Genomic DNA, 56483 nt, shown 5'->3' with positions numbered 1-56483 from the left:
GCCGCACCTATCTGGCGGCCGGGCTGGTGGAGCAGGCGCGGGAGGAGGCGCGCCGCACCTTGCAGGCGCTGTCGGCCTGGAATGCGCCGGTAGTCGGCATCGAGCCCTCCTGCCTGCTGACGCTCCGCGACGAATTCCTCTCCCTGCTGCCGGGCGAGGCGGCGGAGGGCCTTGCGGCGCGCGCCCTGCTCCTCTCGGAATTCCTGGTCCGCGAGAAGCCGGCCCTGGCGCTGCACCCGGTGGCGCCGGCCGCGCATGTGCATGGGCATTGCCACCAGAAGAGTTTCGGCGCCTTCCCCGCGGCGGTGGCGACCCTCACTTTGGTGCCCGGGCTGAAGGTGCTGCCGATCGTCTCCTCCTGCTGCGGCATGGCCGGCAGTTTCGGCTATGAGGCGGAAAACCTGGCGGTCTCCAAATCCATGGCGGAGCTTTCGCTGCTGCCCGCCGTACGGGCCGCGCCGGCGGAGCACCTGATCGTCGCCGACGGCACCTCCTGCCGCCACCAGATCCGCGACCTCTCGGGGCGGGAGGCGCTGCACAGCGTCCGCGTGCTGGAGATGGCGCTGGATGCTCCCAGGGAAGGAGTTCGGGCATGACCGCCGCCTGGCAGGACATCCTCGATTTCTGGTTCGCCGGCGACCGGAACAGCTTCCGGGAGCGCTGGTTCAAGCCCGACGCGGCCTTCGATGCCGAAATCGCCGCCCGCTTCGGCACCGCCCTCGGCCCCGCCATGGCGGGCGCTCTGGATGGCTGGACCGCCTCGCCCGCCGGCGCCCTCGCCCTGTGCCTGGTGCTCGACCAATTCCCGCGCAACCTGCATCGCGGCACGGCGGCCGCCTTCGCCTGCGATGCCCGGGCGCGGGAGGTGGCCCGCGCCGCCGTGCTGCGGGACCAGCACGACCTGGCGCTGACGCCGACCGAACGGATGTTCCTCTACCTTCCCTTCGAGCATTCGGAGGCGATGGCCGACCAGAACCTCTCGGTCGCGCTCTTCGAAGGGCTGCGCGACCACCCCACCCATCGTGCGCCCGGCGGCAGCATCGACTATGCCTGGAGGCACTGGCGGGTGATCCGCGAATTCGGCCGCTTCCCGCACCGCAATGCCGCCCTGGGCCGGGCCGGGACGCCGGCCGAAGCGGCCTATCTCGCCCGGCCCGGCGCCGGATTCTGATCCACAAAGCGCCGCCTGGGGCGACCCCGCGGTCAGTGCCCTCGCGGAATTGTTATGCTGCGCTGCAACATTGCCTTGCAGCGCCACACCGCCTGCCGCAGACTTCAGCAAACAACGGGAGCGACGGCGGCCACGGCCCTGACGGCATGTCTGCCAAACGATGCGGCTCCTCGCGCCCTCCAGGCGCGCCGGGTGGTCGGGCGGCAAAGGGGGTCGTATGCGACGACGCAATCTTTTGGGCGCCGCCCTGGCCGCGCCCGCCCTGCTCCGCTCCGGCCTCGCCCGCGCCAATGAGCCGGTGGATGTGGAACTCGTCCTGGCGGTGGATGTCAGCCGCTCGGTCGATCCGCAGGAGCAGGAGATGCAATTCAGCGGCTACGAGGCCGCCTTCCGCGACCGCCGCCTGATCGAGGGCATCATGGGTGGCCCGGTCGGCGCCATCGCCTGCCAGATGTTCACCTGGTCCAACTGGAACATCCAGAACATCGTGGTGCCCTGGACCCGGCTGGACAGCCCCGCCACCGCCCAGGGCTTCGCCGATGCCATCGCCGCCGCGCCGCGCCGGACTTGGCTCTATACCTCAATCTCCGGCGCCATCGACTTCGCCGTCGGGCAATTCGGCCGGGGCTTCGAGGGCACCCGCAAGGTCGTCGACATCTCCGGCGACGGGGTGAGCAATTCCGGCCGCCCGGTGGAGGATGCACGCGAGGAGGCCCTGGCCCAGGGCATCGTGCTGAACGGGCTGGCGGTGCTGGACCTGACGCCGCTACCCCCCTTGCTCGGCAGCACCCAGTCGCCGCTCGACACCTACTACCTGGAGGAGGTGATCGGCGGCCCCGGCGCCTTCCTGGTGGTGGCCGAGGGTTTCAGCGCCTTCGAGGCCGCGGTCCGCCGCAAGATCATCCGCGAGATCGCCGCCGCATCGCCCCCCGGCCCGATCATCGAGCGCGTGGCCTGAAGGGCGGATCACGCCTTCCGATGCCGCGACCTTAGCACTCCGTTCATCCCACCCATGCCCTGTTGCGTCTCCGGCCGCCCGGGCCGCGCAGCAGGACAGGCAATATGCCGCCTTCGACCATGCACAGCACACTCGATGCAGCCAATGCCCGGCTCGACCGCGCGCTGCGCCGCCGCCTGACCGGGGATCTCCGCCAGGCGCTCGGCCGCGGCGACCTCGCGGTGCACTACCAGCCGCGCGTCACCCTGCCGGATGGCTGCCGGTCCGGGGCGGAGGCCCTGTTGCGCTGGCAGCATCCGCGGCTCGGCAATATCCCGCCCAGCACCTTCATTCCGCTGGCCGAAAGCTCGGAACTGATCGTGGAGCTCGGCGCCTGGGTCCTGGCGAAGGCGACACGGCAGGCGGCTTCCTGGCAAGGGCCCAGGCCCGGCACGATCTCGGTGAATGTCTCGGCCAGGCAATTGCGCGGCGGCGCGCTGCTCGGCCAAGTGACGGCGGCGCTGGAGGAATCCGGCCTGCCGCCGGAACGGCTGGAGCTGGAGCTGACGGAATCCATGCTGGTGGACGGTTCCGCCGATACCCTTCTCACCCTGGCCGCCATCCGCGACCTCGGGGTTGGCTTGGCGCTGGATGATTTCGGCACCGGCTATGCCTCGCTTTCGGTGCTGAAACGCCTGCCGCTCACCACCCTGAAGCTCGACCGCGCCTTCATCCGCGACCTGCCCGGGGATGCCGAGGATGCCGCCATCGTCCGGGGCGTGCGCGGCATCGCCGGCGCGCTCGGGCTGGATGTGGTGGCCGAGGGGGTCGAGACCGAGGACCAGCGCGCCTTCCTCTCCGGCATCGGCTGCGAGGAGGCGCAGGGCTATCTGTTCGGCCGGCCCGTAGCGCCGGAGGCGCTCCTGGGACATTCTGGACTGCCGGAGGCGCTCCTCCTGCAAACCGCGCCGCCGGAGGCGCCCCTGGCACATTCGGGAACGCTGGAGGGCCTGGCGGCGCCCGCCCGCTTGCGGATTGGTTCGGGGCGCGGCCACGGGTAGTCTCGCCGCCATGCCCAGACCGCCCCAGCCTGCTGCCGATGCCATCGCTGCGGAAATCCTGCGCCGGACCGCCGCATGCGGCGCCGGCCGATCCATCTGTCCGAGCGAGGTGGCGCGCGCCCTCTCCCCGGACGATGCCGCACCCTGGCAGCCGCTGCTGGGCCCGGTGCGCCAGGCCGCGGTGGCGCTGGCGCGGGCCGGCCGGATCGAGATCCTGCGCAAGGGCAAGCCCGTGCCGCCCGAGGAGGTGCGCGGCGTGATCCGCCTGCGCGCCGCCCCCCGTGGCATGAGGGCGCCTTTTGCCGCGCTGTTCGGGCGCGGCGCCGAGGGGCTCGGGCCGGCCGAACCGGTGGAATTCGTGAGCCTCGTGCTGCCGCGCTCCCCCAATGCCTGCCTCGCCGCCCCGCCCGGCGCACATCCGGGCGCGCAGATCATCGTGCCGCCCCTGCCGGTGGATGCCGCCACGGCCTGGCCGCTGCTGCGCCGCCTCGGCGAGCGGATGCCGCGCACCACCCGGCTGGCGGATTGGCCGGAACGGCGGCAGGCGCAATGGGTGGAACGCTCGGCGCTGGCGAATTTCCCCCGATATCATCGCCGCCGAACTGGTCCCGGGGCCGGAGGGTGCCGGCCTGTTCCTCTATTCCCGCAGCCTCTTCGGCTGGTCCGATTTCGGCGTGAACCGCCGCCGGGTGGCGGCCTGGATCGCTGCCCTGGACACCGCGCTGCGCCGGCCCTGACCGCCCCTTTCCCCGGAGACCCCCATGCGCCGCCTCGGCCACTTCCTGCACGATGCCTGGCGCTTGGCCGCCCCCTATTGGCGGAGCGAGGAGCGGGGCCGCGCCCTGCTGCTGCTCGGCGTGGTGGTGGGGCTGAACCTCGCGCTGGTCGGCATGAGCGTGCTGCTCAGCTACTGGAACCGCGAGTTCTTCAACAGCCTCCAGGAAAAGGACGCGGAGGCCTTCTGGAACCTGCTCTTCTGGTGGCGCCAGACCGATAGCGGGCCGATGCCCGGCTTCGTCTTCGTCGCCGCGCTCTATATCCTGATCGCGGTCTATGCCCTGTATCTCCGGCAGGCGCTGCAGATCCGCTGGCGGCGCTGGCTGACGCGGGAATACCTCGACCGCTGGCTCGCCGACCGCGCCTATTACCGCGTGGCCCTCACCGATCCCGGCACCGACAACCCGGACCAGCGCATTGCCGAGGATCTGCGCATGTTCGTGGACGACACGCTGACGCTCGGCCTCGGCCTGATGCGCTCGACCGTCACGCTGTTCAGCTTCATCCTGGTGCTCTGGGGCCTGTCCGGGCCGCTGACGGTGCTGGGCATCGAGATTCCGGGCTACATGGTCTGGGTGGCGCTGCTCTATGCGCTGCTCGGCACCCTCTTCGCGCATCTGATCGGCCGGCGGCTGATCGCCCTGAATTTCAACCAGCAAAGGGTGGAGGCGGATTTCCGCTACGCCCTGGTGCGGCTGCGGGACAATGCCGAGGGCATCGCGCTGCATGCCGGCGAGGCGGATGAGAAACGCGGGCTGTTCAGGCGCTTCCATGCCCTGGTCGAGAATTGGTGGGCGATCATGATCGCCACCAAGCGGCTCACCTTCTTCACCGCCGGCTATGCCCAGGTGGCGGTGGTGTTTCCCTTCGTCGTCGCCGCCCCCGCCTTCTTCGCCGGCCGCATCCCGCTCGGCGGCCTGACGCAGACCGCGAATGCCTTCGCCGAGGTGCAGGGCGCGCTCTCCTGGATCGTGGACAACTATGCCGGGCTGACGGAATGGCGGGCGACCGTGGAGCGCGTCACCGGCTTCGAGGCCGCGATCCTCGCCGCCCGCGCCGCGGCGGCGGAGGGCACCGGGGTGCGGGCGGAAGCCGAGGCGGGCCGGCCGGACCTCGCGCTTGAGGACGTGACCCTGGCCCTGCCTGATGGCCGCGTGCTGATCGAGGGCGCCGAGGCTGAGATTGCGCCCGGCGAGGCGGTGCTGATCGCCGGCCCCTCGGGCAGCGGCAAATCCACCCTGTTCCGCGCTATTGCCGGCATCTGGCCCTTCGGCGGCGGCCGGGTCGCGCTGCCGGCAGGGGCGCGGGCGCTGTTCCTGCCGCAGCGGCCCTATCTGCCGCTGGGCACGCTCCGCCGGGCGCTCTGCTACCCGCGGGACGCGTCGGAGGTGCCGGATGCGGAGGTGCGCGCCGCCCTGGCCGATGCCGGCCTCGCGCATCTGGAGCCACGGCTGGATGTGGAGGATGCCTGGGACCGCCGCCTCTCCGGCGGCGAGCAGCAGCGGGTGGCGCTGGCCCGCGCCCTGCTGCTCAAGCCCGACTGGCTGTTCCTGGACGAGGCCACCGCCAGCCTCGACCCCGAGGCGGAGGCGCGGTTCTATGCGCTGCTGCGGGAGCGGCTGCCGCGCGCCACGCTGGTCTCCATCGCCCATCGGCCGGCGGTGGCGCAGTTCCATGACCGGGCGCTGCGCGTGCAGGCCGGCCGGCTGGTGCCTGGCGCCATCTGAACTGCCTCCCCCGCAACCGGGCGGTCCCGCTGCCGTTCTGGCAGCGGGCCGGGCAGCGTCGCCCGGTGGCGCCAGGGGCGGATGCGATGCTGGAGCGGAGCTGGACGCTGCTGAAGGACACCGTCCTCGGCTATATCGAGGATGGCGCGATGAGCCGGGGCGCGGCCATAGCCTATTACACCGTCTTCTCCATCGCGCCGCTGCTGGTCATCGCCACCGCCATCGCCGGCCTGGTCTTCGAGCAGGCGGCGGTGGAGGGCGTGGTCGCCGACCAGTTGCGCGGCCTGCTGGGTGACCGTGGCGCCGAGGCGGTGCAGGCCATGATCCGCGGCGCCGCCAACCCGACTTCCGGCACCATCGCCACCCTCATCGGCGTGGTCACCCTGCTGCTGACCGCGAGCGGCGTCTTCGGCGAATTGCAGTCCGCGCTGAACGAGATCTGGAAGGCGCCGCCACCCCGGGAAACCGGCGCCCGCGGCGTCGTCGCGCGGCTGCTCTGGGCCAGGGCGACGAGCCTTGGCCTGGTCGCGGCCACGGGGTTCCTGCTGCTGGTCTCGCTGCTGGTCAGCGCGGCGCTTTCGGCGGTGGCCACCTGGGTCGGCGGCAAGGTATCGGGCATCGCGACGCTGCTCGGCTTCGCGAATTTCCTGGTGTCCTTCCTCATGGTCACGGCGCTGTTCGGTGCGATCTACAAGATCCTGCCGGACCGCGACGTGCATTGGGGCGATGTGACGGTGGGCGCGATGGTGACCGCCCTACTCTTCACCATCGGGAAGTCGCTGATCGGCTGGTATATCGGCGGCAGCGGCATCGCCACCACCTATGGCGCGGCGGGTGCGCTGATGGTGGTGCTGCTCTGGGTCTACTATTCCGCCCAGGTCTTCCTGCTGGGCGCCGAGTTCACCAAGGCTTGGGCGGGGTTCAAGGGCAGCCCGGAGGCGCTGGCTGCCGGGGCGCGGCCGCCGGAGGCGATGCCCAGGCCACGGCGCCGGCGGCGGGAGAAGGCGGAAGCGGCACCGGCAGGGGCGGCAGCGCCGGCGCAGTCGGCCCTGCTCAGGATGGCGGCGCTGGGGACGGTCCTGGTGACGGCGATCCGCGGGCGGCGCTGAGCCATCCACTGGCCTGGAGGCCTTCGCTCAGCCCGCCTCCCTGACCACCCGCAGCACCGCATCCCCATAGCGCTCCAGCTTGCTGCGGCCGACGCCGGCGATCATGGCCAGGTCGTCCTCGTCCTGCGGCCGGCGCTCGGCGATGGCGGCCAGGGTGTCGTTCTGGAAGATGACATAGGCGGGCACGCCCTGTTCCGCCGCCTCGCGCTTGCGCCAGGCGCGGAGCGCGTCAAACAGCGGCTCGCCGGCCATGGCGGGCTCGGCGCCGCGGCCGCCGCGCTCGCGGGGCGCGGGGCGGGTCAGCGCATCCTCGCGCAGCATGACCTTGGTCTCGCCCTTCAGGATCGGCCGGGCGGCCTCGGTCGGCACCAACTCGCCATGGTTCTCGATGGCGACATCGAGCGCGCCCATGGCCACCAATTGTCGGGCGACCCCGCGCCAGGACTGCTCGGACACATCGCGGCCGATGCCGAAGGTCGGCAGCCTGTCATGCTCGAATTGCGCCACCTTCTCGGTCATCCGCCCGCGCAGCACATCCACCACATGCCCGACCCCGAAGCGCCGCCCGGTGCGCAGCACGGCCGAGAGCAGCTTCTGCGCCGGGATGGTGCCGTCGAAAAGCCGCGGCGGCGTCAGGCAGACATCGCAGGCGCCGCAGGTCTCCAGCCCGTCCTCGCCGAAGCAGCGCAGCAGGATGCGGCGCCGGCAGGTGGCGGCCTCGGCGATCGAGACCATGGCCTCCAGCCGCGCCCGTTCGATCCGCTTCTGCTCCTCCGTTGCCGGGCTTTCGGCGATGCGGTGGCGGGCCAGCGAGATGTCGCCGGCGCCATAAAGCAGCAGCGCCCGGGCCGGGGCGCCATCGCGGCCGGCGCGGCCGATCTCCTGGTACCAGCTCTCCGGGCTGCGCGGCAGGTCGAGATGCGCCACCCAGCGCACATCCGGCCGGTCGATGCCCATGCCGAAGGCGATGGTGGCCGCCATGATGACGGCATCGCCGCGGGCAAAGCGCCGATGCGCCTCGCGCTTCGCCGTGGCCTCCATGCCGGCATGGAAGGAGAGCGCGTCATGCCCGTCGGCGCGGAGCCATTCGGCGGTCTGGTCGGTCTTGGCGCGGGTGCCGCAATAGACGATGCCGGCCCCGGTGCCGTCGCCCGCCGCCTTGATGAAGGCGCGGAGCTGGGCCCGCTCCTGCTCGCGCGGCGCGGCGGTGATGCGGATGTTCGGCCGGTCGAAGCCGCCGCGGAAGACCGGGCTCTCGGCCAGGCCGAGCTGGGCGCGGATATCCTCCACCGTGCGCGGATCGGCGGTGGCGGTCAGCGCCAGGCGCGGCACGCCGGGGAAACGTTCCGCAAGCACCGCGAGGCCGCGGTATTCCGGTCGGAAATGGTGCCCCCACTGGCTGACGCAATGCGCCTCATCCACCGCGAAAAGGGCGATCCGCCGTTCCGCGAGGCGGGAGAGCGTGCCCTCCAGCACCAGCCGTTCCGGCGAGACATAGAGCAGCTTGACCGCGCCCCGCGCCAGGTCCCGCCGCACTTCCCGCGCTGCCTCCTCCGGCAGGTCGGAATGCAGCGCGGCGGCGGCAATGCCCTGCTGGCGCAGCGCCGCCACCTGGTCCTCCATGAGGGCGATCAGCGGCGAGACGACGATGCCGAGCCCCTCCCGGCACAGCGCCGGCACCTGGAAGCACAGCGACTTGCCACCGCCGGTCGGCATCAGCACCAGGCCGGAGCCACCAGCCATGACGTGGCGGACGATCTCCTCCTGCCGGCCGCGGAAGCCGGGATGACCGAAGACCCGGTGCAGGACCTCCTGCGGATCGGCACCGGCGGTCTCGAGCGGCGCCAGGGATTCGGGCATGTCGGGCATGGGCTGGTCATGCCACGCCCGGCCGCCGCCGTCAGCCGCCAGCTTGGACCGCAACGGCCCGGCGGCCGAGAGGCGGTTCAGCCGCCGACGCGGATCTCCACCCGGCGGGACTCGGTCGGCATCATCTCGAAGGGCACCGGGCCGCGCGGCCGGATCTGGATGCGGCCCGGGGCGACGCCGCCGGCCACCAGCGCATCGGCCACGTTGCGGGCGCGGGCATCGGAGAGCGCCTGGTTGAAGCTCTGGCTGCCACTTGGTCCGGCGAAACCGAGGACCGCGACCGGAGCATTGGGATTCGCCTTGGCGAGTTGCGCGGCATCGGCCACCACGGTGCGGGCATCGGCGCCAAGTGCCGCGCTGTCCTCGGTGAAGAACACCACCTGCACCGGTTGCCGCGCTAGGTCGGTCCGGGCGGCGGGAGCCTGGCAGGCGGCGAGGCCGAGCAGCAGCGGGGCGGCGAGCGCGAGGCGACGATGCATGGGCGACTCCGATTCTTCGCAGTTCAACGGATTGGTCCGGGAAACCCCGCCGCCGTCAACCGCGCTGCTGCACGTGTCCCTCCTACCGCGAGCAGGCCGCCCCGCCGAGCACGCAGAATTTGGCGCAATGCGGATGGTTCAGCGCCACCGGCCTGGCGGCCTCGGCCAAGCTGCCGCCGAGTTCGAATTGCGGGTCATAGGGCAGCAAGGTGCAGGCCAGCACCGCCGGCCGCGCCGCGCCGCGCCGCTTCACCACCATCCGGGCAGAGGCGCACATCAGGGAATCCGGGCTCTTTCCCAGGATGCCCCAGCAGGCTTCGGTGATCTCCGGCACATCGGCGGTGGCGTCCATTTCCGGGAAGAGCATCAGCGCCACCGGGTCCATGGCATCGACCGGGATGCCGCGTGCCGCAAAGAGCCGGGCGAAGCCCGCCCGCATCGCCGCCTCGTCCTCATCACCGAAACCCGCGCGGCCGGCGACATGCACCCGGAAGCCGTGTTCCGCGAGCCAGGCGAGGCCGCGCAGCGCCGCCTCGAAACTGCCCTCCTGCCGCTCCAGGTCGTGCAGTTCGGCGCCGTAATGGTCGAGGCTGACGCGGAGGGTCAGCCTCTCCCCGAATTCGGCCCCGAGCGCCAGCAGCGCCGGGGCCTGGTTCAGCATGGGCTTCATGGCATTGGTCAGCACCAGCGCCCGGTGCCCGCGCCGCAGGACGTCCCGCAGCATGGCGGGCAGTTCGCGGTTCAGGAAGGGCTCGCCACCGGTGAAGCCCACCTCCTCCACCGGCAGGGCATCCCGGGCGATCTCGTCCAGGAAGACCGCCAATTCGGCCGCCGTGAAATAGGCCAGGGCATCGTTCCGCGGGCTGCTCTCGATGTAGCAGTTGCGGCAGGCGATGTTGCAGAGCGTGCCGGTATTCACCCAGAGCGTCCGCAACGCGCCGAGCCCCACGCTGGCCCGCCGCTCCCCCTTGGCGGTGACCTGCGGGTCCCGGGATTTGGCGGGGTCGAGGGCGGGGCGGATGGGGCGGGGCACGGACAAGAGGTGCAGGCTCCTGCAGTATGATCGGGATACTTCGCCTCAGCTTGGTGCCCGGGCGACGGGCGCAAGCCATCACGAATCCGTTTTCGTTCGCGGGTGCAGCGCCGGCGGCCGCCCGGCGATTGGAGGAATGCCCGCCACGGCCCCCGATGCCGCGCGCCCGACCATGAAAACCGGAAGGAGACCCTGCCATGCTCAACCGCTTCCTCACCCCCCGCCAGGATCTCACGCGGAGCGACGACCCCTTCACCCATCTGCAGCGCGAGATCGGCCGGGTGGTGGAGGATGTGTTCCGCGGCGCCCCCGGCCTGCGCACCGCCTTCGGCACCGGCTTCGCCCCGAGCCTCGATGTGCGGGAGACCCAGCAGGGGCTGGAACTCACCGCCGAACTGCCCGGCATGGCCGAGGAGGACATCGAGTTGTCGCTCGATGGCGAGGTCCTGACCATCCGCGGCGAGAAGAAGGAGGAGCGCAAGTCGGAGGAACGCGGCATCCACATGCAGGAGCGCAGCTTCGGCAGCTTCCAGCGCAGCCTGCGCCTGCCCTGGATTCCCGATCCCGGCAGCGTCAGCGCCAATTTCGACAAGGGCGTGCTGCACGTCACCCTGCCGAAGCCGCAGCAGCAGGCGAAGGACAACCGTATCCCGATCCGCGGCGGCGCCCAGGCCGGCAGCCAGGCCGCCGGGCAGCAGCCGGCCCCGCCGGCGGGCGCCGCGACCTCGCCGGAGAAGGGGACCCCTTAGCCCAGCGGCTGGGCAGCCGGCGCGCACCTGTCAGCCCGTGGCCGGGATTGCCAGGCCGCCGGCCAGCCGCAGGATGCGCGTCGGCCGCTCCACCCCGGTCAGCCGGTGGGTGATGAGGATGACGGTGCGGCCCGCCGTCACCTCCTCCAGCGTCTCCAGGAAGGCGCGTTCGGTGGCCGCGTCCAGCCCGGCAGTGGGCTCGTCCAGGATCAGCACCGGCGCGGCCGAGAGCAGCACCCGCGCCAGCGCCAGCCGCCGCGCCTGCCCGCCGGAGAACCGCGCGCCGCCCTCGCCGCATTGGGTCGCCAGCCCTTCCGGCAGGGCCCGCGCCAATCCGCCGATGCCGGCACGGTCGAGCGCCCGCCACAGCGCCGCATCCGGCGCCAGCGGCGCGGCAATGCGGAGATTGGCGGCGATGCTGTCGTCGAAGAGCCGCGCATCCTGGGTGAGGCAGGCGATGCGGCGGCGGAGAAATTCCGCCGGCAGGGTTGCGATGTCCACGCCGCCCAAGGTGATGCGCCCGGCCTGCGGCGCCGCCAGTTTCAGCAGCAGCGCGGCGAGGCTGGACTTGCCCGCCCCGGAGGGCCCGAGCAGGGCAAGCCGCGCCCCTTCCGGCACCTCCAAGTCCAGCGCCTCGAAGACCGGTGGGCGGTCCGGCGCCCAGGCGAAGCGCACCCCTTCCAGCCGGATGGCATGGCCCTCCGGCTCGGCGGCCGGCTTGGCGGGTTCGCGCACCGGGGGTGGCGCATCGGCGGCCTCGAAAAGCCGGCGGGCGCTGGCGGCGGCGGCGGCCAGGGCGGTGCCGGCACGCGGCAGGGCACCAAGCGGCTCCGCCGCCGCCGCCGCCAGGAACAGCGCCAAAACCGCAAGGGCCGCGCCCGAGGCACCGGACGCCAACCCCCAGCCCAGCGCCCCCAGCAGCGCCGCCTGCACCAGGACCGACCCGCCGGCGCCGGCCAGGGCACCACGCCAGGCCAGGTGCCGCTGCGCCAGGGCGAGCGCCGCGCCCTCCCGCGCCAGGACGGCGTTGGCCCGCGCCTCGGCATTGGCGGCAAGGGTATCCTCCAACCCGATCAGCGGATCGACCGCGGCGGCACGCAATTGCCCCTGGGCCGTCGCCGCCTCCCCTGCCGCCCGCGAGGCGCCGGGTGTCAGCAGCAGCGGCAGGGCCAAGGCGAGAGCCATGGGCAGCGCCACCAGCGCTGCCAGCAGCGGCGCCCCGCCGAGCAGCAGCGCCACCGCCAGCACCACGGCCAGCGCCGCCACCCCAGGCATGATGGCGCGGAGATAGAGCCCGTCCAGCGCCTCAACATCCGCCACCAGCCGGCCGAGCAGGTCGCCCGAGCGCCGCAGCCCGATCCCCCCCGGCAGCCGCTCCGCCAGACGGCGGAAGAACCAGACGCGGGTATCGGCCAGCGCCCGGAAGGTGGCGGCATGGCTTGCCATGCGCTCCACCCAGCGGGCCGCCGGGCGGATGAGCACGAGGGGCCGCAGCAGCAGCAGCGCGGCGCCGCCCAAGGCCGCCCCGCCCAAGGCTGCCCCGCTCATCGCCGCCGCCATCCCCTTCCCGGCCAGTGCCAGCAGGGACAGGCCGAGCAGGGTGGATGCCACCGTGGCCAAGCCGCCCAGCACCAGCCATGTACTGCGCGCCCGCCACAGCCACAGCACCCGGATCAGGTCGCGCAGCATCGGCCCTAGACCCTTGCCGCCCGGGGGGCGCCCAGGGCGCGGCCGGCCTCGATCTCCAGCACCCTGCCGAGCCGCGCCCGCGCCAGGCCGGAATGACTGGCGATGATGGCGGTGCGGCCAAGGCAGAGCCGGTGCAGGCTCTCCAGCACCTCGGCCTCGGTGCCGGGGTCGAGATGCGCGGTAGGCTCGTCCAGCAGCACCAGCGGCGCGTCGCGGAGGAAGGCGCGGGCCAGCGCCACCCGCTGCGCCTGGCCGCCGGAGAGGCCGAAGCCGCCCTCCCCCACCAGCGTATCCAGCCCCTGCGGCAGGCCGGCGGCGAAATCCAGGACGCGCGCCGCGCGGGCCGCCGCCTCCACCGCCGTGTCATCGGCCCCGGGGCGGGCGAAGCGGATATTCTCGCGGAGCGTGGCGCGGAACAGATGCGGCTTCTGCCCGACATAGGCCGAAAGCCGGCGCAATTCCCGCCGGGCGCAGCGCCGTCGCATCCTGGCCATTGATGGCGATGCGGCCGGAATCCGGCCCGGCGAAGCCCATCAGCAACCGCAGCACCGAGCTTTTCCCGGCACCGGAGGGCCCTGCCAGCACCAGCGTCTCCCCGGCGCTGACCCGGAAGGAGAGCCCGTCCAGCGCCGGTAGCCGGGCCGGGTCGTAGCTGAGCCGCACATCGGTGAAGGTCACCACCACGCGCGGCGGCATCTCCTGCAGCAGCAGGCCCGGCGCGGCCTCCTCCAGCAGCAGCGGCGCCAGGGCGGCGGCGGCGCCCCGGGCCGAGATGCGGTCGTGATAGGCGGCGGAGAAGGCCCGCAGCGGCGCGAAGAAGGCCGGCACCAGCAGCAGGCAGAACAGCGCCGCCCGCGGATCCCCGCCGCCGAGCAGCGCCCCGTGCCGCCAGGCCAGCAGGGCGATGCTGCCGGCGGCCAGCAATTCCAGCGCCGTGCTGGAGAGAAAGGCCACCCGCAGCACCCGCATCGTGCGGGTGCGAAGTTCGGTGGCGGCGGCGCCCAGCGCCTCGGCCTCCGCCTCCTGCCGGTTGAACAGCACCAGGGTCGGCAAGCCGCGCATGCGGTCCAGGAACCGGCCGGAGAGGTGCTGCAACGCGTCGAATTGCCGGCGGCTGGCCTGGGCGGCGCCGATGCCGGTGAGCGCCATGGCCACCGGGAAAAGCAGCCCGGCGGCGGCCAGCACCAGCCCGCTCCGCATGTCGGCCCAGAGCACGGCCGCGGCGACCATGGCCGGGCCGATCAGGGCCAGCGCCGCCGCAGGTAGCCAGCGGCCGAAATACCCGTCCAGCGCCTCCACCCGGTCCACCACCAGCGAGGCACCTTCCCCCACGCTGGCGGAGGCCACCGGGCCGAGTTCAAGCAGCCGGGCGAAACCGGCAGCGCGCAGCCGTGCCCGCGCAGCCTCCCCGGCGGCAAGCTGGGCGCGTTCCTGCGCCAGGCCGAGCGCCGCCCCGAGCAGCGCCAGCGCCGCCGCCGCCGCCAATTCAGGCCAGGAGGCGCCACCATGGCCGAGCAGCGCGGCCAGCAGGCCGGCCACCAGCCAGGCACCGGCCAGGCCGCAACCCAGCGCGGCGATGCCGAGCAGGACCGGCCGCAGGACATGGCCACGCAGCATCCGGGATTCGCGCCGCAGCAGGGCACGGGCACCCTCCGCGGCGGCGGCAGGAGAATTCATGGATGCTTTCTAGCCATCCCTCGGCCGCGCGTCACGGGCCGGGCTTGCGCCGGCTCCGTCCATCCACACATCCGTAGGGTCGTTCCGAGGGCGCCGCTGCCCTCCCCCGCCGGACCTGCGGAACCGTCGCTGACGGCTGGCGCTTCTGCCGCTGCATCGCCGGAGACCAGCCTCATGTGCCGCCTTCCCCGCTTAGCCCTGCTGCTGCTCGGCATCCTGCCGGGCCTCGGCGGCTGCGCCGGCATGCCGGAGAACCCGCCCGCCACCGTCGCCTCGGTGGATCTCAACCGCTATGCCGGCACCTGGTACGAGATTGCCCGTTTCCCCAACAGCTTCGAGGATGGGCAGGGGATCGAATGCACCGAGGTGACGGCGACCTATGCGCCGCGCCCGGATGGCCGGCTCGGCGTGCTCAACCGCTGCCGCAATGCCGCCGCCGGCGGCGCGCCGCGCGATGCCGAGGGCAGCGCCTATGTGATGGAGGGCAGCCACGGGGCGAAGCTGCGGGTCAGCTTCTTCTGGCCCTTCTACGGGGATTACTGGGTGCTCGGCCTCGACCCCGATTACCGCTGGGCGGTGGTGGGGGATCGGAACCGGGAGTATCTCTGGGTGCTGTCGCGCCGCCCCGTCCTGGCGGCGGGCGATTATGCGGAGGCGGTGGGCATCGCCCGCGCCGAGGGTTTCGAAATCGGCAGGCTGCAGATCACGCCGCAGCGTGGAGGCTGACACGGAATGGGCTGGTCCATCCCCATCGGCCGGATCCTCGGCACCGAGATCCGGCTGCACCTGACTTTCGTATTGTTCCTGCTCTGGATCGGCGCGGCGTATTACGCGCAGGGTGGCTGGGATGCGGCGGTTGAAGGCGTGGCCTTCATGGGGCTGCTCTTCGCCTGCGTGGTGCTGCATGAATTCGGCCATGTGCTGGCGGCGCGCCGCTACGGCGTGCAGACTCCCGATATCACCCTGCTGCCGATCGGCGGCGTGGCGCGGCTGGAACGCATCCCGGAGGAGCCGGCGCAGGAGCTGGTGGTGGCGCTGGCCGGGCCAGCCGTGAACCTGGTGATCGCGGTCCTGCTCGTGCTGGCGCTCGGCGGCGTGCCGCCAATGGAGGCCGCGGCGCCGCAGGATGCCGGCGCCGGGCTGGCCGGGCGGCTGTTCTGGGTGAACCTGTTCCTGGTGGGCTTCAACCTGATCCCCGCCTTCCCGATGGATGGCGGGCGGGTGCTGCGCGCCCTGCTGGCCTGGCGGATGGGCTTCGCGCGGGCGACGCAGGTGGCGGCCTCGGTCGGGCAGATGCTGGCGATCGGGCTTGGCCTGCTCGGACTCTTCGGCAACCCGCTGCTGCTCTTCATCGCGCTGTTTGTCTGGATGGGCGCGGCGGGCGAGGCGCATGCGGCGCAGTTGCGGGAGGTCTCGCGCGGCTTGCGGGTCGCCGATGCCATGGTGACGCGCTTCGAGAGCCTCTCGCCCGCCAGCACCGTGGACAATGCCGTGCAGTGCCTGATCCGCACCACCCAGCATGATTTCCCCGTGGTGGATGGCGGGGGGCGGCTGCGCGGCGTGGTGACCCAGGACGCCATCATCCGGGCGCTGCGCGAACGCGGGCCGGAGACCCCGGTGCTGGAGGTGATGCGCCCCGACATCCCCGTGGTGCATCACCGGGGAAGCCTGGAGGAGGCGCTGCGGCTGCTGCAGGACAAGGCGGTGCCGGCGGTGGGCGCGGTGGATCAGGATGGCAGGCTGGTTGGGCTGGTCACGCCGGAGAATCTCGGCGAGATGATGCTGCTGCACGCCGCCCGGCCGGCGCGTGCCAATCCCTGGCAACGCCCGGCCTGAACCTCGGCGGCAACCGGCCGGCCCTTCAGCGCAGCAGGGCGCGGTAGCGTTCCAGCGCCGCCTGGCCCTCGGGGCCGGCCTTCTGCGCCCATTCCTGCGCCATCCGCTCGCCGAGCCCGCGCATGGCGGTGACGAATTGCGGGTTGACGGCAGGTGTCAGCATGCCCTGGCTGCGCAGCCGCTCCGTCATCGCCCTTTCGGACTCCTGGGCGAGGCCGGGGCCGCGTGCCGCCGCCCGCGCCGCCGCCTCGCGCATGGCATTGCGCGTCGGCTCGTCGAGCGCGGCGAAGGCGCGGGTATTCACCAGCACGGCATTGCGGACATACATCATGCCGACATCGTAGAAGTAGCGGGTGAAGTCCCAGGCGCTGGTGTCGACGCTGGTCTGCGCCGAGGTGATCATCACGTTGACGATGCCGGCGCTGAAAGCCTGCGCCACCTCCGCCTGCTGCACCGTGACGGGCGAGGCGCCGACCAGTTCCGCCAGCCGCGCCAGGGTGGTGGACTGGGCGCGGAAGCGGGTGCCACGCAGGTCCTCCACGCGGTTGATCTCGTTGCGCGTCACGAAGGCCTGGCTCGGCCAATTCGCCAGATAGAGCAAGGTCATGCCCTGGCGCTCGAAGCGGGCGCGCAGCAGCGGCTCCGTCACCTGCATCAGCGCCGCCGCCTTGTCCCAGGTATCGGCGAGGAAGGGGATGAAATCGACCTCGAAGAGCGGGTCCTCATTGCCATAGGCGGCGAGCAGCATCTCCCCGAGCTGGATCTGGCCGGTCTGCACGGCGCGCTTGATCTGCGGCATCGGCAGCAGCGAGGCGTTGGTGTGCAGTTGCACGGTGAGGCGCCCGCCGGTCGCCTTCTCCACATCGGCGAGGAACTGGCGCAGGTTCTGCGTGTGGTAGTTGCTCTCGGGATAGGCGGTGGCACCGACCCAGCGCGTCTGCGCCAGCGCCGGCATTGCCAGGCAGAGCGCGGCCAGGACCGCGACGAGCATCCGCTGCATCATCTCCCCTCCAGCAGGCAGGCGGGGAGTATGGCAGGCGGAGCTGGCCCGGTGCCTAGCCCAATTCGAAGCTGGTGATGCCGAAGATGCGCCCCGCCTGCACCGGCGGCGGCGGGCGGGTGTGCATCCGTGCCGTCTCGAAGACCGGCGCCATGCCGGCGGCGCGGGCGAGCGCCATGGCCGGTGCATTCGGCTCCGGCACATCGAGGAAGAGCGGCCCCGCGGGCGCGGCGGCGGCCAGGGCGCCGAAAAGGGCTTCGGCCTCCGCCGGACCGTTCGCGAAAAGTGGGCCGATCTTGGCACCCTCGCGGCAGGGACGCAGCACGGCATAGCCGGCCAGCGCGCCATCGCGCAGCGCCGCCAGTGCGACATGCCCGGGCAGGCTGAGCCAGGCGCGCAGGAAAGCCTCGCGCGGCGCCTCGAAACAGGTGGCGTCATAGGCGGCGATGGCGGTGAAGGGCAGGCTGGCCGCGGGCACCACCGTGATGCCGGGCGCGGCAGCCAGGGCCGCGACCTGCCCGGCGCCGAAGCGGATGTTGCGATGCGCCAGGGTGAAGCCGGATTTCCGGTAGCTGTCCTGCTGCGCCACCACCCCGTCCAGCCCGATGCAGCGCTCCCCGAGCTGCGCCATGCCCGCCCGCCACAGCGCCAGCCCATACCCCTGCCCGCGCCATTCCGGCCGCGCGATGTAGAAGCCGAGGAAGCCGTAGCCCGGCCCGTAGCGCACCACCGAGATCGAGGCGATGGGCTCGCCGCCCAGCTCCGCCAGCCAGAAGCCGCCGGGATCGGCCGTCCAGAAGGCATCGGCATCGCGGAGCCCCGGATTCCAGCCCTCCGCCGCCGCCCAGTCCAGGGCGAGGCCCAGTTCGGCCCGGCGCATCGGGCGGCAGGTGGGTGCGGGGCCGGTCAATGCATCACATCCCCACCATTCGGCGAGAGGCAGGCGCCGACATAGAAGCTGCCGCCGGGCCCGGCCAGCAGCAGGGCGGTGGCAGCGATCTCCTCCGGCTGCCCCAGGCGGCCGGCGGGGATCGAGTCCTCGATCATCCGCCGCCATTCCGGACCGCGGGCGCGGGTGAGATCGGTTTCCACCGGGCCGGGCGCGATGGCGTTCACCAGCACGCCCTGCGGCGCCGCCTCCCAGGCGAGCGCCCGGGTGAAGCCGATGATGCCGGCCTTGGCGGCGCAATAGGGCGTGGCGAGCGGCCCGCCCTTGAAGGCCAGTTGGGAGGCAATGCTGATGATCCGGCCCCGGCCGCGCCCCACCATGCCGGGATAGACGACCTGGGCCATGAAGAACATGCCCTTCACATGCACATCCATCACCCGGTCGAAATCGGCCTCGGTGATCTCCTCGAAGGGGCCGCGGATATTGATGCCGGCATTGTTCACCAGGATGTCGCAGGAGCCGAGCGCGGCTTCCGCCGCCGTCGCGAAGGCGCGGATAGCAGCGGGGCTGGCGACGTCACATTCCATCTGGAAGCCGCGCCGGCCCTGCGCCACCACCGCCTGCACCAGCGACTCCGCCATGGCCGGGTCGCCGAGATGGCAGATCGCGATATCCGCCCCCGCCCCCGCCAGGGCCAGCGCGATGGCCCGGCCGATGCCGCGGCTGCCGCCCGTCACATAGGCCACTTGGCCCCGCAGAACCCCTTCCGTCATGCCAGCAGCCTCCGCATGGTCTGCGCGAAGGCCGCGGCGATCTCCGGCCCGGCGATGTGCCGCCCGGCCTCCACCACCCGCCTGCCACCGCAGATCACGGTATGGACCGGATTGGCCTGGCCGGAGAAGACCCAGGCATCCAGCAGCCCGTCGCCGGCATGGCCGACCAGCGTGGGGTGCTCGGCGTCCAGCACCACCAGGTCGCAGCGCCGCCCCGGCGCGATGGCGCCGAGCGCCCGCCCGCTGGCCTGGGCGCCGCCGGCCAGCACCGCCTCCAGCAGCAGCCGCCCGGGATGCGGCTGCGCGGCATCGCTCGCCACCGCGCGTTCGCCGAGGCTGAGGCGCTGGCTGGTTTCCAATTGCCGCAACTCGTCGCGCGGCGAGACGCCGACATGGCTGTCGGTGCCGATGCCGAGCCGGCCGCCCGCCGCCAGCCAGGGCCGCAGCGCGAAGATGCCGTCGCCGAGCGAGGCTTCGGTGCTCGGGCAGAGGCCGGCCACCGCGCCGGTCGCGGCGAGAGCCGTGATCTCGCCTGGCTCCATATGGGTGGCGTGGATCAGGCACCAGCGGGCATCGAGCGGCGCGTTGTCGAGCAGCCATTGCACCGGCCGGGCGCCGGTGGCGGCGAGGCATTCCGCCACCTCCCGCTCTTGCTCCGCGGCGTGGATATGGATGGGGCCGTCATCATCGGCGAGCGCCGCCAGCATGACCGGCGTCACCGCCCGCAGGCTATGCGGCGCCAACCCCACCGCCGCCTGCTGATCGCCGGCGGTGGCGGCGCGGCAGTGCTCCACGATCCGCATGAATCCATCCAGATCGTTCAGGAAGCGGCGCTGTCCCGGCGCCGGGTCGCGCCCGAAGATGCCGCCATGCCGATAGAGGCTGGGCAGCAGGGTGATGCCGATCCCCGCCCGCCGCGCCGCTGCCAAGTGCCGCAGCGCCATCTCCGCCGGCTCGGCATAGGGAGTGCCGTCCGGCTGGTGGTGCAGGTAGTGGAATTCGCAGACGCCGGTGAAACCCCATTGCAGCAGCTCGGCATAGAGCTGCGCCGCCACCGCCTCGGCATCCGCGGGCGAGAGCAGGCCGACGAAGCGGTACATGGTCTCCCGCCAGGTCCAGAAACTGTCCTGGCCAGCGGGGCCGCGCTGTTCTGCCGCCCCGGCCATGGCGCGCTGGAAGGCGTGGGAATGCAGGTTCGGGATGCCAGGGATGACAACGCCTGGCAGGAGTTCGGCGCCGGCGGGCGTGGCACCGGGTTCGACCGAAAGGATACCGCCCCCGGCATCGGTGGTGATGCGGACGTCGCGCGCCCAGCCTTCCGGCAGCAGCGCCTCGCGGGCGAAGAAGGCTTTCATGGCGGGGAGGATTCGCCATTCGGCCGGGAAGCGCAACGCTGGCCGGAAGACCAGGCGCCGCTTGTTGATCGCCCGGCCGCGGCAGGGCGTGGGCAGCCCCCCGGAGACTGGGCTAGCCTCCGCCCATGACCGATGCCCTCCGCTTCCGCAACGCCCCCGCGATCCGCGCGCCCCGTGGCCCCGTGCTCAGCGCCCGGCACTGGACCACCGAGGCGCCGCTCAGGATGCTGATGAACAACCTCGATGACGAAGTGGCGGAACGCCCCGGCGAGCTGGTGGTCTATGGCGGCATCGGCCGCGCCGCCCGCGACTGGCAAAGCTATGAGACGATCGTCGCCACGCTCCGCCGGCTGGAGGAGAACCAGACCCTGCTGGTGCAATCCGGCAAGCCGGTCGGTGTCTTCGAGACGCATGCGGATGCGCCGCGCGTGCTGATCGCCAATTCCAACCTGGTGCCGGCCTGGGCGAATTGGGAGCATTTCACCGAGTTAGATCGGCGCGGGCTGATGATGTACGGCCAGATGACCGCCGGCAGTTGGATCTATATCGGCAGCCAGGGGATCGTGCAGGGCACCTTCGAGACCTTCGCCGAGGCCGGCCGCCAGCATTTCGGCGGCGACCTCACCGGCCGCTGGATCCTGACCGGGGGGGCTCGGCGGCATGGGCGGGGCGCAGCCGCTGGCCGGGGTCTTCGCCGGTGCCTGCGTGCTGGCGGTGGAATGCCAACCCTCTCGCGTCGAAAAGCGGCTGGAGACGCGCTACCTCGACCACCGCGCCGATGACCTCAACACCGCCCTGGCGATGATCCGCGCCGCCTGCGCGGAGCGGCGCGCCATCAGCGTCGGCCTGCTCGGCAATGCGGCGGATGTCTTCCCCGGATTGGTGCGGCGCGGCGTGGTGCCGGATATCGTCACCGACCAGACCAGCGCGCATGATCCGGCGAATGGCTACCTGCCTGCCGGCTGGACGCTCGCGGAATGGGAAGCCAAACGCGAGAGCAACCCTGCCGCCGTCGCCGCCGCGGCGAAGCGCAGCATGGTCCAGCATGTGCAGGCCATGCTGGATTTCCAGCACATGGGCGCCAAGGTACTCGATTACGGCAACAACATCCGGCAGATGGCCAAGGATGAGGGGCTGGCCGATGCCTTCGGCTTCCCGGGCTTCGTGCCGGCCTATATCCGGCCGCTGTTCTGCCGCGGCATCGGTCCCTTCCGCTGGGCGGCGCTCTCCGGCGACCCGGAGGACATCTACCGCACAGATGCCAAGGTGCGGGAGTTGATCCCGGATGACCCGCATCTGCATCGCTGGCTCGACATGGCCCGCGCCCGGATCAGCTTCCAGGGCCTGCCGGCGCGGATCTGCTGGGTCGGGCTTGGGCAGCGGCACCGCCTGGGCCTCGCCTTCAACGAGATGGTGGCCTCGGGGGAGCTCTCGGCGCCCGTCGTCATCGGCCGCGACCATCTGGACAGCGGCAGCGTCGCCAGCCCCAACCGGGAGACGGAGGCGATGCGCGATGGCTCGGACGCGGTTTCCGACTGGCCGCTGCTGAACGCGCTGCTGAACACCGCCTCCGGCGCCACCTGGGTGAGCCTGCACCATGGTGGCGGCGTTGGCATGGGCTATTCGCAGCATGCCGGCATGGTCATCGTCTGCGACGGCACGCCGGAGGCGGCGCGGCGGCTGCGCCGGGTGCTGTGGAACGACCCCGCCACGGGCGTGATGCGGCACGCCGATGCGGGCTATGACATCGCGCTCGATTGCGCGCGGGAGCATGGGCTGGACCTGCCCATGCTGCACCCATGATCGTGCCGGGCGAGGCCGGGCTGCTGGCGCTCCGCGCGGTGATGGAAGGCGCGCCGCTACGCCTGGCCGAGGGCTGGCGCGAGCCGGTGGAAGCTTCCGTCGCGGCGCTCACGGCGCGGATGGCGGGGGGCGAGGCGCTCTACGGCGTGAATACCGGCTTCGGCAAGCTGGCCGGCACCCGCATCGCGCCGGAGCGGCTGGCGCAATTGCAGCTCAACCTGGTGCGCAGCCATGCCGCCGGCACCGGCCCGCTGCTGCCGGCGCCCGTGGTGCGGCTGACCCTGGCATTGAAGGCGCTGTCCCTGGCGCGCGGCGCCTCCGCAGTGCAGCCCAGGGTGATCGAGGCGCTGCTGGCGCTGCTGGAGGCCGATATCCTGCCGGCCATCCCGGCGCGCGGCTCGGTCGGCGCCTCGGGCGACCTGGCGCCGCTGGCGCATCTGGCGCTGGTGCTGATCGGCGAGGGCGAGGCTTTCACCGAGGGCGCCGTGCTGCCGGGCGCGGCGGCGCTGGCGCGGGCCGGCATCGCCCCCCTCACCCTCGGCGCCAAGGAGGGGCTGGCGCTGCTGAACGGCACGCAGGTCTCCACCGCCCTGGCGCTGGCGGCGCTCTTCGCCGGGGAAGACCTGCTCCGCACCGCGCTCGTCGCTGGGGCGATGAGCCTGGACGCGGCACGCGGCAGCGACACGCCCTTCGACCCGCGCATCCATGCGCTGCGTGGCCAGCCCGGCCAGATCCGCGCCGCCGCCGCGCTGCGCCGCCTGCTGGAGGGCAGCGCCATCCGCGACAGTCACCGCTTCGGCGACCCGCGCGTGCAGGACCCCTATTCGCTGCGCTGCCAGCCGCAGGTGGCCGGTGCCTGCCTCGACCTGCTGGTGCATGCGGCCGGGGTGCTGGAGCGGGAGGCCAATGCCGTCACCGACAACCCGCTGGTGGTGGAAGGCGGCGACATCCTCTCGGGTGGCAATTTCCACGCCGAGCCGGTGGCTTTCGCCGCCGATGCCATGGCGCTTGCTTTGGCCGAACTCGGCGCCATCGCCGAGCGCCGCATCGCCCTGCTGACCGACTCCGGACTCTCCGGCCTGCCGGCCTTCCTGGTGCGCGAGGGCGGGATCAATTCCGGCTTCATGCTGGCGCAGGTCACGGCGGCGGCGCTGACCGCCGAGAACCGGGCCCTTGCCACGCCACGCAGCACCGATAGCCTGCCCACCAGCGCCAACCAGGAGGACCATGTGAGCATGGCGACCGGCGCCGCGCTGCGCCTCCACGCCATGGCCGACAACCTGGCGGGCATCCTGGCCATCGAATTATTGGCCGCTGCCCAGGGCCTGGAATTCCACCGCCCCCTGCAAAGCTCCGCGCCGATCGAGCAGGCGCATGGGCTAGTGCGGGAGGTGGCCGGGGCCTGGGACCAGGACCGCGTCATGGCGCCCGATATCGCCGCGGTGAAGGCGCTGGTGGAACGCGGGCGCTTTGCCGCGCTGGTGGAATGGGGCTGATGTTCGACCGCATCTGGCTGGATGCCAATTTCGCCACCATGGAAGGCGGTGCCGAGGATCCGCTTGGCCGCATCGAGGACGGTGCCCTGGCCATGAAGGATGGGCGCATCGCCTGGGTCGGGCGGCGGCAGGACCTGCCCGGAAGCGCGGCGCAGGTCACGGAGTGCCATGGCGCCTGGATCCTGCCCGGGCTGATCGACTGCCATACGCATCTGGTCTTCGGCGGCGACCGCGCCGGGGAATTCGAGCTTCGGCTGCAGGGTGCCAGCTATGAGGAGATCGCCCGCGCCGGCGGCGGCATCCTTTCCACCGTCCGCGCCACCCGCGCCGCCGGGGAGGAAGCGCTGCTGCGCCAGGCCGAGCCGCGCCTGGCCGGGCTGATGGCCGAGGGCGTCACCACCATCGAGATCAAGTCCGGCTATGGGCTGGAGGAGGCGACGGAACTGGCGCAATTGCGCGTTGCCCGCCGCCTCGGCGCGCTGCATCAGGTTGCGGTGCGGACCAGCCTGCTCGCCGCCCATGCGGTGCCGCCGGAATTCGCCGGGCGCCAGGCGGAGTATGCGCGGCATGTTGCGGCGGTGATCCTGCCTGCGGCGGCGCGGCAGGGGCTGGCCGATGCGGTGGATGTCTTCTCGGACCGCATCGCCTTCACGCCGGAGGAGACCGAATGGGTCTTCGCCGCGGCGCGCGAGGCCGGCCTGCCGGTGAAGCTGCACGCCGACCAGTTATGCGACTATGGCGGCGCCGCGCTGGCGGCGCGCTGGGGGGGCGCTTTCCGCCGATCACCTGGAACATGCCAATGCCGAGGGCATTGCCGCCCTGGCCCGCGCCGGCACCGTCGCCGTGCTGCTCCCCGGCGCCTTCTACTTCATCCGCGAGGAAAGGCGGCCCGACATCGCCGCCATGCGCGCGGCAGAGGTGCGGATGGCGCTGGCGACGGATATGAATCCCGGCTCCTCCCCCCGCAAGGTCGCTGATCCTGATGCTGAACCTCGCCTGCACCCTGTTCCGCATGACCGTGGCAGAGGCGCTGCTCGGCGTCACCCGCCATGCCGCGGCCGCGCTCGGCCTCGATGATCGGGGCCGGCTGGCGCCCGGGCTGCGCTGCGACCTGGCGCTGTTCGGCATCTCCCGCCCTGCCGAGCTTTGCTACTGGATCGGCGGCAATCCCTGCCTGGCCCGTGTGGTGGAGGGCCGCTGATGCAGCCGCCCCCGACCGCCGAGATCCAGGCGATCATCCATGCCGGCGTGCCGCTGGCCGCGGCCTGGAACATCGAGGTTCTGGCCGCTGCCGAGGGCAGCGCCCTGGTCCGCCTGCCCTTCCGCGCCGATCTGCTGCGGCCGGGCAATACCGTCTCCGGCCCGGCGCTGATGGGGCTGGCGGACGTGGCGATGTGGGCGGCCCTGCTTGGCGTGACGGGCGGCAAGGATGAGAGCGTCACCTCGACCATGACGGTGAATTTCCTCCGCCCGCTCGGCGCCTGCGCGGTGCTGGCGGAGGCGCGCATCGTCAAGCGCGGCCGGCGCATGGTCTTCGGCGAGATCCTGATCCGGCCGGAAGGCAGCGACGACACCGCGGTGCATGTCACCACGAGCTGGGTCGTCATCGCCCCGGCCGAGCGATAGGGAGCGGGGCAGATGGCGGGCCGGACCTATGTATTGCTGCATGGCGCCTGGCACGGCGCCTGGTGCTGGCGTGATGTGGCGGCGCGGCTTCGCGCGGCGGGACATGCGGTCTTCACCCCGACCCAGACGGGGCTTGGGGAGCGCAGCCACCTGCTCTCCCGTGGCATCACCCTCGATACCTTCGTCACCGACCTGGTGCAGGTGCTGGAGGCGGAGGAGCTTGAGGATGTGGTCCTGGTCGGCCACAGCTTCGGCGGGCTGGCCATCAGCGGCGCGGCGGACCGGGTGCCCGGGCGCATCCGCCACCTGGTCTATCTCGACAGCATGGTGCTGGAGGGCGGGCAGAGCCCCTTCGCCCGGTTGCCCGAGGATGTGGTGGCGGCGCGGCGCCGGCTGATCGCCGAACAGGGTGGCGGCATCGCCATCCCGCCACCGCCGGTCAGCGGCTTCGGCATCCCGGAGGACCATCCCCTTGCCCCCCTGGGTGCGGCGGCGCCTGACGCCGCATCCGGCCGGCACCTATGACAGCCCGCTGGTGCTGCGCCATCCGGTCGGCAATGGGCTGCCGCGGACCTATATCGCCTGCACCGATCCCTGGTACGGCCCGCTGGAATGGGCGCGGGACTGGGTGCGCGCCCAGCCGGGCTGGAACTGGCAGGAGATTGCCACCGGCCATGATGCCATGGTGACGGCGCCCGGGGAACTCGCGCGGATGCTGGCGGCGATCGGCTGAGGCTCAGTCCCGCCGGTCGTTCAGCCGGTTCTTCGCCACCTGCCAGGCGATGCCGAGCGCCCGGAACTCATGCCCGGCGATCCCCTGCATCCGGGTCTCCACCGGCGCCGCGATCTCCCGCACCGGGATGCCGGCGCTGGCCTTGGCCAATCCCTGGCCGAGCGCCGTCGCCAGCGCCACGCCGCGACCATTGCAGCCGGTCCAGGCCAGCACGCCGGGCGCCAGTTCATAGACATGCGGCATCCTGTCCTGGGTGCCGCCGACATAGCCCCACCAGACATAGTCGAAGCTGAACTCGCCCACCTGAGGAAAGACCCGCGCCACCCTTGCGCGGATGCGCTCCCGGATGCGCCCCTCCCAGCCGAAGGGCAGGATCAGCCCGCCGCCCGTCACCAGCCGGCCATTCGCGTCGAAGCGGTAGAAATAGAGGTCGCCGCGCGTATCCGACAGCGCATGGCCCTCAGGCAGGATGGTCTTGCGGATATTGTCGGAGAGCACGCTGGTCGCCATCTGATAGCTGCGCACCGGCACCACCGTACGGCGCAGCCCGGGCCAGATCCCGGCATCGGTATAGGCATTGGTGGCGATGATGACACGCTGCGCCAGCAGCCGCCCGCGCGGCGTCTCCAGCCGCCAGCCCCCGGCCTCGCGGGTGATGCGCGTCACCGGGCTCCGCGTGCGGATCTCGGCGCCGGCCGCCAGCGCCGCCGCGGCCAAGCCGCGCGCATAGCCGAGCGGGTTGATGCGCCCGCCGGTCCGGTTCTCCCAGCCGCCATGCCAATGCCCGGTGCCGGAAAGCCGCGCCATCTCCTCGCGCGGGACCATCCGCACTGGCGCGCCGCGGCTGCCCCATTGCCGCACCCGGCTTTCCGCCAGCTTCATGCGGGAGGCGCGGTGCGCCGGCTGGATCCAGCCATTCTGCACCGCCTCCGCCTGCATCCCGTGCTTGCGGATGAGGTCGAAGACCAGGCTGGCGCTGTCGCGGATCAGCGCCACCAGCGCCTCCCCCTTCTCCGCCCCGCCGAGTTCGCGCGGCACCGCCTTGACGATGGCATCGGGGTCTATGCGCGAGAGGTTCGGGATCACCTGGCCGTTGTTGCGGCCCGAGGCGCCCCAGCCGATCTCGGCCGCCTCCAGCACGGTGCAGGCGATGCCGGCCTCGGCCAGATGCAGCGCCGCCGCGAGCCCGGTATAGCCGGCGCCGACCACCGCCACATCCGCCCGTGCATCACCCTCCAGCGGCGTCGTCGGCGGCGGTGGCGGGGCGGTCGCGGCCCATAGGCTGTTCGGCATGGCAGGCGCGCTGGCATTCATCCGCTGGGGTCCCTGGGGAATCGGCGCGGATGGTGGACGCCGGCCGCTGCCACGGCAACCCGCGGGATCAGTCGCCCAGGATCAGGTTCAGGTCGGTGCAGAACCGCGCATAGGGCAGGCCATAGGCATGGATGGAGATGGCGGTCTCGCAGCCCAGATTGGCCAGGCGGTGGATCAGGTTCGGGTCGGCGCCGCCATGGGTGGTGTCGCCGGGATGGCGGAGCTGCAGGCCGGTCGGCACGGGGATGGCCGCCGGCCGGTACTGGCTCTCGGCCAGCACGCCGCGATGCACGCCGACGGCGCACCAGCTTCGATGCGCATGCACCGGCGACATCTGCCCGGGCCGCCAGACCAGCGCCGCCACCGCCCAGCCGCCCGCCGCATCCTCATGCAGCAGGTGGCGGATGTAGCGCTCGGCGCAGCAGGGGGTGGGGATGCCGGCGAGCAGGGCCGGGCTGGCGACATGCGCGCCGATGGCCCGCGCCACCGCCTGGGGGCGCCCCTCCAACGGCACGCGGGCAGCCTCGGTGATATCGGCCAGCATGGCATCCAGCGCGGCACGGGCGGGCATGTAGTTCATCCGGCGAACCCCTTATCCTGTCGGCCGATTCAGACCGCCGGGCCCTCCGGCCCTTTGGTCATCGGCGGCCTTGCGCCGGCCGATTCAGACCGCCTGGCCCTTCGGCCCTTTGGTCATCGGCCTCAGACGGCGATGGCGGCATCGGGCGCGGTCAGGGCGGCCAGCACCATCTCGCGGCTGGCCGTGACCTGCTCATGCATGATGCCGGCGGCTTCGGCGGCGCGGCCGAGCGCCAGTGCCTCGATCAGCGCGTGGTGCTCATGCGCCATCTCGCCGCTGCGGTCGCGGCGGCGCAGGCCCAGCACCAGCATGCGGGTGCTCTCATCCAGCAGGCGGTCCACCTGGCGGGCCAGCCGGGTATTGCCGGAAAGCTCCGCCACCGCGACATGGAAGCCCTTGTTGGCATCCAGGAAGGCCAGGGCGCTTTCCTCATCCTCAGGGCGGTAGCCGGCGGCGCAGACCGCATCCAGCCGGCGCAGCGCCTCGGCGCAGACCCGGCCGGCGGCGCGGCGGGCGGCCTCGGGCTCCAGCAGCAGGCGAAGGTCGAAGACCTCATGGATGTCGCGGATGGTGACGAGCGAGACCACCCAGCCCCGCCGCGGCACCGCCTGCACCAACCCCTCCTCCGCCAGCCGAGCCAGGGCGGCACGGATCGGCGCCTTGCCGAGATTGAGGCGCTGCGCCGCCGCCGCCTCCGACAGGGTCTCCCCGGGCGCCAGGCGCGTGGTGAGGATGTCGCGCCTGAGCGCCGCCACCGCCTGGTCGGTCAGGGAGGGCGGCGCTTCAACCGGGGTCAGAAGAGACATGGGCCTGGGTGGATGCCTGACATGTCAGAAGCCTAACCCGAGATGCCGCGGCTTCGCAAGCATTGCCGGCATCAATCCACACTGGCCCCGGAGCGGCGGATGATCTCGCCCCATCGGGCGATGTCCTGCTCATGGACCCGTTGGAAGCCCTCCGGCGTCGTGTCCGTCGGCGGGGTGATGCCCTGGTTGTCGATCAGCCATTGCCGGGATTCCGGGGTTTCCAGGATATGGATGACTTCCCGGTTCATCCGCGCCTGGATCGCCGGCGGCAGGTTGGGCGGGCCGAACAACCCGTACCAGGTGCTGCTCTCGAAGCCCGGCAGCCCGCAGGCCGTCTCCACCGTGGGCACGCCGGGCAGCGCCGCGACCGGCTGCCGCAGGGTGACGGCCAGCGCCCGCAATTGCCCCTGCTGCACGGGGCCAATCGAGGGGCCGCTCTGGTTGAAGAACAGGTCCACATCCCCGGCGAGCAGGGCGCCCATTGCCCCCGGCTGGCCGCGATAGGGCACATGCACGATGTTGATGCCGGTGGCATTGGCGAATTGCGCCCCCGCCAGATGCGTCGAGGCGCCATTGCCGGTGGAACTGTAGTTCAGCTCGCCCGGCCGCGCCCGCGCCGCCGCCAATACGTCCTGGCAGGTCCGGTATTGCGGCCGCTTTTCCGGATTCACCAGCAGCACATTCGGCACGTCGCCGAGCAGGGCGATATGCGTCACGTCGCGCAAGGGATCGAAGGGCAGGTTGCGGTAGAGCCCGGCATTGATGGCATGGGTGCCGGCGGTGCCCAGCAGGAACAGGTAGCCGTCCGGCCGCGCCTTCGCCACCACGTCGCTGGCGATATTGCCGCCGGCGCCGGAGCGGTTGTCCACCACGACAGGCACGCCCAAAGCCCGGGTCAGCGGCTCCGCCAGTTTCCGGGCATAGATGTCGGTGCCCGCCCCATTTGGGAAGCCGCCGAGGATGATGATCGGCCGGTTCGGCCATTGGTCCTGCGCCGCCGCTGGCAGCGCGAGCAGTGCGGCGCAGGCCATGGCAGCCAGCGGCGCGGCAATACGGCGGAGCATCCCGGTCTTCCCCTTCCCGTTCCGGGAGTGAGTGTAGTGGCCCGGCCCGTCACCATGAACAGCAAACCGCCCCTCGCCAGCACGGGATCACTGCCGCGGCGGCAGCAGCAGGACGGGCGGTGCCATGCCGGGGCTGGGCGGCGCCACGCCGCAGGAGGGGCGTAGCGCGCCGCAATCCCAGCGCATCCCGGTCGGGCGGCCGGTTAGCGAGCCGCCGGGCGCCCAGCGGCATTCGCAGAGCTTCTCGCCCAGGCAGGCCGCCATGCCCTCCCGCGCCGCGGTGCAGGCGGGCGGCGCCTGAGCCAGGGCCGGGAGGCTGGCCAGCAGCAGCAGGGAAAGGATGGGGCGCATGCCGGGCAGCCTGCCGCGCCCGGCGTGAAGATGGACTTAAAACGGCAAAGGGCCCCGGCCTTGAAGCCGGAGCCCCCATTCACCCTGGCCCTTGCGGCCGCGCCTATTTCAGGGTGACAGCCTGGCGGCCGCGCTGCCCATCCCGCACCTCAAGCTCAAGCTTCTCGCCCTGCTGCACATCGGCCTTGCCGGCGCGCTGGAGGACGGAGGAATGCAGGAACACATCCTGCCCGCCGTCATCCGGGGTGACGAAACCGAAGCCACGCACCTGGTCGAACCACTTGACGGTGCCGTTGACGTTGTAGGTGGGGCCGCCCGCATCATTGTCGCGGCGAGGCGGCCGGTCGCCATAGGGGCGCGGCCCACGGTCGCCAAAGCCGCCGCCGGCGGGGGCGCCGAAATCCCGCCGCGGCGGACGGTCGCCGAAGCCGCCGCCGAAGCCGCCACCGCCGAAGTCCCGCCGCGGCGGACGGTCGCCAAAGCCGCCGCCGCCACCGAAGTCCCGCCGCGGCGGGCGATCGCCGAAGCCGCCGCCACCGCCAAAGTCCCGCCGTGGCGGCCGGTCGCCGAAGCCGCCGCCTTCCCGGTACGGGCGCCGCGCATCGCCGGCCGCCGCCGCGCCGCCCTCACCGCGCTTCATCGAGGTGATGCGGGTGACGAGCCGGCGGCCCTGCCGGTCCGTGCCAATCTCGCAAACCAGGGTGTCGCCGGTATCGGGCGGCTCGATTCCCGCCTCGGTCAGGGCCGAGGCATGGAAGAACACGTCCTGGCCATCCGGGCCCAGCACGAAGCCGAAGCCCTTGCGGGCGTTGTACCACTTCACCTGGGCCTCTACGGGCCCGGCGCCGCCCTGAATATCGCTGTCGGAAGGCACTTGCTCTAGTATCCGTATCTGGTGACACGCGGCCCGACGGGATGCGGGGCCACTACCTCCGAGCATGGCACCCCCGCGCGCCCAAAGCGAGCGGAAATCATCGGAAACGCCGGGGGTCATAGGGCGCCGGATCAAGCTCCGGCGCGCGGCCCGCGAGCATCTGCGCCACTATCCGCGCGCTGCGCGGCGCCGCCACCAGCCCGACATGGCCATGCCCGAAAGCGTGCAGGATATCCGCCGTCGCGCTGGCCGGGCCGAGGCAGGGCAACCCGTCCGGCATGCTCGGCCGATGGCCCATCCAGAACCGCACCCGGCCGGCCGGAAGATTCCGCGGCAGGTCCGGGAAGCTCCGCAACAGGTGGTCGCGCAGGATCTCCGCGCGCCGCCAATTGGGCGCGGCGGCGAGGCCGGCGATCTCCACCTGGCCGGAAACCCGCAGGCCGCGATCCGTCATGGTGATGGACATCTTGCCATCGGAGGGCATCAGCGGCGTGCGCGGCCCGGCCTCCGGCCGCTCGATCACCGCGTGGTAGCCGCGCTCGGTCTCCAGCGGCAGGCGGTCGCCGGCGGCGGCGGCGAGCGCGCGGGAATGGGCGCCGGCCGCGATCACCGCGCGGTCCGCGGCGATCTCCCCGGCCTCGGTGCGCACGGCGCGGAGCCGCCCGCCCTCGATGCGGAACCCGGTGGCATGCTGGCGGGCGAGCACCGCGCCCTCGGCTTCCGCCAGCGCCACCAGCGCCGCGACATAGGCGCCGGGATCGCGGCAATGTCCGCCCTCCTCCACCAGCACGCCGAAACCGTAGCGGCGGTCGAGCGCCGGCTCGCGCTGGCGCAGTTCATCGGCGGAGAGTTCGATCCAGTCGATGCCGACCTGGCGGCGGATGCGCCAGGCCATGGCCTCGGCCTCGAATTCGGCGCGCGAGGGATAGACATACATCAGGCCGCGCCGCTCGATCAGGTGGCCGACACCCGCCGCCTCGGCCAGCGCCGCATGCAGCGCCGGCGCGCCCTGCAGCATGGCGCGAAGCGCCCGCGCGGTGCGCGCCACCCGCGCCTCGGTCCAGCCCGAGCGCAGGTAGCGCAGCAGCCAGGGCGCCACCTTCGGCAAATAGCGCCAGCGGATCGCCAGCGGCCCGAGCGGATCGGTGAGGAAGCCGGGCACCTTCTTCCAGAGGCCGGGCCCGGCCGGCGGGATCACCGACATCGGGCTCAGCCAGCAGCCATTGCCATAGCTGGCCGCCTGCTCGCCTCCCGGCGGCCCCGGTTCCAGGATGGTGACGCGGTGCCCATCCCGCAGCAGCTCCAGGGCGGTGCAGGCGCCGACGATGCCGGCGCCGATCACCACCACATGCAGCGGCGTGGCCACCGGCCTTAGCCCCGGGCCACACGGCCGGGATCGCTCTCGGCCAGCAGCGAGACATGCGCGGAGACGATGCGCCAGCCCTGCTCCGGCAGCCGCACCATGATCTTGGTCTCCCGCCCGATCAGCCCGCTGTCGAGTCGCTGGTATTCCAGATGGGTGCAGGCGAAATCCTGGCCGAAGCTGGTGATATGGACCAGGCGCTGGCTGCGCGGGGAATAGCGCGCGACGCTCCGGCGGAAGGCGCGGATGGCCTCGATGCCGTAGAGGATCTCCGTGGTGCCGAAGCGCACGGTGCGCGGATCGGCCCAGAAGCTGACATCCAGCACCGCCGCGTCATTCGCCGCGATCGCCGCTTCGTAGCGGTCGAAGACGGCGCGGGCCTCGGCGATGATATCCGGATCGTCGATCTGCATGGCTGCTGGCCCCCTGCTGCTTGGTCCCGGCCAGGATGCCGCGCGCCGGGGCTGGCGGAAAGGGTGCGCCGACGGATCGGCGCTCTGCCGGAATGGGCCACAGGCGGGAATCACCGCCGTAGATTACATGCAGTTCACGTGCTATCCTCACGGAATACTGAATACTCGCTTCGATCACGTTTTCGAGGGACCGCCGGCCGATGCTGGACCTTCTTACCCCCAACACCATCGATTCTCCCGCCATCGCCATGCAGTCCCTGGCCTCCCAGGGCTTTCTCTTTGCCACTGGCATCGAGAACAGCGCCCCCACCATCCAGGGCGGCCGGATCAGGCGCGACCAGATGGAGGAATGCGGCCATTACGACCGCTGGCGCGAGGATTTCGCGCTGGTGCGGGAGGTCGGCTGCGGCTTCCTCCGCTACGGCCCGCAATTCCACCGCACCCTGCTCGGCGCCGGCCGGCACGACTGGTCCTTCGCCGATGAGGGATTCGCGGAGCTGCGTCGCCAGGGGATCACCCCCATCGTCGATCTCTGCCATTTCGGCGTGCCTGACTGGATCGGCGATTTCCAGAATCCCGACTTCCCGGCGCTGTTCGCCGACTATGCCCGCGCCTTCGCGCTGCGCTTTCCCTGGGTGCAGCTCTATACCCCGGTGAACGAGATGTTCATCACCGCAGTCTTCAGCGCGAAATACGGCTGGTGGAACGAGCAGCGGCAGGACGACCGCAGCTATGTCACGGCCATCAAGCACATCGTCCGCGCCAATGTGCTGGCGATGCAGGCGATCCTGCAGGTTCGCCCCGACGCCATCTTCATCCAGAGCGAATCGACCGAGCATTTCCACCCGGAATGCCCGCGCGCCCTGCCCCATGCCGAGCACCGCAATGCCGAGCGCTTCCTGACGCTCGACCTCAATTACGGCCGCCGCGTCTGCTCGGCCATGTATGAATACCTCATGGACAACGGCATGACGCGGGAGGAATACCACTTCTTCCTGCGCCAGGATCTCCGCCGCCACTGCGTCATGGGCAATGACTGGTATGTCACGAACGAGCACCTGATCGATGGCAACGGCGAGAGTCGCTGGGCCGGCGAGGTCTTCGGCTATGACACCGTGACGCGCGACTACCATGACCGCTACCGCCTGCCTGTCATGCACACCGAGACCAACATGGACGAGGGCCCGCGCGGCGATGAGGCGGAGCGCTGGCTCTGGAAGCAATGGTCCGGCCTGATGCGCCTGAAGCGCGACGGCGTGCCGATCCTGGGCTTCACCTGGTATTCGCTGACCGACCAGATGGACTGGGACAGCGCGCTGCGCGAGGTGAATGGCCGCGTCAATCCGCGCGGCCTCTATGACCTCGACCGCAAGATTCGCACCGTGGGCCAGGCTTACAAGCGGCTGATCGAGACCTGGCAGGGCGTGCTGCCGCAGCACAGCCCCTGCCTCAGGCTGCCGCTCGCCGCAGCCTGATACGCGCGCCCTATTCGGGCTGGATGTTCGCCTGCTGCACCACCGCGGTCCAGCGGCGGACCTCCGAGGCCACATGCTCGGCGAATTCGGCCGGTGTGCTGGTCCGTGGCTCGATGCCCTGGCGTATCAGGGCATCGCGGACCTGCGGCAGCGCCATGGCACGCAGCACGGCCGCGTGCAGCCGCTCGACCACCGGGGCCGGCAGCCTGGCCGGGCCCATGATGCCGCCCCAGCTCGTTGCATCGAAGCCGGGGAAGCCCTGCTCGGCGATGGTGGGCAGGTCCGGCGCCTGCGGAATGCGCCCGGCGGTGGTGACGGCAATGCCGCGCAGCCTGCCATCCCGCACCTGCGGCAGCACCACCGGCGCGGTATCCATGATCACCGGGATCTGCCCGCCCACCACCGCGGCAATGGCGAGTTGCCCGCCGCGGAAGGCCACATTCACCCAGCGGATGCTGGCCAGGCTGCCAAGCTGCTCCAGCGTCAGGTGCGGTGCCGAGCCGATGCCGCCGGTGGCGTAATTCACCGCGCCCGGCCGCTCCCGGACATAGGCAAGCAACTCCTGCAAGTTGTTCGCGGGCAGGCCGGGATGCACCGCCAATACCAGCGGCACCGCCGAGACCAGGGAGATCGGCGAGAAATCGGCCACCGCGTCATATGGCACCCGGCGCCCGAGCAGCGCCTGGTTCAGTGCATTCGGTCCGGCATTGGCCATCAGCAGCGTATAGCCATCCGGCGCGCTGCGGGCCACGAGTTCGGCCGCGATGCCGCCATTGGCGCCAACCCGGTTCTCGACGATCACCGTCTGGCCCAGCGTCTCCGTCATGGGCTGGGCCAGCAGCCGCGCAATGACGTCGCTGGCGCCGCCAGGAGGATAGGGCACGACCATGCGAATCGGACGGCTCGGCCAGTCCTGCGCCAGGGCGGGCAAGGCGGGCGCAGCAACCAGCAGGCCGAGCAGGGTGCGGCGCTTGGGATGCAGGCGCATCAGCGGGCCTCCTCCAGGGCGCCGTGCAATTCGCGCGCCGTCTTGCCGTGGTTGCCGAAACGGGTGAAGCCGAAGCGGAGCTGATCGTCCTCGATGCGGCGCAGCGCGTCGTCCTGCAGCCAGAGCCGCAGCATATGCCGCCGCCGTGCCGGATCAGCATGGTCCTCATAGCCCCGGCGGGCGTGGAAGACGGTGTAGTTGTTGGCGAATTCCATGTCGCCGGGTTGCAGGTGGGATTCCAGCAGCAATTCGGGGTCGAGGGCGGTGCAGTCGAAGAAGTCGAGCGCCGCCTTCTCCAGCGGGCTGAGGCGGATGCCGGTGCGCCACTCCGCCTGGGTGATGTAGGACCGCGCGTAGCGGGCGCTGACCGTGCCATCCCTGGCGGTGGAGAATAGCGGGATCTTCTGGCTGACCGGCGGCTCGCCCTCCCCCTGCTCGCCCTTGCGGTCATAGACGAAGCCGCTGTGCAGCAGGGGCAGGTATTCCGGGTGCTCCGCCAGGATGCGGTTGTAGATGGCGAGCGCCGAGGCAAGCAGCGTTTCGCCGCCGGCTTTCGCCTGGCGCAGGCAGAAGAGCCCGACGATATCCGAATTGTCGCAATGCATCGAAAGCTCGGCATTGACCTGGTAGGCGCGCACATCGGGATCGCCATAGCGGAGCCCGCGGTCATAGACGCCGGCGATGAGTTCCGCCGCCGCGTTCTGCGTGACGCCCTGGCCGAGATGCGTGCCGATGCCCCAGAACAGCAGATGCGCATCCGCGTCGCTGTAGCGCTCGACCTGCAGGCCCTGGAGCAGTGCGACGCCACGGCCCCAGGCAAGCTGGTGCCGGACCGCACCGAGCAGCACTTCCCATTCCGGCAGCGGGAAATCAGCCGGGGCGATGGCGTGGAAGGGCAGGCCGCGCACCTTCACCGCCGCCAGCGCCCGGTCCAGCGCGGCGATCTGCGGCGGTGTGAGCCGGATGCGCCAGGAAGGGTCGGCCTCCATCTCCGCCCGCGTCCAGGCGGCGGGCTCGGTGATGGGTTGCAGGCGGATAGGCCCGGCCATCGCATCCTCCCTGTTCCTGCCGCCCCGGTTGACCCGAGGTCGGATAGCGCGGGCGGGGCAGTCCCGCGCCCCGCCCGCCGGGTCAGCCTGCCTCGGCCACCGCGCGCTTCGCCATCACCGTGACAAGATGCGCGCGATATTCGGCGCTGCCGTGGATATCGCCATTCAGCCCCTCGGCCGATTGCTTCACGCCAGCGACGGCATCCGCCGACCAGTTGGCGGTGAGCGCCTTCTCCATCTCGGACTGCCGGAACACGCCCGGGCCGGCACCATTCACCACGACGCGCACGCCGCCCGCGGTCTTCGCCACGAAGACCCCGGCCATGACGTAGCGGCTGGCCGGGTTGCGCATCTTGGCATAGCCGGCCTTCTCAGGGATCGGGAATTCCACCGCCACCAGCAGCTCGCCCGGTTCCAGCGCCGTGGTGAACATGCCTTGGAAGAAGTCATCCGCGGCAATGCGGCGCTTATCGGTGACGACGGTCGCATTCAGGCCAAGCACCGCCGCCGGGTAATCCGCCGCCGGGTCGTTGTTGGCGACGCTGCCGCCCATGGTGCCGCGGTTGCGCACCTGGATGTCGCCGATGCTGCCGGCCATCTTCGCCAGTGCCGGAATGGCGGCCTGCACCTCCGGGCTATTCGCGACATCCACATGCCGCGTCAGCGCGCCGATGGTGAGCTTGTTGCCGTCGCGCTTCACGCCGCGCAATTCGGCGATCCCGGAGAGGTCGACGACCGCGGGCGGCCGGTTCAGCCGGTGCTTCAGCGCCGGCAGCAGGGTCTGCCCGCCGGCGATGGCCCGCGCATCCGGATCGGCGGAGAGGATCTTCACCGCATCCGCGATGGTGGCCGGCTTGTGGTAGGCGAAGTCGTACATGGATCCGATCCCCTACTCGGCCGCCATCGGTCGGCGGCCGGCGTTGATGATGTTCCAGATCTTGGCGGGCGTGGCCGGCATCTCGATATGCCGCACGCCATAGTCCCGCAATGCATCCACCACGGCATTCATGACCGCGGGCGGCGAGCCGATGGCGCCCACCTCGCCGCAGCCCTTCACCCCGAGCGGGTTGTGGGTGCAGAGCGTGGCATGCGTCGCCACGCCGACCGGGGGCAGGTCATCCGCCCGCGGCATGGTGTAGTCCATCATGCTCCCGGACAGCAGTTGCCCGGCGCTGTCATAGACCGCATGCTCCAGCAACGCTTGGCCGATGCCCTGGGCGACGCCGCCCTGCACCTGGCCTTCCACGATCATCGGGTTGATGACGCGGCCGATATCGTCCACGGCGGTGAATTGCACCACCGTCACGCGGCCGGTCTCCGAGTCGATCTCCACCTCGGCGATGTGGCAGCCGCCTGGATAGGTGAAGTTCTTCGGGTCGTAGAAGGCGGTCTCGTCCAGCCCCGGCTCCAGCTCGTCATGCGGGAAGTTGTGCGGCACATAGGCGGCGAGGCTGATCTCGGCCAGCGCCTTGCTGCGGTCGGTGCCAGCGACGCGGAAGGTGCCGCGGTCGAACTCGATATCCTCGACCGAGGCTTCCATCAGATGCGCGGCGATCTTCTTGCCCTTGGCGATGATCTTGTCCATCGCCTTGAACATCGCGCTCCCGCCGACCGCGAGGCTGCGCGAGCCATAGGTGCCCATGCCGAAGGGCACCTTGGCGGTATCGCCATGCACCACGTCCACCTGCGCGATCGGCACGCCGAGCCGGTCCGCCACGAGCTGGGCGAAGGTGGTCTCATGCCCCTGGCCGTGGCTATGCGACCCGGTCAGCACGGTGACGCTGCCGGTCGGGTGCACGCGGATCGTGCCGACCTCGTAGAGCCCGGCGCGCGCGCCGAGCGAGCCCACCACGGCGGAAGGAGCAATGCCGCAGGCTTCCAGATAGGTGGAGATGCCAATGCCGCGCAGCTTGCCTTGGGCCGCGGCCTCGGCCCGGCGCGCCTCGAAACCGGTCCAGCCGGAAGTCTCCAGCGCCTGGTCCAGTGTCGCGAAATAATTGCCGCTGTCATATTGCAGCGCCACCGGCGTCTGATAGGGGAAGGCGTCGGTTGGGATAAAATTGCGCCGCCGCAGCTCGACCTTGTCGATGCCGGTCTCCGCTGCCGCCACATCCACCAGACGCTCCAGCAGATAGGTCGCTTCCGGCCTGCCGGCACCGCGATAGGCATCCACCGGCACGGTGCTGGTGAAGACCGCCTTCACCTCCGCATGGATGGTGGGAATGGCATATACGCCCGACAGCAGCGTGGCATAGAGGTAGGTCGGCACGCAGGGCGCGAAGGTGGAGAGATAGGCGCCCATATTGGCATGGGTCTGCACACGGAGGCCGAGGAACTTCCCCTGCGCATCCAACGCCAATTGGCAGCGCGTCACATGGTCGCGGCCATGCGCATCCGACATGAAGCTCTCGGTGCGTTCGCAGGTCCATTTCACCGGGCGGTGCAGCTTGCCTGCCGCCCAGGTGACGATCGCCTCCTCGGCATAATGGTAGATCTTGCTGCCGAAGCCGCCGCCGACATCGGGCGCCACGACGCGCAGCTTCGCCTCCGGGATCTGCAGCACGAAGGCGCCCATCAGCAGCCGGATGACATGCGGATTCTGGCTGGTGGTATAGAGCGTGTAGTCGCCCGAGGTGGTGTCGTAATCGCCGATCGCGGCGCGTGGCTCCATCGCATTCGGCACCAGGCGGTTGTTCGTGGTCTCGAACTTCACCACCTTATGCGCGCCGGCGAAGGCGGCATCGGTGATGGCCTTGTCGCCGATCTGCCAGTCGTAGCAAAGGTTGCCGGGCGCAGTGTCATGCAGGGCCGGGGCGCCGGGGGCGAGCGCCGCCTCCATGTCGACGGCGGCCGGCAGCACCTCGTATTCCACCAGGATCGCCTCGGCCGCGTCCTTGGCCTGAGCGCGGCTTTCCGCCACCACAACCGCCACGGGGTCGCCGACATGGCGCACCTTGCCGGTGGCGAGCACGGGATGCACGGGCTCGGCCATCGGCGAGCCGTCCTTGTTGTGGATCTGCCAGCCGCAGGGAATGCCGCCGAGGCCGGCCATGTCGGCGCTGGTGAAGACCGCCACCACGCCGGGCATCGCCTTGGCGGCCGCCGTGTCGACGCTCAGGATGCGCGCATGCGCATGCGGGCTGCGGAGCAGATAGGCATGCGCCTGGCCGGGGCGCGAGATGTCGTCCGTGTACTGGCCGCGGCCGGAGAGGAAGCGCAGATCCTCCTTGCGCCGCACGCTGGCCCCGATTCCCTCGAAGGGCGTCACCACGTTCATCATCCCGCCTCCCTATGGCCTGGCCTTTGCCCTGCCCGGCCTTGGCGGCCGGTTCGCCTTGGGGCGCGCCCTGCATGGGCACGCCCAGGCGGCCTATTCGGCCGCGCGTGCCAGCTCGGAACGCCTGCCGTGCATCACATCCTGCGCAGCGGCGATGGCCTTGACGATATTGTGGTAGCCGGTGCAGCGGCAGAGATTGCCCTCCAGCCCCTCCCGGATCTCCTTTTCGGAGAGGCCCGCCGGGTGCTTCTTCACCAGGTCGATGGCGGACATCACCATCCCCGGCGTGCAGAAGCCGCATTGCAGGGCGTGGTATTCGCGGAAGGCTTCCTGCATCGGGTGCAGGGTGCCATCCGGCTTCGCCAGCCCCTCGATGGTGGTGATTTTGCAGCCATCGGCCTGCACCGCCAGCAGGGTGCAGGACTTCACGCTGTCGCCATCCACATGCACCACGCAGGCGCCGCACTGGCTGGTGTCGCAGCCGACATGCGTGCCGGTCAGGCGCAGCTGTTCCCGCAGCAGCTCGACCAGCAGCGTGCGGCCTTCGACCTCCACGGTATGGGCCTTGCCGTTCACGGTAAGCGTTACCTGCGGCATTCCGCGCCTCCCCAATTTGGACACAAGCATTTCGGCGGCCGGGTGGCCGCGTATCGGCTGAAAGGTCGCCCCGCCCCCGCCCGCCGTCAAGCGTCACCGCGTGACGCCCTGGCACCAGGCACGATTCAGGGCTGCTTGCCAGCCTCCGGCACGCTACCGCCCCGCCGTGGAGCGGTTTCCCCACTGTCTCGCGAAGCAGCGGTGGTGACAGGGATCGCCGCCGTCGCTACGGCCGGTGCCGGAATCAGGCGCTTGCGGCCGCGGGTGAACAGCACCAGCAGCCCGAGCAGCAGCGTTCCCAGCGGCCAGACCGTCCAGAGCGTGGCCATGGCCATGGCGCCGAACATGCCGGCGCCGATTGCCACCTCCGGGTCCGGCCCTGACAGGAAGGGGCCGACCGCGGCGCAGGTGCCGAGCATGAGCAGGATCATCACGACCTGGAAGGCCAGGAAGATCCATTTCACGACGCGCCCGAAAGGGCTTCGCGCCTCACGCACCTCCAGCATCACAGGCTCAGCCAAGGCGGGCTCCTCTCTCCCTGGCGGCCGGCCTGGGCGGCGCGGCGGTGGCTCACAAGCACCCCATCCGGCGCCTCAGACCGGCAGCACAGCCTCGCCTTTCGCCAGGGCCAGCGGGTTTTCTGCATCCGGCCGGTCGTGCAGATGGCAGGCCGCCAGGTGCCCGGCGGCCATCGCCGTGCGCGGCGGTGCCAGTTTCGGCTCCTCCGTCCGGCAACGGTCGAAGGCATAGGGGCAGCGGGTGTGGAAGCGGCAACCCTTGGGCGGGTTGATCGGGCTCGGCACATCGCCCTTCAGGATGATGCGCTCCCGCGCCGCACCGGGCATCGGCACCGGCACGGCGGAGAGCAGCGCCTCGGTATAGGGATGCTTCGGCGCGGCGAAGAGGCTGCGCTTCGGCGCCACCTCGACGATCTTGCCGAGATACATCACCGCCACGCGATGCGTCATGTGCTCGACGATCGCCAGGTCATGGCTGATGAACAGCATCGCCAGGCCAAGCTCCTGCTGCAGATCCTGCAGCAGGTTCACGATCTGTGCCTTCACCGAAACATCGAGGGCCGAGACCGCCTCGTCGCAGATGATGAGTTCCGGCTCGGCCGCCAGCGCGCGGGCGATGCCGATGCGCTGGCGCTGCCCGCCGCTGAACTCGTGCGGCCAGCGGCCCACGGCGTCGCGCGGCAGCAGCACCTTGTCCATCAGCCGCGCGACCCGGTCCTCCAGATCCGCGGCGTCCCGGGCCAGGCCGAAATTGCGGATCGGCTCGGCGAGGATGTCGCGCACCCGCATGCGCGGGTTGAGCGAGCTGAACGGGTCCTGGAACACCACCTGCACCCGCCGCCGCAGCGGCCGCAAGGTACCGGCCGGGAGATCGTCGATCCGCTGCCCGTCCAGCACCACCTGGCCATCGGTGATGCCGAAGAGCCGCAGGATCGCCTTGCCTACCGTGGATTTGCCGCAGCCGCTTTCGCCGACCAGCGACAGCGTCTCGCCCTTCTCGATATGGAAGGAGATGCCGTCCACCGCATAGACGTAGCCCGTGGTGCCGCCGAAGAAGCCGCCACGGAGCGGGAAATGCTTCTTCAGGTCGGTGACTTCGAGAAGCGGGGTGCTCATGCGGCGATCGCCCCTTCCCTGGTGGCGTAGTGGCAGGCCGCCAGATGGCCCGGCGCCTTCAGCTCCAGCGCCGGCGCCACCTGCACGCAGAGATCGGTCGCATAGGGGCAGCGCGAGGCGAAGACGCAGCCCGGGATCTTGGTCTTGAGGCTCGGCACCATGCCCGGAATCTCGGCCAGGCGCGTTTCCGTGCCGGTGAGCGAGGAGCCGAGCTTCGGCACCGAGCCCAGCAGGCCTTGCGTATAGGGATGCCGGGGCGAGCGGAACAGCGGCCCGACCGCCGCCTCCTCCACCTTGCGGCCGGCATACATCACCACCACCCGCTCCGCGACCTCCGCCACCACGCCGAGGTCATGGGTGATGAGGACGATGGCGGCGCCGACCCGGTGCTTGAGGTCGCGCATCAGGTCCAGGATCTGCGCCTGGATGGTGACATCGAGCGCGGTGGTCGGCTCATCCGCGATCAGCAGCTTCGGGTTGCAGGCCAGGGCGATCGCGATCATCACCCGCTGCCGCATGCCGCCGGACAATTGGTGCGGATACTCACGCACCCGCCGCTGCGGCTCCGGGATGCCGACCAGGGTCAGCATCTCCACCGCCTTCGCCTCGGCCTCGCGCGCCGAGAGGCCCTGGTGCAGGCGCAGGGTCTCGCCGATCTGCCGGCCGACATTCAGCACCGGGTTCAGGCTGGTCATCGGCTCCTGGAAGATCATGCTGATCTCATTGCCGCGGATGGACTGCATCTCGGATTCCGAGAGTTTCAGCAGGTCGCGGCCCTGGAAGCGGATGGCACCCGCCATCTTGCCGGGCGGCTCCGGGATCAGCCGCAGGATGGACATGGCGGTGACGGACTTGCCGCAGCCGCTCTCGCCCACGATCGCCAGCGTCTCCCCCGCCGCGACCTCGAAGGAAACGCCATCCACGGCACGATTCACCCCATCCGGCGTGCGGAAATGGGTTTGCAGGTTCTCGACCTCGAGCAACGCCATCGCGTCAGAGCCTTTTTGCCATGCGGGGATCGAGCGCGTCGCGCAGCCCGTCACCCAGCAGGTTCACCGCGAGCACGGTGATGGAGAGGAATACCGCCGGGAAGAAGACGATATAGGGCTTCACCTGCCACAGCGCCCTGCCCTCCGCCATGATGTTCCCCCCAGGAGGGAACGATCGGCGGCGTGCCGGCGCCGATGAAGGACAGGATCGCCTCGATGATCATCGCGCTGGCGCAGATATAGGTGGCCTGCACGGTGAGCGGTGCCAGGGTATTCGGCAGGATGTGGCGCAGCATGATCCGGGGCGAGCGCGTGCCGGCCGCCACCGCCGCATCCACATAGGGTTGTTCGCGCAGCGAGAGCACCACGCCGCGCACCAGGCGCGAGACGCGGGGGACCTCCGCGATGGTGATGGCCAGGATCACGTTCTGCACGCTGCCCCGGGTCAGCGCCATCAGCGCGATGGCCAGCAGGATCGGCGGGATCGACATCAAGCCGTCCATGATCCGCATGATGATGCTGTCCGCCCAGCGGATGAAGCCCGACACCATGCCGATGGCCAGCCCGATGACCGAGGAGAAGAAGGCCACCGAGAAGCCCACCAGCAGCGAAACCCGGGCGCCATACATCACGCGGGAATAGACGTCCCGCCCCAGCATGTCGCTGCCGAACCAGTATTCGGCGGAAGGCTCCCGCGTGCGCCGCGCCGGCGCCAGCGCGGTGGGGTCCACCGTCCCGAGCAGCGGCGCGAAGACCGCGATCAGCAGCATCACCAGCAGCAATCCGCCACCGAAGGCGATGGTGGGGTTGCGCCGGAGGAAGCCGATGAAGCCCTTTTTCGGCTTCACCGGCGGCAGCACATCCGGCAGGGGGGCAGCCGCGGCGACGCTCGCCGGAGCCGCGGCGGTGTTGAGGGTTGTGGCGCTCAATACCGGATCCTCGGGTCGAACAGGGTGTAGAGCAGGTCGATCAGCAGGTTCACCAGCACGTAGACGAAGCTGAACAGCAGCACCACGCCCTGGATCACCGGATAGTCGCGGCGCAGGATCGCATCCACCGTCAGGCGTCCGAGGCCCGGGATGGCGAAGACGCTCTCCGTCACCACCGCGCCGCCGATCAGGGAGCGCGACGCCGATGCCGATCACCGTCACGATCGGCACGGCGGCATTCTTCAGCGCGTGCAGGTACAGGATACTGCCCTGCCCCGCACCCTTGGCCCGCGCGGTGCGGATATAGTCCTGCTGCAGCACCTCCAGCATGGTCGCGCGGGTGATGCGGGCGATCAGCGCGATATAGACGCCACCCAGCGCGACGGTCGGCAGGATGAGGTTCTCCAGCCAGGGAAAGAACCCCTGGGCAAAGGGCGTATAGCCCTGCACCGGCAGCCAATCGAGCTCAAGGGCGAAGATATAGGCCAGCAGATAGCCCACCACGAAGACCGGCACCGAGAAGCCGAGCACCGCGAAGGCCATCACCGCGCGGTCGATCCAGGTGCCCTGCTTCCAGGCCGCCACCACGCCCAAAGGCACCGCAGTGATGACGGAGAAGATGAGGGTCAGGACCATCAGCGACATGGTCGGCTCGAGCCGCTGCGCGATCATGGTGGTGACCGGCAGGTTGGTGAAGATCGAGGTGCCGAGATTGCCCTGCAGGATGCGCAAGGACCATTCCCCGAACCGCACCAGGAAGGGCCGGTCGAGGCCGAGGGACTGGCGGATCCGCTCCACGTCATCGGGGGTCGCCTGGTCGCCCGCGATCACCGCGGCGGGGTCGCCCGGCGCGAAGTAGAGAAGGCTGAACACGAAGAGCGCGACGATCGCCATGACCGGGATCGTCGCCAGCACGCGTCTTACGATATAGGCGAACATGTCAGGACTTCGCCACGCCCCAGAAGAAGGGCAATGGCCCCTTCTGGATGCCCGAGACATTCCGCCGCCAGGCCTGGTAGCCCAGGAAGAAGCCGGTCGGCGCGTAGACCACACCCTCCAGCGCCGCCCGGTTCAGCTTGCGGATGACGCCCTTCTCCGCCTCCAGGTCCGGCGCATCGTACCATTCGGCGATCGCCGCCTCCACTGGCGGCAGGTCCGGCCAACCGAACCAGGTGCCATCCGCGTTGCCGCCGGCGCGGAGCTGGATCTGGGTTGCCGGATTCACGCATTCCGCGCCGGCATGCCAGGTGTGGAACATGGACCAGCCGCCCTGGTTGAGCGGGGTCTTCATCGCCCGGCGCTGCCCGACAGTGCCCCAATCCGTCGCGACGAAATCCACGTTGAAGCCGAGGCGCTTCAGCAGGTCCGCCGTCACATCCCCCTGCGCCTTGGTGATCGGCTGGTCCTGCGCCACCAGGCAGACCACGGGCTGCCCGGCATAGCTGCTCTCGGCCAGCAGCCGCTTCGCCGCATCGAAGTCGCGCGGCCCTTTCAGGATCTCGCCGCCCTCCTCGGTATAGAGCGGCGTGCCGGGGGTGAAGTAGCCCGGCAGCGGCTTCCATAGCTTGTCGTCATCGCCCACCAGGGCGCGCATATAGTCATCCTGGCTCATCGCCATGAGTACGGCGCGGCGCGCCTTCACGTCGTTGAAGGGCGGGTTCAGGTAGTTCATCCGGAAGCTGCCGACATTGCCCAGCGGATCGGCGATATCCGCCAGCACGTTGCGGTTCCGCTTCAGGGTCGGCACCAGATCGGTGATGGGGTTCTCCCACCAGTCCACCTCGCCATTCTGGAGGGCGGCGGAGGCGGTGGCGGGATCGGGCATCACCACCCATTCCACCCGGTCCACCATCATGCGCTTGGCGCCGGCGAGCCAGGTGCCGGCATCCTCGCGCGGCTGATACTCATTGAAGCGGGTGAAGACCGACTTGGCGCCCGGCACCCATTCATTGCGCACGAAGCGCATCGGGCCGCTGCCGATATATTCGCCGATCTGCTGGAAAGGGTCGGTCCTGGCGATCCGCTCCGGCATGATGAAGCACATCGGCGTGCTGGTCTTGCCCAGCGCCAGCCGCAGCTTCGAATAGGGCTTCCGCAGCACCCAGCGGAACTGGCGGTCGTCCACCGCCACCAGTTCCTGCTGAATCGCCTTCAGCATCTGCCCCATTGCATCACGCGGCATCCATCGGGTGATGCTTGCGACCACATCCTTTGCCAGCACCGGCTCGCCATCATGGAAGCGCAGCCCTGGCCGCAGCCGGAAGGTCCAGGTGAGCCCGTCGGCGGAAGTCTCCTCCGCCTCCACCATCTGGCGCTGCACCTGCAGCTTTTCGTCCACGCCATAGAGCGTGTCCCAGACCATGGCCGAGGCGTTGCGCACCACATACTGGGTGCCCCAGATCGGGTCGAAATTCGCAAGATTCGCCTGCGGCACGAAGCGCAGCGTGCGCGCCGCGGCACCTTGCGACAGGGCCGGGGCGGGCAGGCCGCCCAGCGTCGCAAGGCTGCCGGCACCCGCGGCCGCCTTCAGGAAATTCCTGCGTTCCATCTTTTTGCCTCCCAAGCCCCGAGCCGGCGGCACGCGCATCCGCCCGGATTGATGTCAGCCTGCCTCACTCCTGGGCATTGCGCCAGCACCGACCGAGCCATCCGCCGCCAGTGGCGCCGCTGTGACCCCAAGCCTTGCACAGGCCGTGCCAGGCTTTACCCCCGGCGCAGGTTCCAGAACAGAGGCGGCCCGCCGGTGATGATATTGGTCAGGCTGCGCCGATAGGCCTGGGGCGGCCGCAGCAGGCCGAGCGGGATGAAGGGCGCCTCCTCCCAGACCAGGCGCTGGATCTCCTCGGCGATACGCTTCCCGGCCGCCGGGTCGGCGGCATCGAACCAGGCCTCGCGCAGCGCCTCCCGCTTCGGGCTAGTGGCCCAGCCGATCCAGCCCTCCTGGCCATTGCCGCGGATCGGCTGATGGCTGCCGGGGACCGAGACATCGAGCCCCTCCCAGCTCGTGCAGAAGATGTTCCAGCCGCCCGTCCCCCCCTCCCCCGGTGGCTCTCGGCTGGCGCGGCGCTGCACCAGCGTGGCCCAATCCATCGTCTGGAGGTCCACGGTCATGCCGCAGCGCCTGAGCGTATCCGCCGCCGCCTCGCTCAGCGCGCCCAGGGTCGGGAAGTCCGAGGGCGAGAGGATCACCACCCGCTGCCCGCGATAGCCGGCTTCGGCCAGGGCGTGCTTCGCCGCCTCCGGGTCGCGCGGGTCGGTCAGCACCTCCAGCCCGGCGTCGGTCGCCAGCGGCGTGCCGGGGGTGAAGACGCCGGCCGGCACCTGCCATAGCGCAGCATCCTCACCCAGCGCCGCCTGCATGAAATCCCGCTGCTCGATCGCCGGCAGGATGGCGCGGCGGATGGCGGGGTTGTCGAAGGGCGGATGCAGGTGGTTGAAGCGCAGCATGGCCAATGCGCCGGCGGTATTCACCACCTCCACGGCGATGTCGCGGTTGCGGCGGAGCAGCGGCAGCAGGTCCGCCAGCGGCGTCTCCCACCAGTCCAGCTCGTTGTTCTGCAGCGCGGCGGCGGCGGTGGCGGGGTCGGGCATGATGCGCCACTCGACCCGGTCGAAATGCACCTGCTTGCCGCCGGCCAGAAAATCCGCGGGCTCGTCGCGCGGCACATAGCCGGTGAAACGCTCATAGGCGGCCAGGCTGCCCGGCACCCATTGGCTGGCACGGAAGCGGAAGGGGCCGGAACCCGTATAATCGGTAATCTGGGTGAAGGGATCGGTGCGCGCCACCCGTTCCGGCATGATGGCGCAGAGATTGGCGGAAGGCTTGCCGAGCGCCCAGGCCAGGCCGGGCCAGGGCTTCTTCAGCACGATCTCGATCCTGTCGTCCGCCGGCGCCCGCATCTCCTGCAGCAGCAGGCCGAGCCGCTGGCCGAGCACATCGCGCCGCGACCAGCGGCCGATGGAGGCGATGCAGTCCCGGGCCAGAACCCTTTCGCCATCGTGGAAATGCAGCTCGGGCCGGAGCGTGATGCCATGGGTCAGCCCATCCGCCGAGACCTCATGCGCCGCCGCCATCTGCGGCTTCGGCTGGTGGTCCTGGCCGAGCCCGAAGAGCGTGTCATAGACCATCAGCCCGTGGTTGCGGGCGGTGGTGTTGGTGGTCCAGATCGGGTCTATATTGGCGAGATTGCCCTGGGGGGCGAAACGGAGTGTGCGGGCACTGCTTTGCGCCCCTGCCAGCCGGGGCGCCGCCAGCGCCAGCGCGGCCCCCTGCAACAGGCTTCGACGATGCATGGTCCCCCTTCCCCGGTCCCTCAGGCAAGGCGATCCCATGCCCGAGGCGCCGGGCCGACGCAACCACCACCCTGGCCTGTCACGTCTTGCCAATATTCCAGAAGGCCGTCACCGGGCAGCGGAACACGCCGGTCAGGTTCCGCCGCCAGGCCGAGGGCTGCCAATAGAAGCCGAGCGGAATATAGGGCATCACCTCCATCGCCCGGCGGTTCAGAGCCTCGCCCACACGCCGCGCCTCGGCGGGGTCGCCGGCCTCGATCCAGGCTTCGCGCAGCCGCTCGATCTCGGCATCCGTGGGCCAGCCGAACCAGGCCTGCGGGCCATTGGCGCGAAGGAACAGGTGGAAGACCGGCAGGGCCAGGCTCTGGCCGGAGGAGGTGGTGTGGATCATGCTCCAGCCGCCGCGCTCCACCGGCTCCCGGCTCGCCCGCCGCTGCACCAGCGTGCCCCAGTCGGTGGAGACGAGTTCCAGGTTCATGCCCAGCCGCCGCAGCAGGTCGGCCGTCACCAGCGAGACGGCATTGATCTGCGGATAGTCGCCGGGCGCGATCAGCACGACCTTCTCATTGGCATAGCCGGCCTCGCGCAGCGCCGCCTTGGCGCGGTCGATGTTCCGGGTCTTGAGGATCTCGCTGCCCTCCTCATTCGCCAGTGCCGTGCCGCAGGTGAAGATCCCCTCGCAGACCGACCAGGCGCCGTCGTCATTGCCGGCCACGGCACGCATGTAGTCGCGCTGGTCCACCGCCATGGCAACGGCGCGGCGGATGCCGGCATTGTTGAAGGGCGGGTGCAGGTGGTTGAAGCGGCAGATCGCATAGGTGCCGTCCAGCAGCCGCTGCTGCACCAGCACCTCGCGCGAGCGTTTCAGCAAGGGCAGCAGGTCGTGCAGCGGGTATTCCCAATAGTCCTGCTCGCCGGTCACCATGGCATTGGCGGCCGTGGCGCTGTCGCTGATGATGGTCCATTCCACCCGCTCGATACGCGGGATGCGGCCGCCGGCGAGGCCATCGACCGGCTCCTGGCGCGGGATATAGGCGTCGAATTTGGCCCAGGCGGCGAATTGCCCGGGATTCCACTCGTCGCGGAGGAAGCGGAAGGGGCCGCTGCCGACCGTCTCCCGTACCTGCTGGAAGGGATCGGTCGCGGCGATGCGCGCCGGCATGATGAAGCAGGGATTCTGCGTCTGGCCGATCGCCAGGGTGAGCAGCGGAAAGGGCCGCTTCAGGGTGAAGCGGAAGCGCCGGTCGTCCAGCGCCGCAAGCTCCTCCACCCGGCTCCAGAGCACCTGGCCGAAGGTGTCGCGCGCCGCCCAGCGGCGGATGGAGGCGACGCAATCCGCCGCCCGCACCGGCTCCCCGTCATGGAAGCGGAGGCCGGGGCGGAGGGTGAAGTTCCACTCCTTCCCATCCCGCTCCGTGGTCCAGCCTTCCACCATCTGCGGCCGCACCTCGCCCGCCGCGTCCTGGGCGCAGAGCTGGTCGTAGATCAGGAAGGCGTTGTTGCGGGTGACGACGGCCGTGGTCCAGACCGGATCGAGGCTGGTCAGGTTGGCCTGCGGCACCACCCGCAGGGTGCGCGCCGCGGCCCCCTGGGCCAGGGCGGGCGCCGGCATCGCGGCGGCGAGTGCCGCGGCGCCGGCCCCGCGCATCAGGCTGCGTCTCTCCATCGCCCGAACCTCCCTGTTCAGCGGCGCTATAGCGGCGTTCCGAATTGATGGTTCGGCACCCCGCTGTAGCCTGTTGTTTGTAGAGCAGATTCACGCCTCCGGGCGGTTCCGCCCTGCGGCGATCCGCTCTAAGTCCGCCGGATGCCCCAGAAGATCGCCAGCCCCCGCACCCGGTCCGCCAGGTCCCGCCGGATCGCCGTCTGCGAGCGGTAGGCGCCCACCGGGATGAAGGGCAGTTCCTGCATCGCCAACACTTGCATCTCGCGCGCCAGTTCCTGCCGCCTGGCCAGGTCAGGAGCCTCGAACCAGGCGTCGCGCAGCGCCTCCAGCGGTGGGATGTCGGGCCAGCCGAACCAGGCGCCGGCGCCATTGGCGCGGAGCGTCGGGTTGGTGGCCGGCGTCATGAAATCCATGGAGCTGAAGGCATACATGGAAACCGACCAGCCGCCGCGTTCCAGCGGCTCCCGGCTGGTGCGGCGCTGCACCACCGTGCCCCAATCGGTCAGCACCGCATCGAGGTTCACGCCCAGCCGGCGGAACAGGTCGAGCGCCACCTGGGTCAGCGCCGAAGGCACCAGGATATCCGTCGGGCCGAGCAGCCGGATCATCTGGTTGGTATAGCCGGCCTCCCGCAGCAGGGCCTTGGCACGGTCGAGGCTGCGTGGCCCGCGCAGCGGCTCCAGCCCGGCCTCGCTCGCCATCGGGCCACCGGGCGTGAAGATGCCGGCATCGGTCACATAGAGCGAGGGGTCGGTGCCCACCGCCGCATGCATGAACTCCTCCTGGTTGATGGCCGGCAGCAGCGCCTGGCGGATGCGGCGGTCGTTGAAGGGTGGGTGCAGGTGGTTGAAGCGCATCAGCGCCATCATCGGCGCCGGGTCCATGGCCTCGATCGCCAGCGCCCGGTTGCGGCGGAGTAATTGCTGGATCTCGGGCGGCGGCTGCTCGTACCAGTCGATCTCGCCAGCCTGGAGTGCGGCGGCGGCGGTCGCGGCATCCGGGATGATGTGCCACTCTACCCGGTCGAAATGCGCGAGTTTGGGCCCCGCGGTATAGCCGGTTCCCTCGGCCGGGGTCGGCTCATAGGCGGCATTGCGCTCGAAGGCGGCGCCGCTGCCAGCAATGAATTCGCGGTCCAGGGATTTATAGGGACCGCTGCCCATCACCTCGCGCAATTGCGTGAAGGGATCGGTCCTGGCCAGGCGCTCCGGCATGATGAAGCAGGGCGGCGCCACCGGCGAGCCCAGCGCCTCGAAGAGCAGCGGGAAGGGCCGCTTCAGGCGGAATTGCAGGCGCCGGTCATCCAGCGCCGCCAATTCCTCCACGGCCGGCGCCAGCTTCTGGCCCATGGCATGGCGCCGCATCCAGCGGCTGATGCTGGCGACGCAATCCCGCGCCAGCACCGCCTCCCCATCATGGAAGCGCAGCCCGGGGCGGAGCGTGATGGTGACGCGCCGCCCCTCCTCCTCGACCACATGCCCCGCCGCCATCTGCGGCCGCGGGCGGAACTGCGCGTCGCTGCCATAGAGCGTGTCATGGACCATGTAGCCCATGTTCCGGGTGACGTTGGAGGTGGTCCAGACCGGGTCCAGGCTGGAGAGATCCGCCTGCGGCACGAAGCGCAGCACGCGCGCCCTGCCCTGTGCCACCGCCGGCCGCGCCAGCGCCGCTGCCGCCGTGGCACCGAGGAACGCGCGCCGCTGCATTACACCCTCCTGATGTTCCAGAAGATGGCGAAGCCCGAAACCCGGTCCTGCAGGTTCTTCCGCAGCGCCGTGTTGGAAATATAGGCACCGACCGGGATGTAGGGCAGCTCATCCATCGCCACCTCCTGCATCTCGCGGCAGATGCGCTGCTGGGCGGCGAGATCCGGCGCATCGAACCAGGCGTCGCGCAGTTCCTCCAGCCGCGGGATGGTCGGCCAGCCCGGCCAAGCGGCGGCGCCATTGCCGCGCAACGGGGTATGCGCCGCCGGGTCGAGGAATTCGAAGGAGGAGAATGCGGTGTAGAGGACGCTCCAGCCGCCCTTGTCCAGCGGTTCCTTGCTGGTCCGCCGCTGCACCACCGTCCCCCAGTCGCTCAGCGCGAAGTCCAGGTTGACGTCGAGCCGGCGGAACATATCGGCACCCACCTGGGTCAGGGCGGTGGGCGCCAGGATGTCGGTCGGCCCGATCAGGCGGATGAGCTGGTCGGTATAGCCGGCCTCCTTCAGCAGCGCCTTCGCCTTGTCGATGCTGCGCGGCCCGGTCAGCGGGCCGAGCCCGGCATCGGAAGCCATCGGCGTGCCGGGCGTGAAGAAACCAACATCGGTCCTGTACATCTTCGGGTCCGGTCCGACCACTGCGGCCATGTAATCCGCCTGGTCGATCGCCGGCAGGAGCGCCTGCCGCATCTTCTTGTCGTTGAAGGGCGGATTCAGGTGGTTGAAGCGCAGGATGCCGGTCAGCGGCAGCGGATCCATCGCCTCCACCACGATCTGCCGGTTGCGGCCAAAGAGCTGCTGGATCTCCGGCGGCGGCTGCTCGAACCAGTCGATCTCGCCGGCTTGCAGAGCGGCGGCGGAGGTGGCGGCATCGGTGATGATGTGCCACTCTACCCGGTCGAAATGCACCTGTTTCGGGCCGGCAGTCAGGCTGGGCTGGCCGGTCGGGTTCGGCACATAGTCCGGGTTGCGTTCATAGACCACGCGGCTGCCGGAGTTGAACTCGTCGGTCTTGAAGCGGAAGGGGCCGCTGCCGGTGGCATCCCGGATCTGGGTAAAGGCATCGGTCCTGGCGATCCGCTCCGGCATGATGAAACAGACCGGGTTGGTCGGGCTACCCAGGCCGTGGATCAGCATGGGGAAGGGTTTCTTCAGGCGGATGCGCAACCGCCGGTCGTCCACCGCCTCCATCGCATCCAGCACGCTGGCGAGCTTCTGCCCGGTCGGATTGCGCTTCATCCAGCGGGCGATGCTGGCGGCGCAATCGGCGGCCCGCACCGGCTTGCCATCATGGAATTTCAGGCCGGTCCGAAGCGTGATGGTGACCAGCTTGCCATCCTGCTCCACCTGATGGCCCTCGGCCATCTGCGGCTGGGTGCGGAATTGCGCATCCAGGCCGTAGAGCGTGTCATAGACCATGAACCCGTGGTTCCGCGTGATGTTCGCGGTGGTCCAGATCGGGTCGATGCTGGTGAGGTTGGCCTGCGGCACCATCCGCAGCAGGCGTGCCTGCGATGGCTGGGCGATGGCGAAGCGCGGCAGCGCCGCGGCGCCGGCGGCAGCGCCGGCCAGCAGGTCACGTCGGAACATCCTTGTCTCCCCGGGGCCGGTGGATCCGGCCGTTGCGGGGAGTGAACCGCGAAACCGGGCGCCGCCGCAAGCCGCGCCCGGTGGCGGGGGGGGTCAGGCCCGCTGCACGTTCCAGAACAGCGGCATGCCGGTCAGCACGCCGGTGATGCCGCGCCGGTAGGCCCAGGGCTGGAAATACTGGCCGACCGGCAGATAGGGCACCTCCTTGAAGGCCTCGGCCTGGATCTCCGCCGCGAGCCGCTTCTGCGCCTCGAGATCCGGCGCCTCCAGCCAGGCGTTCCGCAGTTCCTCGATCCGCGGCATGGTCGGCCAGCCGAACCAGGCATTCGGCCCATTGCCGCGCAGGCCGAGATGCGAGGCGGGGTTGATGAAATCCAGCCCGGCGAAGAAGGTGAAGAACACGCTCCAGCCACCGCGTTCCACCGGCTCCCGGCTGGCACGGCGCTGCACCACCGAGCCCCAATCGGTGGAGACGTAATCCACATTCATCCCCGATTTCACCAGCATGTCGCGCCCAACCTGCGCCATGGCGTTGAGCGAGGGGAAGTCGGAGGCGGCGATCAGCACCACCTTCTCGCCCTTGTAGCCGGCGGCGGCCAAGTCGCGCTTGACCTTGTCGTAGTCGCGCGGGCTGGTCAGCGCCTCCAGCCCCACCTCGCTCGCCATCGCCGTCCCCGGCGGGAAGAAGCCCACGCCCTGGCGCCATTGCGACGGGTCGGTGCCGATCACCGCTGACATGTAATCGGCCTGGTTCACGGCGCCGAGCAGCGCCCGCCGGATGGCGGGGTTGTTGAAGGGCGGATGCAAATGGTTGAACCGGCAGATGCCAAGCAGCCCGGTCGGGTCCTGGACCTCCAATGTCAGGTTGCGGTTGCGCCGGAGCAGCGGCAGCAGGTCGGCGGTGGGCTGCTCCCACCAGTCCATCTCGCCATTCTGCAGAGCGGCGGCGGCGGTGGAGGCGTCCGGCATCACATGCCATTCGACCCGGTCGAAATGCACCTTCTTGGGGCCCGAGGTCCAGGCGGCGGTGCCGCTTTCGCGCGGCACATAGTCCGGGTTGCGCTCATAGACCACGCGGCTGCCGGGCACCCGCTCCGATGCCACCCAGCGGAAGGGGCCGGAACCCACGATGTCGCGGATCGGCGTATTGGCGTCGGTGCTGGCGATCCGCTCCGGCATGATGAAGGGAACCGGGGAGCTGGGCTTGGCCAGGGCGTCGAACAGCAGCGCGAAGGGGCGTTTCAGGCGGAAGGTGAGATTGCGGTCGTCATCCGCCACCAGTTCATCGGTCGCCGCCAGCAGCGCCTGGCCCATCGCGTCGCGCTGGCCCCAGCGCTTGATGGAGGCGACGGCGTCGCGCGCCCGCACCGGCTCGCCATCGTGGGATTTCAGCCCGGGCCGCAAGGTGATGGTGACGCGGCGGCCGCCATCCTCCACCCGATGCCCCTCGGCCATCTGCGGCTGCGGCTTGAACTCGGCATCGACGCCATAGAGGGTATCATAGATCAGGAAGCCGTGATGCCGCGTGACATAGGCGGTGGTCACGATCGGGTCGACAACGGCAACATCCGATTGCGGAATGAATTTCAGCACCCGGTTGGCGGCGGGCTGCGCCAGGGCCGGGCTGGTCAGCGCCCGATCGGCCAGACCGGCCGGCAAGGCGAGTCCGGTCGCGCCTAAGGCGCCGGTCCTCAGAACATCCCGTCGCCGCATGGTTCGTTCCCCGTCATCCTGTTGCCAAATTGTCGAGTTAGGGCCATGCCCGAAACCGGGCAAGGGTTCCGAAAGGCTTCGCTTCGCCGGCATTTGCATGGCGCCCGCGCATACCGCCATGCGCCATGGATCGTGACAACACCGCACGGCGACATCGGGCGGTATAAGCCTCACCGTGCTGTGTTTGTGCAGCGCACATAATCACCGGTATCCTGCATGTATCCGGAAGCAAACACATGATCGCATCTCCTTCCCAGGCAACCCTGGCGAATCGCCTGGGTATTGGCCGCACGCGTTGGGCGGGCGAGTTCCTGCGCTTCGGCCTGGTGGGAGCGGCCGGCTTCGTGGTGGATGCCGCCGTTCTGACGCTCGCGCTGGCCCTGGGGCTTGGTCCCTGGTTTGGCCGTGTCCTTTCCTATGTGGCGGCGGCGAGCGCGACATTCGCGATGAATCGCGCCTGGACCTTCCGGGAAGCCGGCCGGGCACGGCCGATGCGGCAGTGGGCACTGTTCCTGACCGTCAATCTGTCCGGATTCGTATGCAACTACGGCACCTATGGCACGCTCATCGCCCTGGTTCCGACAGTTGCCGCAAACCCGGTGCTCGGGGTTGCGGCAGGATCCGTTGCTGGGCTGGCAGGGAACTTTCTGCTAACGCGACGTTTCGTCTTCGGCCAGGACGCCGGAGTGTCCCGGCATGCCGGACGGTGAAGATCACAGAAGCCATGCATAGCGGATGCCCTCCCCGGAAGCCGGCCCCTGACGCATCGCCCGTCCGGCTCAAGGCCCTGGCATGCACGGCATGAGCCCGCCCGAGCCGCGCCCGTCGGATACTCGCCTGGTCCCCGCGGTGGCGGAGGCCGGCTGGGGCGACTACCGCACCGCCGCCAGGACCCGCACGCGCCGGACGTCCCACCACTGGGCCAGCACGAAGCCGCTGCCTCCCGCGCTCCTGGCCGCGTCGGTGGTGCTGCTCGATATCGGCATGGTGGCCGGCGGTGGCCTGCTGCTGCGATTCGGCCCGAGCCCGGAAGGCGGTCCGGCCTGGCCGCTGATCGGCGTCCTGATCCTGTTTTTCGTCAGCCTGGCGGGGGCGGCCGGCGCCTATCGGCATGGCGGGCTTTTCGGCGGCCGGCGCGCGATGCTGGCGGCGCTTGGCAGCCTCGCGGCCGCTCTTGGCGGGACGGCGCTGGCGGCCCTGGCACTGGATGCCCGGGCGGATTTCGGGCCCGGCCTCGCGCTGTTCTGGCTTCTGCTGGCGGCGCCGGCGCTGCTCGGCGGCAGGCTGGCCGCCGCCGCCGCGCTCCGGGCGGCGCCCCGGCGCACGCGCACCCGCGTCGTGCTGGTGGGCGATGGGCCACAGGCCGCGCGTTTCGCGGCGGCGCTGCAGGCCTGGCCGGACCAGAGCCTCCGCCTCCTCGGCCTGGTCGATGACGGGTGGCGCGGCCTCGCCGCGCGCGGCCATGGCCAGAGCGGCGTGCCGCATCTCGGGCAGGTCGAGACGCTGCTCGGCATGATCCGGCGCGGCGAGGTGGACCAGGTGGTTCTGACCCTGCCCTGGGCCGCGGAGGCACGGCTGCGGCGCCTGGAAACCCTGCTCGCCGACTACCCCGTGGATCTCCGCCTTGCGCCCGACCTCGCTGCCTATCGCGCCGGGCAGCCGGGCGGGCTCGACGCCGGCGGACTGCCGATGCTGCGCCTCGCCGATCGGCCGATCCGGGGTTGGGCCGGGGCGCTGAAGGTGACCGAGGACTATGTGCTCGCGCTTGGCGCCCTGGCGGTGGCGGCGGTGCCGATGGCGCTGATCGCCCTGGCGATCCGGCTCGAGACGCCCGGCCCGGTCCTGTTCCGCCAGCGCCGCACCGGCTTCAACAACCAGGAATTCCACGTCTTCAAATTCCGCACCATGCACCATGCGGATGCCGATCCCGGCGCCGAGCGCCAAGTCCTGGAAGGTGACCCGCGCGTCACCGGCGTCGGCGCCGTCCTGCGCCGCACCTCGCTCGATGAATTGCCGCAGATCTTCAA

49 protein-coding genes and 5 pseudogenes (2 of these 54 only partly in view) are annotated in these 56483 nt (G+C 70.6%); 20 read left to right on the top strand and 34 right to left on the bottom strand.

Annotated features, from left to right (window positions below):
* From KSF81_RS14540 to KSF81_RS14505, 8 genes and pseudogenes are all read left to right on the top strand, one after another.
* Positions 1-596, top strand: the 3' end of a protein-coding gene (locus KSF81_RS14540; RefSeq protein WP_217379605.1) for an FAD-binding and (Fe-S)-binding domain-containing protein. The gene continues 2344 nt to the left of window position 1, outside the view; only the last 596 of its 2940 coding nucleotides appear in the window; its start codon lies off the left edge, out of view; its stop codon occupies positions 594-596.
* Complete coding sequence (locus KSF81_RS14535; RefSeq protein WP_217379604.1) at positions 593-1171, top strand: DUF924 family protein; 579 nt, start codon at positions 593-595, stop codon at positions 1169-1171. Before KSF81_RS14540 ends, KSF81_RS14535 begins: the two co-directional genes overlap by 4 nt.
* Before the next feature lie 217 nt (positions 1172-1388).
* A complete protein-coding gene (locus KSF81_RS14530; protein WP_217379603.1) occupies positions 1389-2129 on the top strand; it encodes a DUF1194 domain-containing protein in 741 nt (246 codons plus the stop codon).
* Positions 2130-2233: 104 nt separating this feature from the next.
* Positions 2234-3169 (top strand): bifunctional diguanylate cyclase/phosphodiesterase, encoded by a 936-nt coding sequence (locus KSF81_RS14525; protein WP_217379602.1) that lies wholly within the window; start codon positions 2234-2236, stop codon positions 3167-3169.
* 10 nt (positions 3170-3179) lie between these two features.
* Positions 3180-3431: pseudogene (locus KSF81_RS14520) on the top strand (DUF3253 domain-containing protein); the annotation flags it as partial.
* Between the two features lie 193 nt (positions 3432-3624).
* On the top strand, positions 3625-3906 hold the full coding sequence (locus KSF81_RS14515) for a DUF1499 domain-containing protein (protein WP_217379601.1): 282 nt from the start codon (positions 3625-3627) through the stop codon (positions 3904-3906).
* Positions 3907-3930: 24 nt separating this feature from the next.
* Positions 3931-5673: an ABC transporter ATP-binding protein/permease gene (locus KSF81_RS14510; RefSeq protein ID WP_217379600.1), complete on the top strand. Its 1743-nt coding sequence runs from the start codon at positions 3931-3933 to the stop codon at positions 5671-5673.
* Between the two features lie 65 nt (positions 5674-5738).
* Positions 5739-6782, top strand: a complete 1044-nt coding sequence (locus KSF81_RS14505; RefSeq protein ID WP_309139563.1) for a YihY/virulence factor BrkB family protein — start codon at positions 5739-5741, stop codon at positions 6780-6782.
* Positions 6783-6809: 27 nt separating this feature from the next.
* Here KSF81_RS14505 and recQ read toward each other — a convergent pair whose 3' ends face one another.
* The 3 genes from recQ to KSF81_RS14490 form a co-directional block, all read right to left on the bottom strand.
* The gene (recQ, locus tag KSF81_RS14500; protein ID WP_254453532.1) at positions 6810-8651 is read right to left on the bottom strand and encodes a DNA helicase RecQ; all 1842 of its coding nucleotides are present in this window, start codon (positions 8649-8651) and stop codon (positions 6810-6812) included.
* Positions 8652-8728: 77 nt separating this feature from the next.
* Complete coding sequence (locus tag KSF81_RS14495; RefSeq protein ID WP_217379599.1) at positions 8729-9130, bottom strand: OmpA family protein; 402 nt, start codon at positions 9128-9130, stop codon at positions 8729-8731.
* An 82-nt stretch (positions 9131-9212) separates the two neighbouring features.
* A complete protein-coding gene (locus KSF81_RS14490; protein ID WP_309139720.1) occupies positions 9213-10163 on the bottom strand; it encodes a radical SAM protein in 951 nt (316 codons plus the stop codon).
* Between the two features lie 197 nt (positions 10164-10360).
* Here KSF81_RS14490 and KSF81_RS14485 point away from each other — a divergent pair, with 197 nt between their 5' ends.
* A complete protein-coding gene (locus KSF81_RS14485) occupies positions 10361-10912 on the top strand; it encodes an Hsp20/alpha crystallin family protein (protein ID WP_217379597.1) in 552 nt (183 codons plus the stop codon).
* Positions 10913-10942: 30 nt separating this feature from the next.
* On the opposite strand, the gene cydC is transcribed toward KSF81_RS14485, so the two are convergent.
* From cydC to KSF81_RS14475, 3 genes are read right to left on the bottom strand one after another with little or no spacing between them, the layout of a single operon-like run.
* Positions 10943-12601, bottom strand: coding sequence for a thiol reductant ABC exporter subunit CydC (gene cydC / locus KSF81_RS14480; protein WP_217379596.1), 1659 nt, complete (start codon positions 12599-12601; stop codon positions 10943-10945).
* Positions 12602-12606: 5 nt separating this feature from the next.
* Positions 12607-13059, bottom strand: coding sequence for an ATP-binding cassette domain-containing protein (locus tag KSF81_RS29720; protein ID WP_254453531.1), 453 nt, complete (start codon positions 13057-13059; stop codon positions 12607-12609).
* Positions 12965-14278 (bottom strand): ABC transporter transmembrane domain-containing protein, encoded by a 1314-nt coding sequence (locus KSF81_RS14475; RefSeq protein ID WP_254453530.1) that lies wholly within the window; start codon positions 14276-14278, stop codon positions 12965-12967. The genes KSF81_RS29720 and KSF81_RS14475 overlap by 95 nt, the downstream gene beginning before the upstream one ends.
* A 174-nt stretch (positions 14279-14452) precedes the next feature.
* On the opposite strand from KSF81_RS14475, the gene KSF81_RS14470 reads away from it, so the two are divergent.
* Both KSF81_RS14470 and KSF81_RS14465 read left to right on the top strand, forming a co-directional pair.
* Complete coding sequence (locus tag KSF81_RS14470; protein ID WP_217379595.1) at positions 14453-15004, top strand: lipocalin family protein; 552 nt, start codon at positions 14453-14455, stop codon at positions 15002-15004.
* A 6-nt stretch (positions 15005-15010) separates the two neighbouring features.
* Entirely contained in the window at positions 15011-16114 is a 1104-nt protein-coding gene (locus KSF81_RS14465; protein ID WP_217379594.1) for a site-2 protease family protein, read from the top strand.
* A gap of 25 nt (positions 16115-16139) precedes the next feature.
* On the opposite strand, the gene KSF81_RS14460 is transcribed toward KSF81_RS14465, so the two are convergent.
* The 4 genes from KSF81_RS14460 to KSF81_RS14445 are packed head-to-tail and all read right to left on the bottom strand — an operon-like array spanning position 16140 to position 20131.
* Positions 16140-17117 carry a TRAP transporter substrate-binding protein gene (locus tag KSF81_RS14460; protein ID WP_217379593.1) on the bottom strand — a complete coding sequence of 326 codons (978 nt, stop codon included), beginning with the start codon at positions 17115-17117 and terminating at the stop codon, positions 16140-16142.
* 52 nt (positions 17118-17169) lie between these two features.
* Positions 17170-18024 (bottom strand): GNAT family N-acetyltransferase, encoded by an 855-nt coding sequence (locus KSF81_RS14455; protein WP_254453529.1) that lies wholly within the window; start codon positions 18022-18024, stop codon positions 17170-17172.
* Entirely contained in the window at positions 18021-18776 is a 756-nt protein-coding gene (locus tag KSF81_RS14450) for an SDR family NAD(P)-dependent oxidoreductase (protein ID WP_217379592.1), read from the bottom strand. The genes KSF81_RS14455 and KSF81_RS14450 overlap by 4 nt, the downstream gene beginning before the upstream one ends.
* Entirely contained in the window at positions 18773-20131 is a 1359-nt protein-coding gene (locus tag KSF81_RS14445) for a formimidoylglutamate deiminase (protein ID WP_217379591.1), read from the bottom strand. Before KSF81_RS14445 ends, KSF81_RS14450 begins: the two co-directional genes overlap by 4 nt.
* A gap of 125 nt (positions 20132-20256) precedes the next feature.
* Between KSF81_RS14445 and hutU the strand changes: the two are divergent.
* The 6 genes and pseudogenes from hutU to KSF81_RS14415 all read left to right on the top strand — a co-directional run bounded on the left by hutU (position 20257) and on the right by KSF81_RS14415 (position 25789).
* Positions 20257-21934, top strand: a pseudogene (hutU, locus tag KSF81_RS14440) (urocanate hydratase).
* Complete coding sequence (gene hutH, locus KSF81_RS14435) at positions 21931-23430, top strand: histidine ammonia-lyase (RefSeq protein WP_217379590.1); 1500 nt, start codon at positions 21931-21933, stop codon at positions 23428-23430. The pseudogene hutU and the gene hutH overlap by 4 nt, the downstream one beginning before the upstream one ends.
* Positions 23430-24631, top strand: a pseudogene (gene hutI, locus KSF81_RS14430) (imidazolonepropionase). The gene hutH and the pseudogene hutI overlap by 1 nt, the downstream one beginning before the upstream one ends.
* Positions 24631-25056 (top strand): PaaI family thioesterase, encoded by a 426-nt coding sequence (locus tag KSF81_RS14425; protein WP_217379589.1) that lies wholly within the window; start codon positions 24631-24633, stop codon positions 25054-25056. Before hutI ends, KSF81_RS14425 begins: the two are co-directional and overlap by 1 nt.
* Before the next feature lie 12 nt (positions 25057-25068).
* Entirely contained in the window at positions 25069-25581 is a 513-nt protein-coding gene (locus KSF81_RS14420) for an alpha/beta fold hydrolase (RefSeq protein ID WP_217379588.1), read from the top strand.
* Entirely contained in the window at positions 25529-25789 is a 261-nt protein-coding gene (locus KSF81_RS14415) for a hypothetical protein (RefSeq protein ID WP_217379587.1), read from the top strand. Before KSF81_RS14420 ends, KSF81_RS14415 begins: the two co-directional genes overlap by 53 nt.
* Before the next feature lie 3 nt (positions 25790-25792).
* Here KSF81_RS14415 and KSF81_RS14410 read toward each other — a convergent pair whose 3' ends face one another.
* From KSF81_RS14410 to KSF81_RS14375, 8 genes are all read right to left on the bottom strand, one after another.
* Positions 25793-27082: an FAD-binding oxidoreductase gene (locus tag KSF81_RS14410; protein WP_254453528.1), complete on the bottom strand. Its 1290-nt coding sequence runs from the start codon at positions 27080-27082 to the stop codon at positions 25793-25795.
* Positions 27083-27170: 88 nt separating this feature from the next.
* A complete protein-coding gene (locus KSF81_RS14405) occupies positions 27171-27674 on the bottom strand; it encodes a cysteine dioxygenase family protein (RefSeq protein ID WP_254453527.1) in 504 nt (167 codons plus the stop codon).
* Between the two features lie 131 nt (positions 27675-27805).
* Positions 27806-28489 carry a GntR family transcriptional regulator gene (locus KSF81_RS14400; protein ID WP_217379584.1) on the bottom strand — a complete coding sequence of 228 codons (684 nt, stop codon included), beginning with the start codon at positions 28487-28489 and terminating at the stop codon, positions 27806-27808.
* 71 nt (positions 28490-28560) lie between these two features.
* Positions 28561-29553: a tripartite tricarboxylate transporter substrate binding protein gene (locus tag KSF81_RS14395; protein WP_217379583.1), complete on the bottom strand. Its 993-nt coding sequence runs from the start codon at positions 29551-29553 to the stop codon at positions 28561-28563.
* Positions 29554-29640: 87 nt separating this feature from the next.
* Positions 29641-29904 (bottom strand): hypothetical protein, encoded by a 264-nt coding sequence (locus KSF81_RS14390; protein WP_217379582.1) that lies wholly within the window; start codon positions 29902-29904, stop codon positions 29641-29643.
* A gap of 103 nt (positions 29905-30007) precedes the next feature.
* On the bottom strand, positions 30008-30778 hold the full coding sequence (locus KSF81_RS14385; RefSeq protein WP_217379581.1) for a cold-shock protein: 771 nt from the start codon (positions 30776-30778) through the stop codon (positions 30008-30010).
* 97 nt (positions 30779-30875) lie between these two features.
* Positions 30876-32144, bottom strand: a complete 1269-nt coding sequence (locus tag KSF81_RS14380; RefSeq protein WP_309139562.1) for an FAD-binding oxidoreductase — start codon at positions 32142-32144, stop codon at positions 30876-30878.
* A gap of 5 nt (positions 32145-32149) precedes the next feature.
* On the bottom strand, positions 32150-32554 hold the full coding sequence (locus tag KSF81_RS14375; protein ID WP_217379580.1) for an AtzH-like domain-containing protein: 405 nt from the start codon (positions 32552-32554) through the stop codon (positions 32150-32152).
* A 200-nt stretch (positions 32555-32754) separates the two neighbouring features.
* On the opposite strand from KSF81_RS14375, the gene KSF81_RS14370 reads away from it, so the two are divergent.
* Complete coding sequence (locus KSF81_RS14370) at positions 32755-34029, top strand: family 1 glycosylhydrolase (RefSeq protein ID WP_217379579.1); 1275 nt, start codon at positions 32755-32757, stop codon at positions 34027-34029.
* A gap of 10 nt (positions 34030-34039) precedes the next feature.
* Here KSF81_RS14370 and KSF81_RS14365 read toward each other — a convergent pair whose 3' ends face one another.
* From KSF81_RS14365 to KSF81_RS14290, 16 genes and pseudogenes are all read right to left on the bottom strand, one after another.
* Positions 34040-35017 carry a tripartite tricarboxylate transporter substrate binding protein gene (locus KSF81_RS14365; protein ID WP_217379578.1) on the bottom strand — a complete coding sequence of 326 codons (978 nt, stop codon included), beginning with the start codon at positions 35015-35017 and terminating at the stop codon, positions 34040-34042.
* A complete protein-coding gene (locus KSF81_RS14360; RefSeq protein ID WP_217379577.1) occupies positions 35017-36066 on the bottom strand; it encodes a TauD/TfdA family dioxygenase in 1050 nt (349 codons plus the stop codon). The genes KSF81_RS14365 and KSF81_RS14360 overlap by 1 nt, the downstream gene beginning before the upstream one ends.
* A gap of 82 nt (positions 36067-36148) precedes the next feature.
* Complete coding sequence (locus KSF81_RS14355; RefSeq protein ID WP_217379576.1) at positions 36149-36943, bottom strand: xanthine dehydrogenase family protein subunit M; 795 nt, start codon at positions 36941-36943, stop codon at positions 36149-36151.
* Positions 36944-36955: 12 nt separating this feature from the next.
* Positions 36956-39346, bottom strand: coding sequence for a xanthine dehydrogenase family protein molybdopterin-binding subunit (locus KSF81_RS14350; RefSeq protein WP_217379575.1), 2391 nt, complete (start codon positions 39344-39346; stop codon positions 36956-36958).
* Between the two features lie 90 nt (positions 39347-39436).
* A complete protein-coding gene (locus tag KSF81_RS14345) occupies positions 39437-39940 on the bottom strand; it encodes a (2Fe-2S)-binding protein (protein WP_217379574.1) in 504 nt (167 codons plus the stop codon).
* A 125-nt stretch (positions 39941-40065) separates the two neighbouring features.
* Complete coding sequence (locus KSF81_RS14340; RefSeq protein ID WP_217379573.1) at positions 40066-40461, bottom strand: hypothetical protein; 396 nt, start codon at positions 40459-40461, stop codon at positions 40066-40068.
* 72 nt (positions 40462-40533) lie between these two features.
* Complete coding sequence (locus tag KSF81_RS14335; RefSeq protein ID WP_217379572.1) at positions 40534-41574, bottom strand: ABC transporter ATP-binding protein; 1041 nt, start codon at positions 41572-41574, stop codon at positions 40534-40536.
* Positions 41571-42563: an ABC transporter ATP-binding protein gene (locus tag KSF81_RS14330; RefSeq protein ID WP_254453525.1), complete on the bottom strand. Its 993-nt coding sequence runs from the start codon at positions 42561-42563 to the stop codon at positions 41571-41573. Before KSF81_RS14330 ends, KSF81_RS14335 begins: the two co-directional genes overlap by 4 nt.
* Before the next feature lie 50 nt (positions 42564-42613).
* Positions 42614-43069, bottom strand: a pseudogene (locus KSF81_RS32155) (ABC transporter permease); the annotation flags it as partial.
* Between the two features lie 419 nt (positions 43070-43488).
* Positions 43489-44431 (bottom strand): annotated as a pseudogene (locus tag KSF81_RS14320) (ABC transporter permease).
* A gap of 1 nt (position 44432) precedes the next feature.
* The gene (locus KSF81_RS14315) at positions 44433-46040 is read right to left on the bottom strand and encodes an ABC transporter substrate-binding protein (protein WP_217379570.1); all 1608 of its coding nucleotides are present in this window, start codon (positions 46038-46040) and stop codon (positions 44433-44435) included.
* Between the two features lie 155 nt (positions 46041-46195).
* Entirely contained in the window at positions 46196-47785 is a 1590-nt protein-coding gene (locus tag KSF81_RS14310; protein WP_217379569.1) for an ABC transporter substrate-binding protein, read from the bottom strand.
* 79 nt (positions 47786-47864) lie between these two features.
* Positions 47865-49451 (bottom strand): ABC transporter substrate-binding protein, encoded by a 1587-nt coding sequence (locus tag KSF81_RS14305; protein ID WP_217379568.1) that lies wholly within the window; start codon positions 49449-49451, stop codon positions 47865-47867.
* A gap of 128 nt (positions 49452-49579) precedes the next feature.
* Positions 49580-51157: an ABC transporter substrate-binding protein gene (locus KSF81_RS14300; protein ID WP_217379567.1), complete on the bottom strand. Its 1578-nt coding sequence runs from the start codon at positions 51155-51157 to the stop codon at positions 49580-49582.
* On the bottom strand, positions 51157-52743 hold the full coding sequence (locus KSF81_RS14295; protein WP_217379566.1) for an ABC transporter substrate-binding protein: 1587 nt from the start codon (positions 52741-52743) through the stop codon (positions 51157-51159). Before KSF81_RS14295 ends, KSF81_RS14300 begins: the two co-directional genes overlap by 1 nt.
* A gap of 93 nt (positions 52744-52836) precedes the next feature.
* On the bottom strand, positions 52837-54456 hold the full coding sequence (locus KSF81_RS14290) for an ABC transporter substrate-binding protein (protein ID WP_217379565.1): 1620 nt from the start codon (positions 54454-54456) through the stop codon (positions 52837-52839).
* 236 nt (positions 54457-54692) lie between these two features.
* Between KSF81_RS14290 and KSF81_RS14285 the strand changes: the two genes are divergently transcribed.
* Positions 54693-55166: a GtrA family protein gene (locus KSF81_RS14285; protein WP_217379564.1), complete on the top strand. Its 474-nt coding sequence runs from the start codon at positions 54693-54695 to the stop codon at positions 55164-55166.
* A gap of 91 nt (positions 55167-55257) precedes the next feature.
* Positions 55258-56483 carry the 5' portion of an exopolysaccharide biosynthesis polyprenyl glycosylphosphotransferase gene (locus KSF81_RS14280; RefSeq protein ID WP_217379563.1) on the top strand. 298 nt of this gene lie beyond the right edge of the window, so only the first 1226 of its 1524 coding nucleotides appear in the window; the start codon lies at positions 55258-55260; its stop codon lies beyond the right edge, outside the window.

Source organism: Siccirubricoccus sp. G192 (assembly GCF_019084075.1).
In the GTDB taxonomy this organism is placed as follows: Bacteria; Pseudomonadota; Alphaproteobacteria; order Acetobacterales; family Acetobacteraceae; genus G192.
Note: the sequence above shows the minus strand (reverse complement) of the source record. Positions and strands in the feature narration are given on the sequence as shown.

What these genes read in the sequence shown, in the direction of transcription:
- KSF81_RS14315 (WP_217379570.1), bottom strand. Translation starts at nt 46,040, where the DNA reads ATGGAACGCAGGAATTTCCTGAAGGCGGCCGCGGGTGCCGGCAGCCTT.
- KSF81_RS14420 (WP_217379588.1), top strand. Translation starts at nt 25,069, where the DNA reads ATGGCGGGCCGGACCTATGTATTGCTGCATGGCGCCTGGCACGGCGCC.
- KSF81_RS14335 (WP_217379572.1), bottom strand. Translation starts at nt 41,574, where the DNA reads ATGAGCACCCCGCTTCTCGAAGTCACCGACCTGAAGAAGCATTTCCCG.
- KSF81_RS14450 (WP_217379592.1), bottom strand. Translation starts at nt 18,776, where the DNA reads ATGACGGAAGGGGTTCTGCGGGGCCAAGTGGCCTATGTGACGGGCGGC.
- cydC (WP_217379596.1), bottom strand. Translation starts at nt 12,601, where the DNA reads ATGCTGCGCGACCTGATCCGGGTGCTGTGGCTGTGGCGGGCGCGCAGT.
- KSF81_RS14370 (WP_217379579.1), top strand. Translation starts at nt 32,755, where the DNA reads ATGCTGGACCTTCTTACCCCCAACACCATCGATTCTCCCGCCATCGCC.
- KSF81_RS14410 (WP_254453528.1), bottom strand. Translation starts at nt 27,082, where the DNA reads ATGCCGAACAGCCTATGGGCCGCGACCGCCCCGCCACCGCCGCCGACG.
- KSF81_RS14535 (WP_217379604.1), top strand. Translation starts at nt 593, where the DNA reads ATGACCGCCGCCTGGCAGGACATCCTCGATTTCTGGTTCGCCGGCGAC.
- KSF81_RS14465 (WP_217379594.1), top strand. Translation starts at nt 15,011, where the DNA reads ATGGGCTGGTCCATCCCCATCGGCCGGATCCTCGGCACCGAGATCCGG.
- KSF81_RS14525 (WP_217379602.1), top strand. Translation starts at nt 2,234, where the DNA reads ATGCCGCCTTCGACCATGCACAGCACACTCGATGCAGCCAATGCCCGG.
- KSF81_RS14330 (WP_254453525.1), bottom strand. Translation starts at nt 42,563, where the DNA reads ATGGCGTTGCTCGAGGTCGAGAACCTGCAAACCCATTTCCGCACGCCG.
- KSF81_RS14405 (WP_254453527.1), bottom strand. Translation starts at nt 27,674, where the DNA reads ATGCCCGCCCGTGCCGCGCTGGATGCCATGCTGGCCGATATCACCGAG.
- KSF81_RS14390 (WP_217379582.1), bottom strand. Translation starts at nt 29,904, where the DNA reads ATGCGCCCCATCCTTTCCCTGCTGCTGCTGGCCAGCCTCCCGGCCCTG.
- KSF81_RS14310 (WP_217379569.1), bottom strand. Translation starts at nt 47,785, where the DNA reads ATGCATCGTCGAAGCCTGTTGCAGGGGGCCGCGCTGGCGCTGGCGGCG.
- KSF81_RS14350 (WP_217379575.1), bottom strand. Translation starts at nt 39,346, where the DNA reads ATGATGAACGTGGTGACGCCCTTCGAGGGAATCGGGGCCAGCGTGCGG.
- KSF81_RS14365 (WP_217379578.1), bottom strand. Translation starts at nt 35,017, where the DNA reads ATGCGCCTGCATCCCAAGCGCCGCACCCTGCTCGGCCTGCTGGTTGCT.
- KSF81_RS14530 (WP_217379603.1), top strand. Translation starts at nt 1,389, where the DNA reads ATGCGACGACGCAATCTTTTGGGCGCCGCCCTGGCCGCGCCCGCCCTG.
- KSF81_RS14485 (WP_217379597.1), top strand. Translation starts at nt 10,361, where the DNA reads ATGCTCAACCGCTTCCTCACCCCCCGCCAGGATCTCACGCGGAGCGAC.
- KSF81_RS14515 (WP_217379601.1), top strand. Translation starts at nt 3,625, where the DNA reads ATGCCGCCACGGCCTGGCCGCTGCTGCGCCGCCTCGGCGAGCGGATGC.
- KSF81_RS14305 (WP_217379568.1), bottom strand. Translation starts at nt 49,451, where the DNA reads ATGGAGAGACGCAGCCTGATGCGCGGGGCCGGCGCCGCGGCACTCGCC.
- KSF81_RS14460 (WP_217379593.1), bottom strand. Translation starts at nt 17,117, where the DNA reads ATGATGCAGCGGATGCTCGTCGCGGTCCTGGCCGCGCTCTGCCTGGCA.
- KSF81_RS14425 (WP_217379589.1), top strand. Translation starts at nt 24,631, where the DNA reads ATGCAGCCGCCCCCGACCGCCGAGATCCAGGCGATCATCCATGCCGGC.
- recQ (WP_254453532.1), bottom strand. Translation starts at nt 8,651, where the DNA reads ATGCCCGACATGCCCGAATCCCTGGCGCCGCTCGAGACCGCCGGTGCC.
- KSF81_RS14495 (WP_217379599.1), bottom strand. Translation starts at nt 9,130, where the DNA reads ATGCATCGTCGCCTCGCGCTCGCCGCCCCGCTGCTGCTCGGCCTCGCC.
- KSF81_RS14360 (WP_217379577.1), bottom strand. Translation starts at nt 36,066, where the DNA reads ATGGCCGGGCCTATCCGCCTGCAACCCATCACCGAGCCCGCCGCCTGG.
- KSF81_RS14295 (WP_217379566.1), bottom strand. Translation starts at nt 52,743, where the DNA reads ATGTTCCGACGTGACCTGCTGGCCGGCGCTGCCGCCGGCGCCGCGGCG.
- KSF81_RS14285 (WP_217379564.1), top strand. Translation starts at nt 54,693, where the DNA reads ATGATCGCATCTCCTTCCCAGGCAACCCTGGCGAATCGCCTGGGTATT.
- KSF81_RS14510 (WP_217379600.1), top strand. Translation starts at nt 3,931, where the DNA reads ATGCGCCGCCTCGGCCACTTCCTGCACGATGCCTGGCGCTTGGCCGCC.
- KSF81_RS14400 (WP_217379584.1), bottom strand. Translation starts at nt 28,489, where the DNA reads ATGTCTCTTCTGACCCCGGTTGAAGCGCCGCCCTCCCTGACCGACCAG.
- KSF81_RS14475 (WP_254453530.1), bottom strand. Translation starts at nt 14,278, where the DNA reads ATGAATTCTCCTGCCGCCGCCGCGGAGGGTGCCCGTGCCCTGCTGCGG.
- KSF81_RS14300 (WP_217379567.1), bottom strand. Translation starts at nt 51,157, where the DNA reads ATGCAGCGGCGCGCGTTCCTCGGTGCCACGGCGGCAGCGGCGCTGGCG.
- KSF81_RS14470 (WP_217379595.1), top strand. Translation starts at nt 14,453, where the DNA reads ATGTGCCGCCTTCCCCGCTTAGCCCTGCTGCTGCTCGGCATCCTGCCG.
- KSF81_RS14395 (WP_217379583.1), bottom strand. Translation starts at nt 29,553, where the DNA reads ATGCTCCGCCGTATTGCCGCGCCGCTGGCTGCCATGGCCTGCGCCGCA.
- KSF81_RS14355 (WP_217379576.1), bottom strand. Translation starts at nt 36,943, where the DNA reads ATGTACGACTTCGCCTACCACAAGCCGGCCACCATCGCGGATGCGGTG.
- KSF81_RS14375 (WP_217379580.1), bottom strand. Translation starts at nt 32,554, where the DNA reads ATGCAGATCGACGATCCGGATATCATCGCCGAGGCCCGCGCCGTCTTC.
- hutH (WP_217379590.1), top strand. Translation starts at nt 21,931, where the DNA reads ATGATCGTGCCGGGCGAGGCCGGGCTGCTGGCGCTCCGCGCGGTGATG.
- KSF81_RS14445 (WP_217379591.1), bottom strand. Translation starts at nt 20,131, where the DNA reads ATGAAAGCCTTCTTCGCCCGCGAGGCGCTGCTGCCGGAAGGCTGGGCG.
- KSF81_RS14345 (WP_217379574.1), bottom strand. Translation starts at nt 39,940, where the DNA reads ATGCCGCAGGTAACGCTTACCGTGAACGGCAAGGCCCATACCGTGGAG.
- KSF81_RS14290 (WP_217379565.1), bottom strand. Translation starts at nt 54,456, where the DNA reads ATGCGGCGACGGGATGTTCTGAGGACCGGCGCCTTAGGCGCGACCGGA.